The sequence below is a fragment of the Desulfoluna sp. genome, from assembly GCF_030145185.1.
Taxonomy (GTDB): Bacteria; Desulfobacterota; Desulfobacteria; order Desulfobacterales; family Desulfolunaceae; genus Desulfoluna.
The window spans coordinates 1-55,584 of record NZ_JAQYWB010000042.1; the positions used below are offsets into that span (position 1 = coordinate 1).

Consider the following 55,584-nt stretch of genomic DNA (forward strand, 5'->3'; position numbering starts at 1 on the left):
GCGGAGCCTATGAATGAGAAAAAGCGGTAAGGGCTCACGCAAATAATAAATGCACAATTTTTATAAAAATGCCGCTGTGATTTGACCCGAGGCACGAGGGTTAAATCACAGCGGCAACTCGCTTTCAAGGTGGCTCACCTTGCCGCCGGAGGCATCGCTTTTTGTATGTTTTATTTTTGTACCAGCCCTAACTATTCAGCTTCATCCTGTCTCTGGCGGGTCTCTTTTTGAAAAAAGTTTCGCAAAAACGTTTCAGCCCGTAGGGTGCGGCTCCCGCACCGTTCAACGTCACGCAAACCGCCGGCCCCGTCTCAACACGTATCACAAAATGCGGCGTTGCAGGTTTATCGGACGTTAAGCGGTGCGGGAGCCGCACCCTACATTTTTCACATCGACACGGTTACCAAAGGACAGACCCTTTATACGGTTTCCTTCTTCATCGAACCTGCCGTATCGGTGTGTGGCGATTGGGTGGCAGGAGCTGAATAGTTACCTTTTTTTAATCCTCTGCAGGACCTTCTCCCTGCGCTTCCTTGAGACGAATCCCTTTGTCGCTCAGCTCGATGTGTCCCTTCTTGTAAAGCCCGCCCACGGTGCGTTTAAACTCTTTTTTACTCATGGAAAATATCGCCTTGATTTCATCGGGGGAGCTCTTGTCATGGCAGGCGATAAAGCCACCGGCTTTTTTCAGGATCTCCACCACGTGATCTGTGGAGGCCGAGACGGAACGGTAGCCCGGTTTTTTTAAGGTCAAGTCGATTTTCCCATCCTCGCGGACACGGGAGACATACCCGGTCATGCGGTCCCCAACGGCGACTTTGGAAAACACCTCGTTTCGGTAGAGGATGCCCAGGCACTCCTCGTCGATCACGGCCTGGATGCTCAACTTGGTGATCCCGTAAATAAGCAGGGAGACCTCCTGCCCCTCCTCCTGTCCCGTGGAAAATTTCGGGCAGTGCCGTCCGAGCCGCGTGGACCCGAACACCCTTCCGGTCTCATCGTCGAGGCTGAGATACACCACATGCTGCTCGCCCACAGCCATGGGATTTTGCTGCTCGCTTCTGGGCACGAGGAGGTCTTTTTCAAGCCCCCAGTCAAAAAAAGTGCCAAAAGGATTCACGTCGACCACCGTCAACAGTGCGAAATCGCCCACCATGGCTTTGGGGGTCAGGGTCGTGGCCACGGGACGATCCTCGGAGTCCGTGTAGACAAAGACATGGATGCGGTCCCCCAGCTTGAATCCCTCGGGTACATATTTGTTCGGAAGAAGCACCTGCTCGTCCGCAGGGTTGAGGTAAAAGCCGAACTCCATATAACGCTCGGCAATAAGAGAGTTCATCTGACCAATCTTGAGCATATTTCTTATCCTTCAAAGACAGTAACACCCATAAATCAGGGCGTCTGGCATTATTTCCTGTTGATGTCAGACCGGCTTCACCGTCGGTCGGGTCCTTCTATATCAGCAATACGCCATGGAATCGAGGAGTAAGGTGATGGGATGACTAAAAACCGGTAAAAAGATCACCCTGACGGCCCCGCCTCCCTCGGCTAGCGCAACCAAAGACCCGCTTAAATGAAAAAGCCGGGGCTGCCTGCAGACAGCCGTAGATAATGTCATGATATCCATGTATATATAGACTATATACACTCCGCAGCGACAAGACAAACCCCCGTGACCCCGAACCCCTCAAAAAACGCGACAATTCAAAAGGAGACAGCCATGATCAAGGTCGGTGCAGTGCAAATGGTGGCCAGGACGGCAGACATTGCCTATAACCTCGCACACATTCGGGAGCTGGCCGAGGCCGTGATCGCAGAGGGGGCCAAAGTGATTGCTCTCCCGGAATTTTTTACCACGAGCATTGTCTGGGATCGTCGGCTCTGGGGGTGCTCGCTGCCCCCGGAAAACCCCGCCCTTGAGATGCTCCAGGCGTTGGCGCAAAACCATGGGGTGATGATCGGCGGATCCTATCTGGAAAAACGGGGGGAGGATGTGTTCAACACCTATGCGCTGGTACAGCCCGACGGCACCGTCTCCAAACATGACAAGGACCTGCCCACCATGGTGGAAGGTGCCTTCTATAAAAAAGGAGCCGACGACGGCGTGCATGAGACCTCCCTGGGCCGTGTGGGAACCGCCCTCTGCTGGGAAACCATCCGCACCCAAACCGTGACACGCCTGAAGGATCGCATTGATTTTTTGATGACCGGAAGCCATTGGTGGGCGCCCCCCACCCGGTGGTATGTCATGAACGGCTTCTTCGATTCCATGGCCCGCTCCAATCAGGAGCACATGGCCGCCGCCCCGGCCGAACTCGCACGCATCTTAGGCGTCCCAAATCTCCACGCAGCCCATGCGGGCGACCTTGACGGCCGCATTCTTCTGATGCCCACCGACAAAATCACCGGCATCTTTCCCAGCTATTTATTAGGTGAAACCCAGATCATCGACAACAAAGGGGCGGTTCTGGCCCGCATGAAACGGGAGGAAGGGGCAGGCTTTGTGACGGCGGAGCTCGATCCCACCCCTGCCAGCCCCACCCTTGAAACCCCGGAACGGTTTTGGATCCCCCGGCTCGAAAAACGATTTCACCTTTTCTGGCATCACCAGAATCTCTGTGCAGGGGCCATGTATCGATCTGCCAGGCGTCAGGGCCTCCTTCGTGTCAATGACTGACGAACCCGGACATTTCATGAGGAACCGAAACGTAAAAGAATATATAGTTTATTACAGGGCGTTGTGGAAAAAATCAGGCATTCAAAAAATACAACCTGTCATTTTCGGGTTTCTGTCCGATTTTCTCTCCCTTCGTGAAATATCCGGGCTGAAAACACCGATCATTGCTCAAAATGACAGGGGAGAAGAAACAACTCATTGAAATTGACTGAAAAGCTGGAAAAAATATGGCATCTGCGTTACTATCAACAGAATCCGATACATTTTGCGTTACCCGTAAGAAAAGCGGTTAAATTTTCATGAAACAGCCCCTTTTAACCGAGTAAAAATGACGGACCAAAATCAACCAAGGGATTCCAATATCGCGTCATGCCAAACCAGAAAAGGAGTGTTTTGTGAGTTCAGTCAATCCAAGAGAACAGCTCGGAAGCCGCATCGGCTTCCTTTTCATTTCAGCCGGGTGCGCCATCGGCCTCGGCAACGTCTGGCGTTTTCCTTTCATTACAGGAAAATACGGGGGGGCAGCGTTTGTTCTCATCTACCTACTCTTTCTCTTCATTCTGGGCCTTCCCATCATGGTCATGGAATTTTCCATCGGACGCGGTGGACGGCAAAACATTGCCGGAGCCCTGAAAAAACTCCAGCCTGAAGGGAGCAAATGGCATCTGTACGGCTACTTTGCCATTCTGGGCAACCTGTTGCTCATGATGTTCTACACTACCGTGGCCGGGTGGATGCTCGCGTATTTTTATCACACCCTCACCGGCAGCCTGGCAGGCCTTTCACCGGATGAGGTGGGGGGCTTCTTCGGCGGCCTTCTGGCCAGCCCCGGTACCCTGATCTTCTGGATGGGCCTGACCGTTGTTCTTGGGTTTACGACTTGTTCCATTGGCCTGCAAAAGGGAGTCGAAACAATCACCAAGTGGATGATGTCCTCCCTTTTTATCATTCTCATCGCCCTGGTCATCAAATCTGTCACCCTGCCTGGCGCATCGGCCGGCCTCTCCTTCTACCTGATGCCGGACCTGGATCGGCTGATGGAGATTGGGGTCTGGGAGACCGTCTACGCGGCCATGGGGCAGGCGTTCTTCACCTTGAGCCTTGGCATCGGCAGCATGGCCATCTTCGGGAGCTACATCGGCAAAGAACGGTCTCTCACAGGAGAGTCCCTCAACATCATCGCCCTGGATACCTTTGTGGCCATCCTCTCCGGCCTGATCATCTTCCCCGCCTGCTTTGCCTTCGGTAAGGACCCCGGGGCTGGCCCCGGCCTGATTTTTGTCACCCTGCCCAACATCTTCAACTCCATGAACGGGGGGCGTATCTGGGGTTCCCTTTTCTTCCTCTTTTTAAGCTTTGCAGCCATGTCCACGGTCATCGCCGTCTTTGAAAACATCATGGCGTTCACCATGGAAGAGTTGGGCTGGAGCCGGAAAAAGGCCGCCGTCATCAACTGTCTGCTGCTCTTTGCCCTCTCCCTGCCCTGCGCCCTGGGCTTCAACCTCTGGAGCGAGATCCAGCCCCTGGGCAAAGGCACCGGGATCATCGATCTGGAAGATTTTATCGTCGGCAACAACCTCCTGCCCATCGGCTCCCTCGTTTTTGCCTTTTTCTGCAGCTATAAAATGGGGTGGGGTTGGGACAACTTTGTCAATGAAGCCAACGAAGGCCACGGGCTTCGCTACCCTGAAAAGACAAAGTTTTATGTCAAATATATCCTGCCGCTCATTATCCTGGTGGTTTTTATCGGGGGGTATATCGAAAAATTCGGAGGATGATGCCCCATCCTTTCCGAAACGTTTCCGTTTGCCTCCGGCAGACCGTTTTTTGAACAAACCGTTCGCTTAAAACAACGAAAAGCCCCCCGGCCATGCCGGGGGGCTTTTTTTATTCTGCCATGACGAAAAACCGTTGCAAGCGCCTTTCCGTATTTTTGTTCAAAGAATAAAATAGCGAAACGTGAGCCGCTCAGGGTTTACGAATGAAAAAAAAGAGGCCGCCAAACATGTCGTTTGCCTGAAATGTGAGGATTCAAACCGTCTATCAAGGGCCACCAAGCCGGAGAATTAGGGCGTTCAGCATTAAAACAGGTCATTTTTTTCGAAATGATCAAAAAGAGAAGTCATTCCGATTGAAATACGGAAAGTATTCTCGGACTCGACTTTATTCATGTAAAAAAAGACCCGCCGATAATAGTCATTTATCCACTGTCTCTTTATGCGAACAACCATTACCCACTGAAAATAAGGCCAAACAAGGCTATGCAGCGCCTGCCTGTGATTCCAGCAGGAAATGTGTTAACTTCGCTGCTTTCTGTCACGTGAGGGTCCTGAAGTACCCCCGGACAGACGTATTGTAATGACTGAGTTGGTGGAGGTAACACCTGTGAATAAAGAAAGCAAAGATATCATCGTTGCAGGGGCGGCCCTGTTTGCCATGTTTTTTGGTGCCGGAAACCTGATCTTCCCCCCCGCGCTGGGATTTCTCTCTGGGCAATCGTGGTTTCTCTGTATGTTGGGATTCTTTATTACCGGCGTGGGGTTGCCCATTCTCGGGGTCGCGGCCCTTGCCAAATCTGAAGGGTCTCTGGATCGTTTTGCCGGAAAAGTAAGCCCTCTCTTTGCCAAGGTGATGGGCACCAGCATTGTCCTGGCCATCGGGCCTTTCCTTGCCATCCCGCGCACCGGGGCCACCGTATACGAGATTGGTATCAAACCACTCCTCCCCGGTGTTTCTCCCTTGACCGCCGCCGGTATTTTTTTTGCTCTCACCCTCTTTTTTGCCCTGAAGCCCTCGAGCATCGTGGACAAAATCGGAAAGTTTCTCACCCCCATTCTTCTTTTGATCATTGGCATGATCATCATCAAAGGCGTGGTAAATCCTATTGGTCAGCCCATCGATACCGGACTGGTCCAGCCCTTGTCCCGAGGGTTCATCGAAGGCTACCAGACCATGGACGCTCTGGCCTCTATCCTCTTTGCCGGCCTGGTTCTTTCGGCCATAGCCGCCAAAGGGTATCAAACCACGGAAGAGCAGATCAAACTGACCTGTAAAGCAGGGCTGATCGCAGGAGTTGGTCTGATGTTTGTCTACGGTGGCCTGCTTTATCTCGGCGCGACCTCGTGCACGCTGTTCGGCCAGGGGATCACCAAGGCAGAGCTTATCGTCTCCATCACCAACACCATCTTCGGTGCCGCAGGGCAAAGCGCGCTGTGCCTGGCTGTGTCCGCCGCCTGTCTGACCACCTCCATCGGCCTGACTGCGGTGGTGGGAACTTATTTTGAAAAGATGACCCACGGCAAGATTGGCTACATCCCCATCGTCATCGCCACCTCGGTGTTCAGCGCCATCATTTCAGTGTCCGGCGTCGAAAAAATTGTCACCCTTTCCGTCCCTCTGCTGATTATCGCTTACCCCATCGTCATTGTGCTGATCGCCTTGACACTCCTCGGCAGAAATCTCAGCTCTGCTTTTTATCGAGGGGCCGTGGCCGGGACCTTTGTCGTCAGCGTGTTTGATGCCCTCGCTTTCTTAAAAATCAGCACGGGCGTCGCAGGAGAGATGATTGCCAGGCTCCCCTTCTCTGATTCCGGGTTTGCCTGGATTCTCCCGTCTGTTTTATGCGCGGTGGCTTGCGAGCTCATCAGCTCCTTAATACATCACGGCCATGCAAACACACACAGTACGGAACAAAAAGCCTGATACCTTGCCTCGATCACGGGGCATCCCAAGCCGATCCCGGATATTTCACAGTAACCAGCTGTATTGACATCTTATTCTTTTGGCATGGTCGTTTTCTCATGAAATATCCGGGCTAAGTGCCCCGCGATCGCATGTCACAGCGTGTTCATCCCGCCTCTTTTCCATGCCCCATCCCCTCGCACAATTTGTATGAGATTCGTTGTAATAAATGTGCTATAAGAGAATTTGTTAAAGTTATTCTGGCACAAAAATAAAGCCTCGGTTAAAAATAAGGTCTTTAAAAACCCGGCAACAGACCAGCGACTCTTTATAAAATGCCACAACAGGCAGTGAGCCATGGAAGTGATTTGATTTTTTGGAAAGGCCATTTCAAAGGTGATTGGGAAAAAAGGTGATCGGAAAAAAACGTGGCGGAATTTAAAACACATCTGACCGTGTCCAGCCTCTGCAGCAGCGCAGCGGCCACCTTTCTCCTTGCGGCAGCCCTTGCCACCCCCGAAGAGGTGCTTCTCTTTTTTATCATGGGCGTTGTGGGCGGCCTGCTCCCCGATATCGACTCCGACAGCTCCCTGCCCGTCCGCCTTCTCTTCACCTTTATTGCCACGGTGATTTCCTTTCTCATTATGTTCCATCAACGGGCCGACAACTCCGCCGTGGAACTCTTCACCCTCTGGCTTGGCAGCTTCCTGGTGATCAAGTGCCTCATTTTTTCCATGTTCACCCGCATCACCGTACACCGGGGGATCATTCACTCGGTCCCCGCCAGTCTCTTCTTCTGGCTTGTTACCACCATTATCCTCTACCATTTTTTCAATTTTTCTAAAAAAACCGTTTGGATGGCAGGCTTTTTCATGTTTGGCGGATTTATCCTTCACCTGTTGCTTGATGAGCTGGTCAGCCTCAACTTATCCGGAAAAAAACCCAAAAATTCGTCTGGCACGGCCTTTAAATTTGCAAACGCCAAAGACCTTAAATCCACGGTGGCCGTCTATGCCCTCACGGCCCTTCTTTTTACCGCGGCCCCCGATTACACGCCTTTTGTGCGCACCTATTTTTCCTCTACCAGCTTAACCTCCCTTCGCGTCTTCCCGGAAGGCACCTGGTTTAAGCATCTCTACCGGAGGTATCTCATCCGCTGGCAGACGAAAACAGCAGGGGCCCCCGACATACCTGTCGGGAGCCCCCGCCTTTGATCGAATAAACACATCCCTTAAACAGCGAATCGTTGCAGAGGGACTCCCGGACACCCGGGGTTGGTGCAGGATAGTCCAGCCAGTCTCCCTCTCCGCCGTTCCAATACACCTTAAGGCTGCCGTCTGCGGTATCGTAGCTGTTGGAGAGGGTGGCTTCGGCCAGCCAGGTCCGCGTCTCGAAGGTGCCTTCCCGCAAGGCGGGATCGGCCCCCTCTTCCCCGGGATCGCTGGCCTCGTTGTCATTCCAGAGGGTCACGATGTTGAGGTCCCAGTTGGGGCTCAAGGCATACCCCAGGCTGCCGTAGATATTTTTCAACTCGCCGTCGGCGGCCGTCCTGTGCCCGTCGGAGCTTCGGTACCCGCACCCGATATAATAATCGAGCCGGTCTTTTTTTCCGCCGTGCTCCACCGTTCCCACCAGGGTGGACCAGCGGCCTGTTGCAACCTGTCCCTTGGTCTCAACCCCCTCGGTAAGCTTGCGCTTGGGCACTACGTTCACCACGCCGAAGGCGTTGCCGAAATGCTGAGGTTGGGGGGCTTTTGTACACCTCAATGGTTCGCGCGGAATCCACGGGAATGGTGTCTAAAAACGGATGGTTCCAAACGCTCAGGTACATGGGGATGCCGTCAAAAAGGGTCTTGATCTCCGATCCCGGGCGGCTGGACCCCATGCCCCGGATAAACACCCCGCCCCCTTCGGCCCCACCGAAGGAGCCGATGGGGTTGTACCGGGAGATGTTGACTCCTGGGGTCCGACGCAGGGCAGTCTCCAGATCCTGGGCGTTGAGGTCGCTCACCTGATCTTCGGTGACCCGGGTTTTCCGTGCCCCATAGGCATCGGTGATGTTTCCGTCAATGACCGGAGACGCGGTGACCTTCACATCGTCCAGCAAAAGGGCGGCGTCTTGCGTGGCCCCTGCGTTGCCGGGCAGAAAAAGCGGCGTCACAAGGACGCACAGCACCAGAAGGACCCATATGACACGGGGCCGTGTCATGGTGATGTCGCAGGATGTGCTCCTCTCTACAGAGGGAATTACGCTTTTTTCGCACACAGAAAATACCCCCTTTCATCGTCGGTAAACTCCGTGATCGTCAAGTTGGCCCCGGAACACAGCCGCTCCATCTCTTCGCGTTCGGGGATCATGTCTTTCGCCACGGCCGTGCCTGCCTTGCGGTGTACGTCGTTGATGGCAGACATGGGCTTAAAATGGCAGATGATGAGAAGGCCCCGGTCCTTCAGGCTGCGTGATAGAATGGCAAGGGCCCCTTTTGGGTCTTCGAGGTGGGGAAAGACTTGGTGACAGAGAGCCAGGTCCACGCCGTCCACGGGCAGGGGAAAAATTTCGAGCCGTCCCTGCCTCAGCTCCACATGGGCTTGGCCCGTGAGTCTTTTTTTCGCCGCTGCCACCATCCCTGCGCTGATGTCCATGGCAAGAACTCGGCCCCTGATGCCCACCGTACGTGCCAGAATCTTGGTAAGACGACCCGTGCCGCAACCCGGCTCCAGAACGGTTTTGCCTTCAAGGGGACCGGCTGCGGCAAACACCCGGACCAGCTTTGCGAGCTCCTCCGGACCGTAGTCGTCGGCCGCCCAGGAGGCGTCACTCTGTGAGTCAAAAAAATCCGCCTTCCGTGCATACATTTGGGGGTATCCTTTCTTTTAAAAACGCCTCCGGCGGCAAGCTATGCCACCTTGAAATCAAGATTCATTCAAAAAGAGTGTTTCAGACCTGTTTGCCAACCTTTTTAAAAGGTTGGCCCCCGGCAGGGCTGCCGGAGGCAGATCTTTTCTATTTTATGGTCAGTTTGACCCCGATGGGGCCGTAGGTTGTTTTGAGCTGATCGTACACCGGTTTTCCCACGAGGAAGGTGTAGATCTCATTTGCCTTAACGGCCAGGTCGATATCGGCGAAACGCTCCGGGTAGAGGATCTTTCCGACGGCGTAGGCATCCCCCATGGCGGTGCCGATGTTGGTCATGTACCAGTTGTAGGAGTGAAGGGTGTAGACCCTGTCTTCCCGAAAGGCGGAGAGGCCTTTGTAAAAGGCCGGTTTGATTTGCATGTCCCGGGCCACATTTCCTTTTCCACCGCCATCGATGAAGATGATGTCCGGGTCCAGGGCAAGGAGGGTCTCCTTGCCCACAAAGAGGTGACCCTTAGTCCCCTGGTCTGCCACCACGTTTCTGGCCCCCACCCAATCAAAGGGAGCATAGGTGGTTTCCGTGCTTCCGATGCCCTGGGTCGCTTTAAACCCAATGCCGCCGACGTACACCCTGGGTTTTGTCTCGGCACCCTCCCCTTTCACCCGTCTTGAGAGATCTTTTCTGGCATTTCCAATAAAGGCGACGACCTCCTCCGCCCGGGTCTCTTTTTCCAGGATTTTTCCAGCCAGGCGCAGGGAACGGTACATGGTCTCGTCAAATCGTCCGAAGGGACCATAGGAGAGGACCACCACGGGAATCCCGAGCTTGGCCTGGAGTTCGTCGGCTTTGCGTTTCTCCAGGTAGGTGATGAAGATGAGGTCCGGAGCCGCAGAGAGCAATGCCTCCAGGTCCGGATCGCTGTTGATGGACCCCGGGCCGCCCGGGCCCACGGAGGGGAGCACGTTCAGGTCGCTGTTGGCGACCCAGTAGGGCCGCGTGGTGGGAAACCGCTTTTCGATGGCCTCCACCCCCGCCACCATCTCTTTGGCCCCCAAGTAAATGATAAGGCGCAGGGTGCCGGGGGCCAGGCAAACGATACGCTTTGGGGGGGTTGCAATCGTCACGTCCCGTCCCGCCATGTCGCGGACCGTGATGGAATCGGCCATAGCCCCCGGTACAACCCAAAAGGACAAAATACAAAAAATCAGGAGAGAGCGCTTCATCAGGGGACCATCCCTTTCTTAACGGCAATAATCATCCTGGAATCCACCCTGTCCCCGAATTTGGCCAGGGGGAGCCCGGAGAAGGCGTCGGCTTCCAGGGTCTCTTCGATGGTAAAATATTGTGTCAACAGGTCTTGGTGAGCCTCCCAGGAGAGATCGCCTGAAAACCGGTAGACGTTATCGCCTTTTTTCACCCCGTTAAAAGCAGAGAGGCTCCATTCGAGGTCGAGTAAGCGGTCTTTGGACCCTTCCTCTTTTTTGTAAAAGACGTGTTTGGTGACAAAAAGGCCCCCGGGCTTCAAGGCGTCATGGATCCGTTTTAAAAGAGCCGGATTTTTTCCCCCGGGATTGTAGGAAAGAAAGATGACGTCGTGATCGCTTCCCAGGTCGTCGGTAAAGAGATTGCCCGGCACGAACCGGACCCTGTCGGCACCGTTGGCCGCCAGCACCTCTTCGGCCTTTCGTGCGATGTCCGGAAAATCAAAGACCGTGGCGTGAAGCTCGGGATTGATCCGGCTCAGGGCAATGGCGTAGAGCCCGTGACCGCCCCCTAAGTCCAGGAGACTCCGGGCTTGCTTAAAGGCCGGGACGGATGCCACGGCCTCAACGGTCTTCTGGAGTTCGCCGCAGAGAATTTCAGCGGCTAAGGAATCCACCAGGCCGTTTTCGAAAAAGGTTTCTTCCTCCACGGCGATGGGCCCCTCCTGAAGCACCCGGTCCAGCCGATCCCAAAGGGCAAACCCGTTTTGGATATCGCGCATCACGGCCCCTTGAAACAAAGGAGAGGAGGTGACGAGGTAGAGGGCGCTCAGCGGGGTATTCCGATATCTGTCGTCCTGCCGATTGAGGAGCCCCAGCTCGCAGAGGAGTTCCAGAAGGTGTTTCGTGGCAGGGGGCAACAGCCTGCAGGCGTCACAAAGTCCTTCGAGGGTGAGGGGCTCTTCCAGGGCATCAAAAATCCCCAGGCGAACCGCAGCCGTCATGGCACAAAACTCTTTGTAATGGCGTGATGCCTGATAAAACAGGCCATGGAGAGCATCGGCTTGGGGCTCGGCCCCCTTTCCCTTCATGTCGTCGGTGGTTGATTCGTCTGTCGCAAACACAGCAGGTCCCTTTCTTGAGTTGGTGGTGACGTGAGCAAAGGATCAACGAAGGCCGGTGTCCCCGGCTTTTATCCAGTTTTGACCAGTGAGGGCCGCATGGCCTCGCGTGGCTGATGGCTGTCCAGGGGGACCACCACGGTGTGTCCCCGAACGCGTTCCAGGGCAACGGGAATACCGTAGACCTCACGGATCATCTCCGGGGTGACCTCTTCACGGGGGCAGAAGGCATGCATGGCTCCGTTGTTTAGCAGGAGAAAAAAATCGGCGTGGCGAAAGGCCAGGTTCAGATCGTGCATGGAGACCACCGCCGTAAGCCCCTGGCTGACCACGACGTCTGAAATACGGTCCATCACGGCTATTTGGTTTTTAAGGTCCAGGCTGCTGGTGGGTTCATCCATGAGAAGCAGCTCGGGCTCCTGGGCCAGAGCCCGGGCAATGGTGACCTTCTGCAACTCGCCGCCGCTTAAGCTGCCCGCGGGCCGCAAGGCCAAATGGTCCAGGTGCATGGTGGTCAGAATTTTTTCCACCATGGCCAGGTCACGGCGGGACGGTGCCCAGGTGATATAGGGTTTGCGCCCCAGAAGCACGGTGTCAAAGACGGAAAGAAGCTGGGCCCCGGTGCTCTGGGGTACATAGGCCGCGTATCGGGAGAGTTTTCGCCTCGGCATGGAGCGGAGATCCAAGCCGTTGAGGCGCACCTCGCCGCGGGAGGGATCAAGAATCCGTATCAGGCACTTGAGCAGGGTCGATTTTCCGGCCCCGTTAACGCCCAGTACCCCGCAGACAGACCCTGGCGGGAGCTCAAACCCGACCTCGTTAAAAACCGGCGCGCTGCCGTAGTCAAAGCAAAGATTGTTGACGTAAAATGTCATCTGTTTATCCCCCGTACAAGAAGGAAAAGAAAAAGAGGAGCCCCCATAAAGGAGGTCAGTACCCCTACGGGCAGGGCCCCGGATCCAACGAGAAGGCGACCTGCCGTGTCTGCCCCCAGGAGCAGCAAGGCCCCGATGAGGCAGGAGAAGGGCAGCAGCAACCTGTGGTCACCCCCCACAAGTCGACGGGCGATGTGGGGCGCAAGCAACCCCAGAAACGCGATGACGCCGTGAAACGCCGTCACCAGGGCGGCCACCAGGGTGGCAAGGATCATCCCGGTAAGCCGAAGCCCGGTGACATTGACCCCCAGCGCTTGCGCTTCGTCCTCCCCGGCAGCCAGGGCATTCAAATTCCACCGGTTCAATAGAAAATAGACAAGCACGGCAAGGGTCACACACCCCAGGATCCACAGCTCCTGCCAGCTGGAGCGGGCCACGTCCCCGAAGGCCCAAAAGACAACCGCTGCAAGCTCTATCTCGGAGGCAAAATACTGGATTAAAATGGTGCCGGAGGTGAAAAGGGCCGACAGGGCAATGCCGGCCAGAATAACGGATTCCGGGGACATGCCGCGCAAGCGTGCCAGAATCAGAATCACCACCGTGGCGGCCATGGCCCCCAAAAAAGCACAGAGCGTCACGGCGCACATGCCGTGAAGGGGCCAGGCCTGGGTGGCGCTGGCTGCCACGGCGCCCTGTTCCAGCCCCCCGACACCCAGGACCACGATGGCAAATGCCGCGCCACAGGCCGCCCCCTGGTTTATGCCCAGAGTAAAGGGTGAGGCCAAAGGGTTCTTTAGAAGGCTTTGGGTGACCAGCCCCGAGAGTCCCAGGCCGCATCCGGCGACCATGGCCGCCACAATTCTCGGCAGTCGGATGCTCCACACCACGATGTGGGCTGTGCCTGTCTCAACGCCCAAGAGACTGCGGACAACATCAAGAATCGACAGGTGATAAGAGCCCACGGTGACGGCCCAAACGGCAAGAACGATAAGCAGAAGGCACAACCCCGAAAACATCAGGGACCGTCTCGCTATGCTCGCCCCGTACAACCGGGCAACAGGCCCCGGGTCTTCACAGCGGCCCCCTTGCCTTGTGTCGATGTATTCCATACATGCCCTCCGGCAGCGTGACTGTGTCTATGGACGTGCCAAGAAAATAAACGTGCCCAGAAAATAAAAAAGGCCACGAAGGCTCACCCACCTCTTTCGAGAGTGTTTGAGCCTTCGTGGCCTTTGGTTTGCGGATAACGGCTCCGGGAGCGTCAACCCCAGAGAGCAGGGTCTGTCGCGTACGTTTCGGACAACCGGGTATGTGAATAACAGAACGTCAATCGAATACCAACGGCTTCTTGCCGCTATTCACTTACACTTAGCAGTTTTTTTGCTTATGTCAAGGAGGGATAGGGCCCGGCGGGAAAATTACTTTGCTGGCAAGGGAGAGGGTCACACAAGGGGGCGATATGGGCTGACGAAGCGGCGAATATCACGGAGATGGCGATATATGACAAATGTGTCATTTTATATCTTTTAAAATACAAAAACGTCGTATTTGTGAGGCAAGCAGAATCTCTGAGAAAAAATAATTGAAAAAACAAAGACATATAAAGCATGTATTTCAACACTTTACCTGTACCAAGCTCTAATTTCCCCTGTTGTGGCATGGGGGTTGCATTATCCTTGCTCAGCATCACAGAGGCAGAATCCCACGACAAAAAAGGAGATTTTCATGCGAAAAGTGGAAGCCATTATTAAACCATCCAAGCTGGATGAAGTCAAAGATGCACTGAATGAAATCGGCATCACCGGCATGACCATCAGCGAAGTCCGGGGGTTCGGCAGGCAGAAAGGCCACACCGAGATCTTTCGCGGGGCAGAATATCAGGTGGATTTTATCCCGAAGATGAAAATCGAACTGGTTGTCGAGTTTCTCCTGGTAGAAAAAGTCATCGCCGCCATCGCTGAAAAAGCCGCAACCGGAAGCATCGGGGATGGAAAAATCTTTGTCCTGCCCGTGGACCAGGCGGTCCGGATCCGCACCGGAGAATGCGGCAGAGAGGCCCTGTAAGGAAGCATTGCCCAACCCATTCACCCATAAATCCAAGGAAGACGCTCTAATGAAAAAACGACTCATGACACTCATCCCACTCCTGGCCATTGCCTCCTCTGCCTGGGCCGGGGACGACACCCCCACGGCCTTGAGCAACCGGGACGCCATCGTGCTGGTTCAGGAACATGCCAACTTTGTCTGGACCCTCGTGGCCGCCTGCCTCGTCTTTTTCATGCAGGCAGGATTCGCCCTGGTGGAAGCGGGTTTTACCCGGGCAAAAAACGTCATCAACATCATGATGAAGAACCTCATGGATTTCTCCATGGGCTCTCTGGCCTACTGGGCCGTGGGCTTCGGTTTAATGTTTGGCGCCAGCAAAACGGGCTTCTTCGGCACCTCAGGGTTCTTCTTAAGCGATTACACCGAAGGGGGCGATCCGTGGATCCTGGCCTTCTGGATGTTTCAGGTGGTGTTTGCGGCCACAGCTGCCACCATCGTCTCGGGGGCCATGGCCGAACGCACCAAGTTCTCCGCTTACCTGGTCTACAGCGTCATCATCAGTGCCCTGATCTATCCCATCTTCGGAAGCTGGGCCTGGGGCGGTCTTCTCAACGGGGGCGGATGGCTTGAAAAATTGGGATTCATCGATTTCGCCGGATCCACCGTGGTTCACTCCGTGGGCGGGTGGGCCGCCCTGGCCGGGGCCATCGTTTTGGGTCCCAGACTCGGCAAATACACCAAAGACGGTAAAATCAAACCCATCCTGGGGCACAACATCGGGTTGGCCGCCCTGGGCGTTTTTATCCTCTGGCTGGGCTGGTTCGGCTTCAACCCCGGGTCCACCACCACCGCGGATAAAAGCATCGCCCTGATCTTTGTCAACACCAACCTCTCTGCAGCCACCGGCTCCGTGGCCGCCATGATCGTCTCCTGGATCACCTTTGGCAAACCGGACGTAGGCATGAGTTTAAACGGTGCCCTGGCCGGTTTGGTGGGCATCACCGCAGGATGCGCCAACGTCTCCCCGTCAAGCGCCATCATCATCGGTCTTCTGGCAGGCATTCTGGTGGTCTTTTCGGTTGTCTTCTTTGACAAGTGCCGTATCGATGACCCGGTCGGCGCCATCTCCGTCCACGGGGTCTGCGGTGCCTGGGGAACCCTGGCCGCCGGACTCTTTGACACGGGCGGATTCTCCATCTCGGTGGTCTCTGTACAGCTCATCGGCATCGCCGCCTGCTTCGCATGGACCTTTCCCACGGCCTACGGTCTTTTCAAACTCCTTGAAAAAACCATGGGACTTCGAGTGACGGCCGAAGAGGAGATGATGGGGCTCGACCTCTGCGAGCACGGTGGCAACGCCTACCCAAACTTTGAAGTGTACAACTACGACGGAGGCGGAAAGTCACCTGACGCAACCGGAGAAAGAAGCGCTTCCATGCGCCTGAAAAGACCGCCGGAACCGGCCGTCTGATACCCACAAAGCCTCCGACGGATTTTCCGTCGGAGGCCCTATTAAAAGGAAAAACCATGGACGCTCGACACCTCTGCATAAGCCACGCCCCCGGACCGGCCCTTTATCCCGCAATCGATGCCCTTCACCTCGTCTACGGGGATACCGGCGGCACCTGCCCATGGGAAAACCCGACGAATCATCGCCCTGCCCTTTCGGCACATCTGGGCAGCACCGCGGGGATCACCCAAGGAAAGAAGACGCTCTACCGGGGCCTCTTGGACCTCATCGAAGGACACCACCCGGCGGCGGCCTTCGTCTACCCCACAGGCCGGGGAGACGGTTTGGGCGAGGAGGTGGATGCGGTGTGTTCCAAAGTGGAAAAAGAGAAAGGAATCCCCGTGATTGCCGTCCATTCAGAAGGACCTAACGGGGTAAAAAAGAGCCCGTGCCGGGTCTCCTGCGAGGCTCTGTTTCGACTTATGGGGACAGGAAACACCGAAGGCATTTCTCCGGCGAGCGTCAACATCCTCGGTGGGGAGCACAACAAAGGGGCCATCGGCGAGTGGGTACGATACTGCCACGCCCTGGGGGTGGAGGTGGTCTCCGTGCTCCCGGCCGACTGCGAGGTTGCGGACATCCGACGCAGCCACGGCGCCGCACTCAATGTGGTGATTTCAGAAGGGAACCTGCTGCAACTGGCCCTCATGATGGAGATTGAATACGGCATCCCGTTTTTCCATGTCTCCGGCGATGGCGCAGGGATACCGGTGGAGGCATTCGCCGCCGTAAAAAACGGATGTGTCCACCGCACCTCATCGAGATAAAATGGCCTTAGTTATCGTTTCGGCCACATTCATAAAGCCGATCTCGAGTGTGGTTCTCTCTTCGAGCGTTACGGTTTATCGTACCGGCAAGGCAGAGCCTTGCATCCAACCCCGGCACTGACCCATTAAGTGGTGGGACAACAAAACGTGTACAGTATGATCACAAGGTAAGTACCGGACAGAGCTTGGGAGCATTATTGTTGCCTGATTTGTAACTATTCAGCTTGCCTTCGCCAGGTCGTTCGAGACAAATCACAGAAAGATTCAAATGCCAAGACGTCACGTCTTTTCATCACCGCGTAGGGTGCGGCTCCCGCACCTTTTACCGTAGAGAGGGCCCTCAGCCTCACAAGTTAACGATGACCACGAGTCTTATTTCAACATGCGGTGTTTCCGGCAAACGATACGCCGGGTGGATGCGCACGGCGCACCCTACGCATCCACCCGGCACTTCATTGTAAAAATGAGGACCATAGGGATTTTCATACATGGATCCCCGCCTGCGCGGGGAAGACGAAAAGCGTAGGGTGCTGTCAGACCGGGGTCATAAAGAAAAAATGGATACTTCAAATTTACGTTGCCGGAGGCTTTTTGGGAAACTGAACACTTCCCTGTTTTTTCCCACTTAAAAATAATGACAGGCCACTTTGCGGCCCGGGCTTTTCATCTCAAGATCCGGCTCCACCAGATCACAGCCCTCCTGCCTGTTGGGGCATCGGGGGTGAAAATTGCACCCTTTGGGGGGATGGATGGGGCTGGGAACATCACCCGTCAGGATAATGCGGTCCCGGGGCCTGTCCGGGTCCGGATAGGGAATGGCGGACAGCAGGGCCTTGGTGTAGGGATGCCGGGGGTTGGCGTAGACCTCCTCACACGTCCCCTCTTCCACCACTTTTCCCAGGTACATGACGGCGATGCGATCGCAGATGTGTTCCACCACGGCCAGGTCATGGGAGATAATCACATAGGAGAGGTTAAACTCTTTCTGGATATCAATAAGGAGGTTGATGATCTGGGCCTGAATGGAGACGTCCAGTGCTGAGACCGGCTCATCACCTATGATCATCAGAGGATTCAGGGCCAGCGCCCGGGCAATGCCGATACGCTGGCGCTGACCGCCGGAAAATTCATGGGGATAGAGGTTGCCCTGCTCGGGAGAGAGCCCCACCTTCTTCAGAAGCCAGGCGACCCGATCGGCACGTTCGGTCTTGTTGCCCATGCCATGGACCTTCATGGGCTCGCCGATGGCGCGGTTGACCGTCATGCGTGGATTTAGAGAAGAGAAGGGGTCTTGAAAAATCATCTGCATTTTCTGGCGGGTTTTTCGCAACTCAGCAGGGGACAGGCTATCCAAATCGGCGCCGTCAAAGTTCAGGGTTCCCTGGGTCTTTTCGACCAGCTTCATGATGCCCAGACCCGTGGTGGTCTTGCCGCATCCAGATTCACCGACGATCCCCAGGGTTTCCCCTTTTTTAAGGGTGAGGTTAACCCCATCCACGGCATGGACCACATCCGAGTAGCCGCAAAACCCACCTTTGACGGGAAAATGGACTTTCAAGTTTTCTACGGTCAGAAGGTTTGTCACGCAACGGCTCCTTTTTCACATGCCGATTCACACAGCCAGCACCGTACATCGTGGCCCGGTGACACGGTGAAAAGGGGTGGCAGCTCGGTTCGGCATCGCTTATTCTGGTGGGGACATCGCGGGGCGAAACTGCACCCCTCGGGGAGTTCGTAAAGGCTGGGCACCATCCCGGGGATCTCTGTCAGGCGGCTGTTCCCGGCGGCATCTTTGGCGCCGATGACCGGGACCGAGTTCATCAAGCCCTTCGTGTAGGGATGACCGGTTTCATGAAAAAGGACACGCGTGGAGGCGGACTCCACAATGCGCCCGGCATACATGACCACCACCCGGTTGGCCATCTCGGCGATAATCCCCAAGTCATGGGTAATCATCATGATGGCGGTCTTGTGCTGATCCTGAAGTTTCAGCATGAGGTCCATGATCTGGGCCTGAACGGTAACATCCAGGGCTGTGGTGGGCTCATCGGCGATGAGGATTTCCGGATCACAGGCCAGGGCCATGGCAATCATCACCCGCTGTCTCATGCCGCCGGAGAGCTGGTGGGGATACTCCGTCACCCGTCGGCGCGCCTCGGGGACCTGAACCTTCTCCAGCATCTCCATGGCCTTATCCAGGCTCTCCTTTTTAGACACACCGCGGTGAAGGGCGTAGACCTCCCCGATCTGTTTTCCCACGGTCTTTAAAGGATTCAGGGACGTCATGGGCTCCTGAAAAATCATGGAAATCCGGTCACCTCGAATTTTACGCATCTGTCGGAGAGTCAGCGCGGCAAGGTCCATACCGCCAAAAAGGATCTCGCCCTTTTCGATGCGCCCCGGAGGTTCCGGAATGAGCCGCATGACGGACTGGGCTGTCACGCTCTTCCCGCAACCGGATTCCCCCACCACTCCCAGAATCTCGCCGGGATACATCCCGAAAGAGACCCCGTTGACGGCATGAGCCACGCCCCGAGGGGTATGAAACCGCGTGGTGAGGTGCTTTACGTTCAATAAATAGTCGTTTTGCATGGTACCCCTGATTGAATGGAAATTGAGGAAAAATTAATACCAGCTATTTAGGACCCATTCAACTCTTAAAAAAACCAAATCCTCTGAAAACCTTTCCTTTCAGGGAACCATGATTCCCTTACATTCCCCCGCAGGGAACATAAATTTAGTTTTATGATAACTTATTGACAGCCATTTAAGGGTGTGGTTCTATTTTTAGTTCTCGCAAAATATTTTATTGTTTTTTCAGTCACAGTTATTCAGGAGGATCGTTTTAATGAAGAATATTGGAACATTGCTGCTCGCTGCCGTAACGGCTCTTCTGGTAACGGCGGGAGGGGCATCAGCTTCTTCCGGCGGAACCTTTGTTTTCTGCGCGCCTTACGGGGGGGACCTTTTTTCCCTGGACATGCATAAAACATCACGCACCCAGGATTACATCGTCGGACTCAACATTAACCGCAGCCTGTACAAATGGGACGCGGATCAGAGCAAGCCCGTTCTTGCCCTCGCCACCGATGTCAAGATCTCTGCCGACAGAAAGGTCTACACCTTCTCCCTTCGTAACAATGTGAAATTTCACAACGGACGGACCATGACCGCCGATGACGTGATCTGGAGCTACAACAGGATCGCCCAGCCCGAAACCTCCTCATCAGCCGCCAGCTACATCGCCAACATCGAAGGCGCCGATGCCGTGATGACAGGAAAAACCAAAACCATCAGCGGCCTTAAAAAAATCGATGACTTCACCCTGGAGATGACCCTCAAGCACCCCGTGGACATCGGCTACGCCCTCTGCAAAGTTGAGGCCGCCATCGTCCCCCGCGAAGCCATTGAAGGCCGGGAAGCCGAATTTTCCATCAACCCTGTGGGATGTGGACCCTTCAAGTTCGTCAAGTGGGTACGCGGCAGCGAAGTGATCCTGGAAAAATTTGATGGCTACTTCGAAGCCGGCAAGCCCTACATCGACAAACTGGTTTACAAGATCATGCCCGAAGGAGCGGCCCGTGACATCGCCTTCCGTTCCGGCGAGCTCGACGCCAACATCGTGGGGGCTTCCCAGTATCCCATCTATCTGCGTGACCCCCAGATCAAAGACAACATGATCGAAGTGGCGGAGATGTACACCCGCCTCATCGGCTTCAACTCCGAGTTCAAGCCCTTTGCCGATCTGCGCGTGCGCAAGGCCATCAACCACGCCATCAATGCCGAACTGATCATTCGAAAATTGCTCAAGAACAAGGCCGTTCTCGCCACCGGTTTTCTGCCCACCAGCTCCCCTGCGTATGACACGGCGATGAAAGGGTACGAATACAACCTGACCAAGGCCAAAGCGCTGATGAAAGAGGCGGGTTACGCGGACGGCTTTACCTTTGAGTGCATTGCCACCGCCAACAAAAGCTGGGGCGTGGGCATCGTCGAGGCCCTGATCCCCTTTCTGAAGCGAATCAATATTACCATCAAACCCCAGCAGCTCGAAGGCGCGGCCCTGGGCGAGCGTTGCCGCACCGGCAAGTTTGATGCCTTTATCTGGTCCAATGAATCCGGTCCCGATCCCCTGGAGACTCTCAATCGATATCGCTCCACCACCCCGAGATCTGCGGGCAACTACACCGCCTATGCCAACCCCAAGTACGACAAGGCTCTGGACATGGCTGCCACCGCAAAGACCCCTGCAGAAAAGCTTGAATGGGTGAAAAAAGCCAACCGGATCCTCTTTGAAGATGCCCCTTTCTGGTTCTTCAACTACAACAAGGCCATCATCGCTTATCAGCCTTGGGTCAAGGGGATCAAGCCCGTTGCGATTGAAATGATGCTCCAGGATTTCACCAACGTCACAATCGATGACAGCTCTCCCCGAAAGTAGATCCCGGGAAAGCTTACGCACCCTTTTAAAGAAGTAAACGCCAGCCACAGAGCTTGAAAGAGACCCCGAGAGGAACCATCGGTGGGAGCCACCACCCTTTTTTCGGGCTCTTTGCTCGCTCTGTGGTTTTATTATTGAACGTTTCGAATGCATCGGAAGACAAACCGTTCCCCGGACGTGCCTTTGCCTGCAAAACAAACCGCCCGGCAAACCACCCATGGTCCGACAGGCTGGCCCACCGGGGGCCTCTGATCGCATTTGCTCGCCATTCATTTTTTTATCCCAGGTTGTTCAACGTATGAGAGCTTACGCTTTTCGCCGTATTCTACAATTCATCCCCACGATCCTGATCATTTCGGTCATTATGTTCGTGCTGCTTAATCTTTTGCCGGGAAACGCCGCCCTGATGGCCGGTGACCAGCGCAAGGCTCCGGACCCCCGGGTCGTGGAGCAGTTGAAAAAGGAGTGGGGAATCGACAAACCGATTCATACCCGTTATTTCATCTATCTCAAAGGCCTCGTTCAGGGAGACCTGGGCACCTCGTTCTTGAGGCGGGAACCCGTGAACAAGCTCGTGGGAGAACGCATCTGGCCCACCTTGCGCCTCTCTTTTGCCGCCCTTTTCATCTCCGTTGCCATCGGTATCCCCTTAGGCTTTATCTCGGCCCTTAAACGGGGCTCCCTCATCGACACCGCCTCCATGGTCGCTGCGGTCTCCGGGGTCTCGTTGCCCCAATTCTGGCTGGGCCTGTTGATGATGTATCTCTTCTCCGTGGTCCTGGGCTGGCTCCCTTCCTCGGGGTACGGCAATGGAAATTTCGTGAACCTGATCATGCCTGCCTTCACCCTGGGCATCGGGTACACCGCTCTTTTAGCCCGCGCCACCCGGGCTGCCGTTCTTGAAGTTTTACATAAAGATTACATCCGTACCGCAAGAGCCAAGGGGCTCTCCGAGATTATGGTCAACTGGCGCCACGTCATGCGAAACACCATGGTGCTGGTCCTGACGACCGCGGGCCTGCAATTCGGCGCCCTCATCGGCCAGACCGTCATTGTGGAAAAACTCTTCTCATGGCCTGGCCTCGGTTCCCTTCTCGTGGACTCCATTTTCCAAAGGGACATCCCCGTCACCCAGGGGTGTATCCTGGTTATGATTCTCGTCTTTCTCATCGTCAACCTTGTGGTGGATCTTCTCTATTCGGTGGTGGATCCAAGGATCGAATACTGATGGCATTTTCAAAAGCAGCACTCAAAGGAAACAGTAACCTCATCATCGGCGCGGTGCTCACCGTTCTGGTCATCGGCATGGCGGTGTTCGCGCCGGTTCTTGCCCCCTACCATCCCGTTGATGACGCAGACCTCATGGTTGCGGAAGAGCCCCCGTCCAGCGATTACCTCTGCGGCACGGACACCCAGGGGCGTGACGTCCTCTCCCGGGTGATCTACGGCTCGCGGATCTCTCTCTCCGTCGGGCTGGTGAGCCAGCTTATCAACACCCTTATTGGCGTGATTTTAGGGGTCACCGCTGGCTATTTCGGTTCCTGGTGGGACGATCTCATCATGGGACTGACCAACATCATGCTCTCCATCCCTTCCATGATCTTTGCCCTGGCCATTATGGCCCTTCTTGGACCGGGGCTCGTCAACATCTACATCGCCCTGGGGCTTACGAACTGGTCCTTTACCTGCCGGATCACGCGATCCCAGGTGCTCTCAGCCAAGCGTATTGAATACATCCGGGCCGCCGAAGCCCTGGGTTACGGCAAATGGCGCATTATGTTCGGCCAGATTCTTCCCAACGTGGTGGGACCGATCCTTGTTATGGCAACCCTGGGCATCGCCTACGCGATTTTAACGGAGGCCTCACTCTCCTTCCTGGGCCTCGGCACCCAGCCCCCCACCCCGAGTTGGGGCGGCATGCTCTCCAACGCCCGGGAAGAGTTCTTCACGGCCCCCTGGATCTCGATCTTTCCGGGACTGGCCATCTTCGCCACCGTGCTCGGTTTCAACCTCCTCGGCGACGGGCTGCGGGACCTTCTGGATCCGCATAAACTATAGGTCTAAACTGGCATCGACATGCCGTCCTCTCACGCACTCGTGAGGAACGGTCTATGCCCTCTTACTTCATACGGATGCGATACGCATTCGCCCTATGGGCCCAGGGGAGATCCCCTGGGCCGCCGGAGGCAAATAAAAAATGAAACGCGCGATTGTCTCAAGCCGAATTTACACCGGGGTCAAAGAGTCCCCCTTTGCGGAAGCCCTGCTGGTGGAGGACGGCCTCATCACGGCCGTGGGGACCACCGACGAAATCATGGCCCAGGTCACCCCGGATACAACCGTTACCTCCCTGCCCGGCCACCTCGTCACCCCCGGCCTGGTGGACGCCCATTCCCACCTTGCCAGCTATGGCCTCACCCTGACTCGGGTCAATCTGGTAGGCCTGCCCTCCATAGAAGCCTGTAGAAAGGCCATTCAAGAGGCTGTGGCCATCGCCGAACCCGGGGCCTGGATTATCGGTCGCGGCTGGAACCATCATTTCTGGGAAGAGCAGCGGGAACCCACCCGGGCCGACCTCGATGATATCTCCCCGAATCATCCCGTGGCCATGACCCGCGCCTGCGGTCATCTCATTTGGGTCAACGCAAAAGCCCTGGAGGTCGCCGGTATCACGAAAAAGACGGTCACCCCCGAGGGGGGCCAGATCGACCGGGACAAAAACGGCCTCCCCACCGGCATCATTCGGGAGTGCCTGGACGTGATCCGAGAGCACATCCCCGCCGTTACCCATGAAGAGAGAAAAACCGCCATCCTGGAAGCCCAGGTGCGCACCCTGGCCTTTGGCCTTACCGGCGTCCATGTCTGCGAAGAGTTCGAAGATTACCTCGCCTACGCTGAGCTGGAAAAGGAAGGCAAGCTCAAACTCCGGGTCTGCCATCTCCTGCCCCCGGAAGTACTCGACAAAGCAGACGCCATGGGCATCCGCCCCGGCGCCGGAAGCGATCACCTCTGGCACACCCACGTCAAACTCTTTATGGACGGCTCCCTGGGTGCAGAAACGGCCTGGATGTTCGAGCCCTACGAGGGTTCAACGGATTGCTGCGGCCTCGCCTGTCTGACACAGGAAGAGCTTCACGCCCAGATCGAGATGGCCTATAAAACGGGCCGCAGCGTTGCCATCCACGCCATCGGCGACCAGGCCGTTTCCACCGCCCTCGATGGGTTTGCGGCCATGCGCGCCCTCTACCCGGGGAAAAAACGCGACCGCATCGAACACCTCCAGCGGGTCAGGCCGAAAGATCTCCTCCGATTCAAAGAGATGGACGTCACCGCCTCTGTACAACCCGGCTTTCTCCCCACGGACTGGAAAACTGCCGAAGCCAAATGGGGCCTTCCCCGCTGCCGCGACGCCTACACCTGGAAACGCATTCAGGAGACCGGCATCCGCATGCAGTTCGGCTCCGACGTCCCCGTGGAATCCAACAATCCCATGATTGGCATCCGCGCCGCCATGTTCCGCACCGACGCCGAAAACAATCCCGCCGGAGGCTGGTTCCCCGACCAGGCCCTCTCCTTCTGGGAAGCCGTCGATGGCTACACCAAAACCGCCGCCTGGACCGCTGGCATTGAAGAAAAAGCAGGCACCATCGAGCCCGGAAAATGGGCGGATTTCACTGTTTTTGACGATGATTTTTCCGATCCTGAAAAGGCCATACTCAAAGCGACTGTGGTAAAAACAATCGTGGGGGGAGACGTGGTCACCGGATAAAAAAAAGGTCACTATTCAGCTATCCATTTTTGCTTTATGGCCCCGGTCTGACAGCACCCTACGCTTTTCGTCTTCCCCGCGCAGGCGGGGATCCATGTATGAAAAGACGTGACGTATTGGCATTTGAATCTTTCTGTCATTTGCCTCGAACGACTTGGCGAAGGCAAGCTGAATAGTTACAAAAAAAAAGGCCCCCGGCAATCCTGCCGGGGGCCTTTTTTAATATTCGATACTTACGGGCGCTCCGCTTTAATCCACCATCTGGTTGGGCAGATAGAAGACAATGTCCGGAAAAGCCGTGATGGCGATCACCATGAGGATCATGATGATGAAAAAGGGGAAGGTGGCCTTGAGGATGTCCCCCACCTTCTCGCCGGAGATCCCTTCGATGACAAAGATGCTGAATCCCACCGGGGGGGTGATCTGGGAAAGCTCCACCATGAAGACGAGAAAGATCCCGAACCACAGGGGATGAAAGCCTGCAGCCACCACGATGGGCAGCACGATGGGCAGGGTCATGACCACGATGGAGATCCCGTCTAAAATCATGCCCAGAAAGAGGTACATGATGGCGATGACAAAAATCAGTACATAGGGCGAGAGCCCCAGGCCTGAGATATAGAGACTCAAGGCACGGGCGATGCCCACGAACCCCACCACCTGGGAGAGAAAGGCCGCACCCACAATGATAAAGGAGATCATGGAGGTGGTCTGCACGGCAGAGAGCACCGCTTCCCGGAAGTTTTCCACCGTCAGGTTCTTAAACCACACCGCAAGGGCCAGCGCACCCACCACCCCGATGGCTGCGGCTTCCGTGGGGGTGGTAATCCCCATGTAGATGCCCCCTAAAACCACGACAATGAGCAGGAGCACGGGAAACAGCTCCCGGGAGGCTGCGAGCTTCTCTTTAAAGGTGTAGCGTTCTTCTTCCACGGGCATAATCCCGGGGTCGAGGGTGGCGCGAACCATGATGTAGACAGCGTAGGCCGATGCCAGAGCCAGGCCGGGGATCACCCCGGCAATAAAGAGCTTGCCGATGGAGGTGTCGGATAGAATTCCGTAGATAATCATGATCAGACTGGGCGGAATAAGAAACCCGAGGGTCCCTGCCCCGGCCAGAGAGCCGATGGCGATGCTGCGGTCATAGCCCCGTTTTGAGAGCTCATCCAGGGTGATTTTCCCCACGGTGGCTGTGGTGGCGGCACTCGAGCCCGAGACGGCGGCAAAGAGCGAACAGGCCACAACGTTGATGTGAAGCAATCGCCCGGGAACACCGGCCAGCCACGGTTGAAGTCCATTTAACAGCCGTGTGGAGATCTGGGTCCGGTAAAGAATCTCCCCCATGAGGATAAAGAGCGGCAAAGCCGTCAGGGACCAGGAGTTGGTGCTGTTCCAGATGGAGTTGGCCAACAGACCGCCGATCTTGTCCCAGACCGACAGGGTGGGCGGCAGGTTGAGCTTGAACATCAACATGCCCATCACCCCTGCCCCCATCAGGGAGAAGCCGATCCAGAGACCGGACAGCAGCAGCAGGAACATCACCCCAAAGAGCAAAAAGGTTAGAATGAGCGGATCTGAAACGATAACAACCTCCTCAAAAAATCACCGATAAGCTGTAAAATCAACAGCAGCAGGCCCACCGGGATGACCAGCTGGGGAATATAAAGGGGGGTTTCGGAGATCGAATCCGCCGTCATGCCCAGGTCCCAAACATCATAGGTCATCAGAACCGCATGATAGAAAGCAAAGCCGGCAAGGGCAATGGCCCCGGCCAGCACCAGAAGGTCCAGGACCCTAAGGACCGGTTCCGGCAATTTGCTCCGCAACAGGGAGATCCGGATGTGGGTCCCCTCTTTCATGGAAAAAGAGAGCCCCATCATGACCACCACGACAAAAAAGTAGGCGCAGTATTCGTCACCAATGAGAGTGGAGGTATTAAAGAGCGTCCTCGCACAGATCTCAAGGGTGATCAGCGCCACGATCAATAGCATGAACAAACCGGAGACATAGCCTCCGGCTTTGGAGCAGGCATCGATAAATAAGATAATTTTTTTCATAATCTACTTTACGTATTTGTTTAAAAGGGCCTTCTCAGCTTTTTTGGCTTTCTTGAGAAATTTTTTCTGAATTTCACTGGCTGCGGCGTCCAACTCGGCGGTGAGCGCGGCGCTCTCAGGGGTGATCACGATGCCCTCGGCGGCAATCACCTTCAGGGCCTCCTCGCTACGGGCCTGGGATGCCTGCCACTGGGCCAGCTCGGTTTCAGCGGCGGCCTTCATCATGGCGTCCTGCTGCGCCCCGGAGAGGGCATTCCAGTAATCGAGGTTGATGGTGACCATGTTCAGGGGGTAGGCGTAATTGATCGGTTCAAAATGACTGAGCACTTCCCAGAATTTTCCATTCTTGGCGGATTCGGAGGAGGTCAGGACCGAGTCGATCATACCGGTCCGAAGGGAGGCATACACCTCGCCCCAGGGCATGGACAGGGGCATCCCGCCCATGGCGCGAAGGAACTCGGCACCATTCTTGTCATAAGTTCGGGTTTTGATGCCCTTGATATCTGCGCGGGTGACGATCGCTTTTTTAGTGACCAGTCCGCTGGGAGGCCAGGGCGCGGCGTAGAGAAATTTCTGATTCCATCTGCGGGCGGTTTTCTCATAAAGGGGCTTGGCGTCGGCGTAAAGGGCCCTGGCGTCATCATAGGTAGAGACCAGACGGGGCAGCGAACTGATGCCAAAGACGTGGGCACTTCCGGCGACCACCCCCATCAGGATGTCAGACATGGGGATCTGGCCGTCTTTCACCACTTTTAAAAGCTCTGGGCCTTTGAATCCAAGACTGCCACCGGGATGAACCGTGATGAGGACAGAGCCTCCGGAGTGCGCTTCAACGCGCTTGGCAAAGGCCATGGCCCCCTGGGTATGAAAGCTGGTGGCACCATAGACGGCGTTCAAATCCAGCTTGATGGGTTCGGCCATGGCGGCGCTACGTGAAAAAAAGACGAGAATCGTTAAAACAAACAGTGTCTTTAAAGGCTTCATGAATCACACACTCCTTCATGCTCAGTTTACTGGGTTCATTCTTCTCGATGCGACAGCGTTTACGCATCGGCTGCGGTGGGACATGGGTCTGCCCTGTTATCTCATCTCTAAACAGAGCCTGCCTCAGGCCAGGGCCAAATCCATGTCCTTGAGGGTCAAGAGTCTCTGGTGGTGCTCCACGGTGATTTGGTGGGCCGCAGCCACCGACACTCTCTGAAATCGTATCGTCTGTCCGGGCAGCGCCTGGGCCACCCGGGAAATATCGTCTGAGATCACCGAGGCGATCTTGGCGTATCCCCCCACGGTCTGTTCTCGAAGCAGAATAATGGGATCTCCTCCTTCGGGCACCTGAACGCCTCCGGGAAGGCTGGGCTCGGAGATGATGCTTTTCGGCATTCCCTCTTTTCGAAGGACCTTGGGGCCTTCCAGGCGATAGCCCATCCGGTTTGCCTGCTGGGTGATGGTGAACTCTCGACTGAAAAAGAGCGCCAACCCTTCATCAAAAAAATCGTCCTGGGGACCGGCCACCGCTCGAAGCTCAATGGACGAGGCATACACCGGCCTGAAAGATTCCGGAATGCTTTTTGGGGGGCTCCCGGCCCCTGGGGAAACGCCATAAATCACATCTCCGTGAGCCAGCGCCCTTCCTTTATGCCCTCCAAACTTCCCCCCCACATAACAACTGCGACTGCCCATGACCTCAGGCACATCAATGCCCCCGCCAAGAGCCAGGTATCCCCGACAGCCCGAGGTCGCCATGCCAATGGCCACCACATCACCGGCGGAGACGGAAAAAGAGCGCCAGCATGAAATGGGTGCGCCATTGACCGTCACATCCATTGTGGCCCCGGCCAGGGCCAGGGTACAGGAAGAGAGGATCTCCAGGGTGGCACCATAATAAGTCATCTCAAGAACGGCGGCGCCGTCCGGGTTGCCCACCAGGAGATTGGCCAGGACCGCGGCCCGGGTGTCCAGTGCGCCAGAGGGGGGCACACCGAAACGCTGATAACCGTAACGTCCCAGGTCCTGAACGGTGGTCAGAGGGCCGGGCTCTCGAACGTTAAACACGGCGACGGAGGGGGTCATGCCCTCACCTCCCCGGCATCAAACGACGCAAATGCCTCAAGGGAGATGGGGATAAACCGCAACAGATCTCCTGCCTTAATATAAAAGGGATTTCTCCGATTCAAGTCAAAGAGACGAAGGGGGCATCGGCCGATCAGCTGCCACCCCCCAGGGCTCTCAATGGGGTAAATCCCGGTCTGGTTGTTGGCGATGCCCACCGACCCCGCCGGGACCCTCGTACGGGGTGTGGCCAGGCGCGGTGCGTGAATCTTCTCGGAGAGCCCCCCCAGATAGGGGAAACCCGGGGTAAATCCCAGCATATAAACAGGATAAAGTGTCCCCGAGTGAATACGGATCACCTCTTCGGGGGAGAGCCCGTTGTGGGAAGCCACATAGTCCAAATCCTCCCCAAAGTCCCCGCCATAACAGACCGGCACCTCCACCACACGGGGTTCCGGCGCCTCGGATTTCTCCAGCCTCTCTGAAAGAGCCCTTAAATACCGTTCAACAGGCTCAGGGCCTGTTTTCAGAGGATCGTAAGCAACAATCAGCGAGCAATAGGTCGGAATCACCTCCACCACGCCCACCGGTGCACAGATTTCAAGTGAAGCGCACAGGGCCCGGAGCTTCTGGCGGGTCTGCCGGTTGATGGTGGTGGAGAGCTCCATGAGCAGTCCCCGGTCTCCCACGAGCCGGAACACCGGTTCATCCCATAGCCCTTCGGGCTGCATATCATCACAGGTGCTCATACGGATTTTACGATAATTCCTGATGTTTCAAGGGTGCAGCGAATCGAGCGCACCAGGGTTGCGGCTTCCGGCGTATCCCCGTGGAGGCAGAGGGTCTCCGCCTCAATCTCAATGAGGTCACCGTTGATGTCCAGCACCCGATGCTCTTCTGCCATCCTGAGGGCCCGGTCAGCGATCTCAGACGGGTCGGTCTTCACCGCCCCCGCCATGGTGCGCGGGGCCAGATTCCCCTCCGGGGTGTACGCCCTGTCAGGAAAGGCTTCCCGAACCACGCGCAGACCATTTTCCCGACAGATTCGGGCCATGTTCTGTCCCTTGACTCCGGCCAGAACAAAGACAGGAAGGCTGGCATCGATACGGGCCACACCTTCGGCAATCCCACGGGCGACGGTCTCATCGACCATGGCATTATTGTAAAGAGCGCCATGGGGTTTCACGTGGCTGATAGAGGTGCCGGCTGCGGAGCAAAAGCCCCTGAGCGCTCCCACCTGGTAGACGATGGCGTTGCGAAGCTCCTCACAGGAGAGCTCCATAAAACGCCGCCCGAACCCCATGGGATCGAGATATCCCGGGTGGGCTCCGCTCTTGACCCCATGTTCAACCGCCATTCTGACGGTCCGTTCCATCACAGACGGGTCTCCGGCATGCCATCCGCAGGCAATATTTGCAGAGGTGATATGGGGCATCACCGCATCGTCGGCGCCAATACTGTACGACCCAAAGCTCTCGCCCATGTCGCAATTCAAATCAATGGATTTCACGGAAGGTGTGCTCCTGTCTTTTATCTGCACGGATGGCCCCAATCAGGCCCCACGTTAAATTCAAAAAACCACACAATTTAAAGCGAAGAGCCAAAAACCGAATCAAGCCCCCTTTTTTAAGGACGCATCAAACCCCAAGCCTCCCACCCGCGACGAGACCAGGCCATGCGAACTCACGGGGAAAGAAACCGGCCATTGTATTTTTAATGTTTAGCGAAAATTAGCAGGATGAAACCTACAAAGAGACCCCATAAATGTCAAGAATAAAGCCAAGCCACTTGCGGCTTTCGTATCTTTAAAGGAGATGATGCTGAATTTTCAAAAGCGATAAAAAGCTCGAGAATACAAGGTGTATCCACACCTCATCCCTCGGTCCTCTCCCCGGCTGAGAAAAAGACACCCCGACCAATGGTCAGAACCGATCGTTACTTGTTGTATACATAACAAGTAAAAAAAATTTCAACCATTATTTCAGTAATTAAAAGAAATTAAGTGAGCCATCACACCCTCCCCTCTTCGGGTAATGTCTGCCATCGCGACAAGGGTTTTGGCGAATTGACCCAACCCACATCTCTGGGGCTCAAAGCAAATGCATGAAGATCATGAAGCGGCTACGCCGTCTCAAGAGGCGGCTGCGCCGCTAACCCGGATATTTCACGAGTTGGGTGTGCTCATATGCAAGGCATCAGAGCTGAAGATGTAGTGGTTTACCTCAAAGCTCTGATAACGCGGCAGATGAGTGCACCCGGCTCGCCCGAAGGGTGGGAAAATCAGACAGAATACCGTGGATTACATTTTGCATTTTTGAAATATCTCAAAATATTACTGCAAAGAACTGTAATTACAGATTATTCATTAGTCCTGATTGTTTTCTCATGAAATATCCGGGCTAAAAGCCTTTTTCTTTTTCAGGGGACAGGCACCATGCGATCTCGAGGTGTTTCTTGCTGGTGCTTTCAACAATGTACGAGCCGTTGAGGTGCTTCATGATCTGCTGAAGATTCACGTTGGGGGTTTCGACGAGGATATTTTCAGGGGACAGGCACCATGCGCTTTGCCAAGGACGAGGCTCATTATATGGGTCCCAAGGGTATGTTGGACAATGGGAAGCAGCGGAAAAGTGCATCTCGAACATTTAAGAGACTTGCAGAGATAAGGTTGGATTACAGGGCCCGCCCGGAAGTAAGTTCCGTAGCGTAAACGAGGGTTGTGGCACAACGAGTGACCAGGGGACAGACACCATACGATTTATCAAATTACGAGCTCGGGTGCGGCATCTTGGCGGAATATGTCAGTATGTAAGGGGACAGGCACCATGCGCTCTCGAGGTGTTTCTTGCTGATGCCTTCGATAATATACGAGCTGTTGAGGTGCTTCATGATCTGCGGAACTGTCAGGGGACAGGCGACATGCGTTCAATATCGTTTCAGCGTTTCAGGGACAGGCGACATGCGTTTGATGTTGAATCTCATGCCCTAATATTTTCTTTTTGCGTCATTCCTGACCAAAAAAAACGTTGCAACCCCGGTGGTCCGATCTGGACTTAATGTGTTCTTGTGAGTCGATGCCCGAACAGGCAGATGCAGGAACAGCCCTTCCAGCTGACATGACGGAAGGCAAAACATGAATTGTATGCCCTCACGACAACAGGTATGGATGCTGATTTCATTCTGATCGTACGCAGGTTCTTGCCTTTGCCGTGGACTTTATCTGATGCAATGGCAGAAAATCGTCAGGCCTCTCTCAATCGCTTCATGGAATACATGCCATCAAGCCCTTTCACATGCTTGGGAACCCGTTCCCGGCTTCCATAAAGTCGATCCTTAAAAACTTCATAGGTTCCCATAACAAAAGCCTTGGAGCCGATGATGCCCGCGTCGGTAAAATATCGGGTTCGGGACAGGAACCTCCGGCTGCGATCCATCTCGAAATTTTTCTCTTTTTCAGACTGGAACACTCGCGACGGGATCGCGGCCTTGCCCCGTTTTTTCACCGACCCCGCATGGTAGAGAAATTCACGGTATTTTTGCAGTCGCTCAGCGCTCTCCACCCCGAACTCCACCAACCCGAAGTCCAGGGAGAGAAAATCATCTCGGTTTCCCGTCTGCATATGGTGCCCGATGGAGCACCAGCGGTAGTCCTCAGGCCGCGTCACAATGCCCGCCCTTACGGCATTCAAATCAATATAGGCAAGGCAATTGATAACGGTCTCCCCTTTTTCTACGATCACGCTTTTAAACCGCTCGCCCCAAAGGGTCCCCCGCCGTTTTTTCTTCCGATTGTAGTGCCGGGAGAAGGTCTGCTTGATGTCCTTGACATACCACGACAAGCTGGAAAACCGTTCCCTGAAGGCCTCAAGCTGTCCTTCAGGAAACTCCGACCCTTTTGTCTGAAGAAGCATAAAACGCTGCCGCACCTCCTCATCCGAAAGCATCGCACCCGGGCTCACTTCTGCGAGAATGTGGAAATGACTGCCCATCACACTGAAACCCAACACCTCAACGGCATACACCATTGAGAATCGACGGATCACACGGACCAGCTCATCTTTTTCAGAATCCTTGAAGGGGAGGCCATCCAGCGCGGTTCGACTGATTACATGATAAACGGTCTTCTGGCCGGGATCTGTCCTGACCATCCGGGGAATACGAGGCATAGCGCATCATCTCCTTAAGGTGTCATGTCAGAAATACGGATCTATTAATTAGGCTCTGGAATGATTTTTCTATTAAATTAAGGCGGGTTACTTTTCAAAAAGGAGTGTCTCACAGATTGATGAAGAGGTCAAGCGCATGGTGCCTGTCCCCGGTCCTCCGGTCCCAGCGCATGGTGCCTGTCCCCGGTCCCCGTCCCCCCTCCAGTCCCCGTCCTTCCTGATCTCATTTGCCGAAACATGATCCACGATTATCACGAGGACAATAATTTTTGACAGAATTGAGGCCGATAACTCTGCCAGGTTTTACACAGCTGGCCATTTTTAATCTAATTTCAGTCATAGGAATTGGCAAAAAATTTCATCGAGACTTATTCTACAGCCTCGTTACTCTTTAGGCAAAAAAGTCCCTGCAACACCTATAAAACATCCAATGCCACCAACATCCATGCTACCACCGTCAGGTATTACCTGGCTTTCGTCACTATTTTTCAGACCGATGCCGGATGTATGGACAATAGTCTTATTTGCTATCCCGTCGAAATCACCACGCCCTCCATCTTCAACCTTGAGTGTGACACATGTCCCTTTTTCATTAAAAACGATATCTTCCATAGCCTCTAACACCCCTTTTTCAGTAGAATAGCAATACAATTTACTGCCATCAGGCATGGGGATGGAGAAATAGATCTCAACCTCGACCTCGCCATTGCTATCTTCAGAAATGCCATCAATCTTAAAAGAAACAAGACCGAAGGGCAAAAATCTGGACTCACTATCATCATCAAAGGATTCTGGCTTAATGGCCTGGATAGCCTTAAAAGCAAAACTATATCCAGACTTTATTTTAAAACCTATTTCGGCATTGCCATCATATGTTTTAATCACTTTAAATTCGTCCTGCTTCTTATCAGACACACCATTACTGTCTAAATCCGTGTCATACTCCACCTCGTCAAATCCTATGGCCTGAAAATATGGCATGGATCCGGGCCATGCCCATTGCGACCATTTTTTTAAGAATGTATTTGAAGAAAAGCCCACTTCAAATCTGGTTTGCCATTCATTGGAATTATAATCGTCAAAAATGATCATTGGGATTTTAAGTATTGCATGGCCCTTATCCGTATAATTATTAAGAATAATGGGTTTATCACAATTATTCTCATCACATCCTGAATCGTAAAGTCTCCATTGGGTTCTTAAATGCACAACCCCGTCCCGACTTTCGGGGAAAGGGTCTATTTCAAGCTTCAATATTGAATCTGTGATAGACGATTCGTGCAGTACAGGAATAGGAATAGGAATAAATGGAGGTGGAGGTGGAGGGATTTTATTAAATTCGTATGCGCCCATATCAATCCTGGCATCACCAATTCTGGGATTTCCGGCAAGGTCCTCAAAGCCTGCATCACTCGTTGTTGTATCTGGATTTCCGGTATTAATACATGGTGACGAAGGCAACAGGTTGAAATCACCATTGGTGGCATCAACAAACTCCGGATTTATATCAAGACATCCTGTTCCAAACCACGCCTGACCAGTTCCGCCTTGCACGCAGCTGAAGGTAACGGAAGGCGTGGCGTTATCATTGTAAATATGATCCTCACCGGAGGTATCTCCCCAGAAAATACAGTTGGTCAAGACTGTCGAGCTTAAAGAAGTAACCGCCCTGCCACTCATGCCATCATGACCACCCAAGCCACGATTTCCTGAAAACGTACAATTCATCAGCTTGGGCGAGCAGTATAGACCGTTATACATTCCCCCACCGTATCCGTAACTCACAGTATTATCTGAAAATAAGCAGTTAGTCAGAACTGACGATGATGATAATCCACACATTCCACCGCCTCCTTCCAGTGCAGAATTACCCACAAAAATGCAGTTGGTCAAAACAGGTGATGATGACACATTATGCATCCCACCTCCTTCAACTGCATAGTTATCCACGAATGTGCAGTTTCTTATAATTGGCGAGGATAAAACATTGTACATCCCTCCACCTTCACTACGCACATTGTCTCCATCTGCCTTCCCTCCAGTGACTGTAAACCCATCGAGAACGGCCGTTTCATCTAAACTTAGATCACCGGAATGATAGAACACGTGGTAGCAGTTGTCCGTATCATCTCCCTCAGCGCCAATATCCCCACTGAGGACAGTCGCATTAGAAATAAAATCACGATTGATGATATTAAACGTTGCGGGATCTTCATCACCCGAAAAACCGCCGTAAATTGACACGCCTTTTGCCATCTGGAAATATTCAGACCGGTCTTCGACACCAGGTTTATAGATCCCGGCTGCCACCCATACCTCATCATTGGGTTTCGCCGAGTCAATCGCGGACTGCAAGTCTGTGTAAGCATTCAACCAACTGCTGCCATTCCCATCTCCTGCTGCGTCATCATTAACATAAACAACGATTCCGGATTCAGCCCATATCTTAAAAGCCAGCAACAGGAAGACGGTGTTGAGCAATATAAAGAATGCTTTTTTCATGTCCATCCTCGATTCTGAAATAAAGACCGACAAACAATACCGCCGGCGGCAAGATGCGCCACCTTGAAAGCGGGTTGCCGGAGGCATTACCTTTCAAGTGCTGAACAGTTACGAATTAATTTCTTAAAAATAACAAATCACCGAGGCATAAAGGGTATGCTCACGAACATCCTGTGAAAACCCATACTCCTGTAGTATGGATTCCCCCACATCATCAGCAAATCGATATTGATACGCGACATCAAGGGAAAATCGTTTAAACGTCACTCCCGTTCCTAACGTTGCGCCAAAAAAATCATCGGGTTTTCCTTCCGCCGGGGCCGGGTCATAAAAAAAGCCACAACGAAGGGGGATCAGGTATCGTGGCTTAATAAGCAGGTACTCTGCCCCTGTCCGCACCTGAAGTGTGGGGGCAATGTCCGATTCGTCATAGGGTTTTCCCGTGAGGGGGCATGTTGTTCTGCCTTGGGAATTCTCAACCTTGTAATCATCCCACCGGGTCCTGTATAAATCCATGGAAACGGTCAACGCATCCGATGCCCGGTAAGCCAAGCCCATGCCGTAGGACATCGGCATGTGCAGGGTGCATTCTTCTTCGCTGGATGCCTCATCCTCAAAATCTGCAGGAAAATTCGGCTGGGTGTAATTTAGTTTTGTATAGGACCACTCCCTGTGATTCAAGTCTGCCCTGAAAGGCGTTTTTAATACCGCACCAAGGGTTAGTTTGCGGCTCACAGACCACAGGAAGCCAAGGTTTGCGTTTAGCCCCTTAAACGAATACCTGCGATGCCTGACCGATTCAAAATCCGCCGTGTACCTGCCAAAATTACCCTGTCCTGTCTCAACAATTGATTTTTCCCAGTGATTTTCCGTCAGGTCATCATCCCAAATGTTAAGCGCAAAACCTATGGAAAAATCGGGAGTAATAAGGATACCGCAAGCCAGGCCCAGAGCTGAGAGCCCGCCGTCCTGGGAGTAGCTTACCTGCTGTTCCTGGTGTATTTCATTCAGCCCCTCAGTCCCCTCTATGGTCATGGGGAAATCCCACGCCCGGGCAAAGTCGTAGAGCCGCTGATAATTCAGAGACAAGGTCAGGCTGTACCCCCAAAGTTGCACGGGAGTGGATACACTAAAGTAATTGATACTGGCGTTACTTATCGTCTCCACGCCATTTGCTTCGGAGTTTTCGCTGAACAGGTTCTCTTCTGCGCGACGGGAACCGGAAACCACCATTGACACTTCGGGTCGTTCAATCTGAATCAACCCGGCCGGATTCCATGAGGCGGCAGTAGCGTCATCAGCGACAGCAATGAACGCACCGCCCATGCCCAACGCCCTTGCACCGGAGCCAACCGGATTGAAGGAGCAGGGAATATCTATTCGAATGAGGCGGTCTTCGGCGAGGGCAGGTGTCACTATATGGCTGCAGATGACAACCCCCATGACCAGCACGGACAGGGAAAATGGGTGAAGGAAACGGTTTTTTTTCTCCTTTCTTCCCCTTAAAGCCCAAAGGCCCTTGAGAAAAAACCTGACATCTGAGCACTCTTCCCATAACAACATCAAGCAACCCCTATTTGGTGATAACCAATTGCCCTGCCCTGAGGCCGCCCGTCACCTCTTCATCACCCATGACCTCTGCATGAGACATTTTGGCAAGAACCTTATTGATGCGAGCGGTTCCCAATGGGAAGGTATCTACCCCCAGGTACTCCCCTGTTTCCGGGTCCATAACAGGCTCATCTTCTTCAAAAAAGATAAGATGCATTCCCTTCTTCACCTTATGATTATCCCCCAGGTTGATGGTAACCCTCTCGCCCTTGACCATAACAACTTTTCCTTCAACGAGAGGCAGATCATATCGAAGTTTGAAAATCAGCCCCCGGCACATCCTGTCGAGGATCTCCCGGTTGATGCCTTCATCATAGACATCTGCGGCGGATACAATATCGAGGGTTTCCGTTTCAATCAGACGGGCACGGATCTCCAGTGAGTTCCCTACGGCCTTTGCTTTGCCAGTAATGAAAAAATCAATCCCCTGAGCCTTTGCAAGGCGGGAAATGTCAACCGGGTCATATTGGGCTTCCTCAGAAAGACTCCCCTGCCACTGCTTCATATTGAACCGATCGCAATCGAACAGGTGATCGAAAAGCGTACTGTCAAGATCCATATCAAGGTTCCCGCTGATCTCGAGAGGAAACAGAGCAGCGGACATCCTGGAATTGTCATCATGTACAGTCCTGACTTTGCGATAAATGTGCACCTCTTTCCGAACCCGATTGCCGGCAACATCAACGCACTCAATGATAAAGGGATTGTCTCCCTCTTTGAGTTCCGCCAGGTGATTGAAATAGATGGTCTTGCCCGGCACCTTTATAACACTCCGACCATTGATCCGAATATCCTCAACGCAACTGTCGTCTGTGACCCGACCTTCCATAAAAATATGATCCAGGAAAACCGTATGATTGTCCTTCCAGTTTTTTATGGAAATAAGAGGAGACAGGGTATCGGCGCCCCTTTCCCGGAGTTCCCTGTCGGGCGAAACGATAGGCTTTACCACGGCTTGCGCAGCCCCACTCTCTTTTTTAAGGCACAAGACATACTCCCCATCCTCATCCATGGGAGTCGTAAACCGCCCCAAAACAGGCCGCTGGCCACCGATCCTGAAAACAGGCTCCCAGACATAAGAATTGATAATGCTCTTAAGATCGATTACCGGCTCCATGTTCTCTTCAAGCCCTTTGAGAAGATAGTAGGCAAACAGGCTGTGTTTGTCCCTCCCCCAGTCGGCCACCGGCTCAAGACTGCCAGAAGTAATGATCTGCCTTGATTTCCTGGAAGATAACCGGAGTCGCCTCGACTGAAGAGCCTGCTCCGAAGAGACCTCGGCCGATCCCCCTCCCCCGCGGGCAAGTTTTCCTCCGTAACAGGAGTCGGCGATCACCACGATATTATTTGCCCGGACCTCTTCAGAGACGATCATATTTTTTACAGCTGAATGCGCTATCCACGACCAGACAGCACTCCCCCTCTTCCCTTCCACCGGTATCCAGTAGCCGTCATTGCTGTGCTCGCTCAATTGCCCGTGACCGGCAAAGTAAACGAGAAGGTTGTCCGAATCACCGAGACCGGAGGTCATCTGCATCAACGCATCGATCAGGGCAGGACGGGTGGCGCTCTTATCGGTTAGGAGCCGTACGTTTTCATCCTCAAAGGCGTATCGTTCCACCAGAATCTTTTTCAATGCCAGGGCATCGTTTACGGCTGTTTTTAAAGGGTTCCAGTGCTCATAGGCATCGATCCCGATGATCAGCGCATAATTGGTCCCCGGCCTCACATCCAAGCGGCTGTCCTGGGGTGTGACGGCACCGCCCCGAGTCACCCGCGAAAGGTGCCGTGCCCCACTCACCTTCGCGGCGTCCCCGACTCCGCCCTCATGTCTATGGGAGTCGGCGTTTGCAAGCAGGCAGAGAGGCGTATCCAGAGATGCGAGAAGCAGTCCAGGGAAGCTGCCTGCCTTGCCACCGGGCAGGAAGTCCGGCAGAAGGATTTGGGCCGTGGTAATATTCCCGGCCTGATCTTCGGCGGATATGACAACTTTGACCTCCCCGGGCGCCAGGGTTACCGGACAGTCAAGAACAACTTCCGAAACAGGGACACAGGCGAGGCTCTGACCGTTCAAAAGAACGTCCCTAATGCCAGAGTCATCCCCCACATATGCATTGATATGATAAGTATTCTCCATAAGATCCGAAGCAACCGGCTCGTATATACTCAGAATCGGCCCCAAACGGTCACACCGTATGGTTCTTTCAAGCCTCGCTGTTTTGCCGGTCAAATCCCTTACGGCTATCGTGATGATGTTTTCTCCCTGAGCCAACGACACTTCTGTGCTAAAGGAAACCTCCTGCGCCGAGAGATCGACCTGAACAGGCTTTCCGTTAATCAGTATCTCTTTGACAAAGGTGTCATCGGTTGCCACGCCTGAGACAAGGATTTTATTTCGATTTACAACATCCCGGTCAGCAGGAGTTCTGCATATGATCTCCGGAAGTTCCATGTCCATTCGGTGGTCTTCAAGCCATGATTTCCTGGCCTTATCCAAAAAAAACTGGGCCTTTGAGGATGTAACGTGCCCAAGGGACGTTTCCAATTCTTTTATGGACTCTAAAAACCTCCCTTGGTGAAAAAGGGCGATTCCAAGCTCTCGATGGGAGAAATACTCGATAAAGTGAAGCCCGTAAGTCCGAGAACGAAGTCCGTCCACCTCCCGTTTCAAGAGGGCCTCCCGGAAGTCTTCTTCCGCTTCTGCCCAGAACCCCCCTTCTGAGTAGGAGAGCCCCCGCTCATAATAGTTCCAGTACCTGTGCCGAAACGCACCGCTTGTCACACCGTACCGCTTTCCATCCTTTACGACGGGCTCGCGCTTGCGTGCGATCCGACACGCTGTAAAGATCAGGATGACAAGTAGCCCGAGAATAATCAGAATAGATGATTTGCGTATCCTTCGTTCGATAGAAATCCCCCTTTGGCAAAACTCCGACACCGGCGACAAACCGCAACCTATGCGAAGCCACACCAACACCATAACAGCAGAATACAAGAATCAATTTCAAGAAAGGAAATGTAAAATAGATTTACCAAATACATGAAGGGCTTGGCGCACGACAGGGATGGCGCCAAAATAAAACAGACAAAAAGCACGGCCTTCTATGGTTAAAGTCGGGGCAAAAACGTGCCTCCGGCGGCAAGGTGAACAGCCTTGAAAGCAGGCGGGCGCAGCGCTTAGCCCGGATATTTCATGAGAAAACTGTCGGGCCAGGTTAATAAGATTAACGATAGTCGGTTGCATGGAAAAATATAGACATTTCAAAAATGCGAAATATAATTCACCGTTTTCTACTCGCTTTTCGTGAAATATCCGGGTTAGCAAAACTATGAATCACTAATCAGTCGGGCATGGAGCGTCTATCCTGATTTGCCGCTCTGAACCGGCCGAGTTTTTCTCGGAATATCGGATTAATCCCGGCAGCCTTCTCCATCAACGACAGGGCCTCGGCATAGGCCCCTGCATCGAACTCGATTTCAGCAAGCGTGTCCAGGCAATTGGCCTCCTCCGGTAAAAGCTGGGTAGCCATTCTTGCAAGTGGCAGAGCTTTGGTATCGTCCCCCCTTGTGTGGTACAACCAGGCCAGGTAGTTCAGGGGCAAACCTACCAGCGCCAAGCCTTCCTGGTAAGCCAGGATCGCATTATCAAGCTCTCCACGTTCTTCATAATAACGCCCTTTTTTGATGGCGGCAGTCAACCCACAGGCTTCTTCTCCCTCCCCCCCTCTTAGACTAAGGGTCATCTGATGCTTGTCTTCTCCCCCCCCGCTGGAAGATTTTTCCTGAGAATATCCATTGATAAGGTTCAGCGTCAATTCAGGGCTTCCGGCAAAAATCATCACACTGATAATAACGACGCCAAACAAGGCAAAACAGGTTCCAGGGGCGGCATTCTGGAGTTTGAACCTATGTTCCCCAAAATTAGCGTCCACGGTCGTTCCTGCGCCTGTTCCGAAGCCAGGCGCGGTCCCATTACAAAACAACCGATAGCCCAGGATAATCGATACAATCCCTGTAAAAATGATAGAAAGGCGGAAGACAGTCAGGTAAAGAATAAAAGCCGATATACTATCCACTGGACTCTCCTTGGGCGTTACCAGGTTTGTCAACAGTCCCTGCGAAGTCGATTAACAGGGTCATCGGGTAGTTTTAGACATGAGCCTATTTATTCGCGCATTTTTTTAGAGGCTAATTTTCCAACATTATTGAGGATCAAGACGATCGAATGCACTCACAAATAACTTTCATTAAATCATAAAAATATCTCTATATCAACAGCCTGCTAAAGAAGTATTCAACGATCTGACAACGATAAAACAATCGCCCGCCATCTATCGATGCTTGATCAAAGGCCAGACGCCGGGTCAGAAACTATTTTGGTTGCTCTCAAGACAAATTAAAACCGGAACAGCTGGAAAATTACTTTTCCGAGTTGGTGGAAAGGACAGGGGCCAGGGAGACCAGCGGGAACAGGGGATAGACTGTTGATGTTGAATTTCATGCCATAATATTTTCTTTTTGCGTCATGCCTGACCAAAAAAAAGCGTTGTAACCCCGGTGGTTCGATCTGGACCTCATGTGTCATTGTGAGTCGATGCCCGAACAGGCAGATGCAGAAACAGCCCTTCCAGCTGACATGACGGAAGGCAAAACATGAATCGCATGCCCTCACGACAACAGGTATGGATGCTGATTTCGGTCTGATCGTTTGCAGGTTCTTTCCTTTGCAATGGACTTTATCTGGTGCAATGACAGAAAATCGTCAGGCCTCTCTCAATCGCTTCATGGAATACATCCCATCAAGCCCTTTCACCTGCTTGGGAACCCGTTCCCGGCTTCCATAAAGTCGATCCTTAAAGATTTCGTAGGCTCCGATAACAAAGGACTTGGAACCGATAATGCCCGAGTCGGTAAAATACCGGGTTCGGGACATGAACCTCCTCCACCCCGAACCCTACCCTACCAGCCCGAAATTCTACAAACGCATGGTGCCTGTCCCCTGGAATTTGGTCCCCTGGAATTTGGCCTGGTTCAATAATAAGCTTTTCAGGGTCACTCGGGCCGGGGCAAGCCCCCGGCAAAAAAAGCCGCGGCGGAGCACGGCGCGCCCAGAAAGCGCCCGTTCACTCCCCCTTCAAAAGGTGTAATTCTGTTTTGAACCAGGCCAACACGTTGTGCTATAACTCTCTCGAATATCTCAGGGAAGCGGCAAGGGCCACCACAAGGATGGAACCGATGTTGTGGGTGATGGCCCCCAGGATAGGAGTCAACACCCCTAAAAAGCCAAGGATTACAGCAATAAGATTGATGGTAAAGCTTAAGGCGATATTGATCTTAATGGTGAGGCTCATCTTTCGGCTGAGGTCCACGAGAAAAGGAAGTTTCTCCAGCCGATCGTTCATCAGCACGATATCGGCCGTCTCAAGGGCCACATCCGAACCGCGAAGGCCCATGGCGATGCCTGTATCGGCCGCTTTCAGGGCAGGCGCGTCATTGACCCCGTCGCCCACAAAAATCAGGCCGGAGCCCTGGTGATTTTTAATCAGGTCCAGCTTCTCATCTGGTTTGCATCCGGCATGCCATCGGGAGATCCCCACCTCATCAGCGAGGCGTTTGACGGCGGGTTCCCGGTCGCCCGAGAGGATGCGGATATCTTTGATGCCTTTGGCTCCCACCGCGCGGATCGTCTTTTCGGCCATGGGGCGTGCCGTATCTTCCATGCAGATGCAGCCCCATACATCGCCATCCACGCGCACCTCCACGGTAGTGAGGCCTTTCTGGCCATAGGCTTCGCTGGAGACCACCTCCACACGCTTTTCGCCCACCATGCCGGAAACTCCGCGGCCCGTCTCTGAGAGGATCTCCCGGGCTTCAGGGAGGGAGTACCCCCTCTCGTTTACTTTTCTCAGGATCGCTTTTGCAAGGGGGTGGGCACTTCCCGTCTCCACGGCAGCGGCCATGACGAGAAGCTCCTCAACGCTTTTATCGCCTTCAGGCAGAATCTCCACAACACCGGGCTCTCCCCTGGTGAGGGTGCCCGTCTTGTCGAAATAGAGAGAATTAGCTTTTGCCATGTTTTCCAGATAACCGCCCCCTTTCACCAACACGCCCTCTTTGGCCGCACGGCTGATGGCGGCCACTGTGGTAACGGGTCCTGCCAGAAGAAACGAGCAGGGACACCCCACAATCAGAACCGTGATGGCACGGCTGACGTCACCGGTGAAGAGGAGGGCAAGAACCGCACTGGCCAGAATGACGGGGGTAAACCACTTGGCGTAGTCATCGACAATGCGGGCACTTTGCGTCTTGGACACTTCGGCCGTCTGAATCATTTGAACGATTTTTCCGAAGGTAGAGTCTTTTCCCACACGCACCGCGTCCATCTTAATGAATCCGTCCACACAGGTGGTCCCGGCGTATACGTCGTCCCCTTCCCGGCGATTTACCGGAATGGACTCCCCGGTGATGGATGACTCATCCACCGAGGTGGCACCTTTGCGGATTACGCCGTCCACGGCTATGATCTCACCGCTTCGTACCACCAGCGTGTCTCCTTTACGAATCGTTTCCACCTTAACCGTCATTTCACAGCCGTTACCAAGAAGCGTGGCCGTATCCGGGGTCATCCCCACCAGCTCTTTGATGGCCTGACGGGCGCTGTCGCTCACTACCTCTTCGATAAGCGCACCCGCCACCATGATGGCGCTTACCACGGCGGCCTCCAGGTAGTTGCCGGTGAACATGCAGGCGATGATGGCGATACTCACCAGCTCATCCACATTCACCTCCCTGGCCATCATCCCTTTTATCGCGTTTATGATGATGGGAAATCCGTTCACCATCACCGAGATAATGAGAACCAGCTCTTTCAGACTAAGGGACGCAACCAGCCCGGTATTGTTCACCCCTTCCATAAGAAGAGCCACAGGGATCAGGAAGGCCCCGCTTGCCACACGATAAAAATCCGACGACTTAAAAATTTCCTGATACACATTCAATTTTGCATACCTGCCGATCATAGCAACTCCCTTAACTCTATCTTCAACATACCGAATGTTATTACCAAATAGACAATCACTACACGACAAGACTATTTTAGAGGCTACTGAGCACGACGAACAACAGTATCCACTCCCCCATCGGTTTCAACTTTTATACAGACGATTAGTTTGAAGATCAAGCTATTTGATTGTCCACCTAAAAAAAAGCTTGACGGTCAATCTATACGATGATTGAACAGTTTGATTTCTAAACTTTTCAGGCGGGAGGCGTTTTTGAATGACGAATCAAAAAGAGAACGAAATTTCGCAACTTCTTATCGAACTGTATGAGAAAACTTCCGCTTGGGAACATGCGGTGGTCAAGGAAAGCGGCCTGTCACCCGCGCAGATGCATGCGGTAGAAATCGTTGGCCACCATGAAAAATTGCGAATGAAAGAGCTGGCGAATAAAATGGGAATAACCACCGGGACCCTGACCGTGATGGTCGACCGGTTGGAAAAAAAAGGATTGGTCAATAGAGAGCCGCACCCGACAGATCGCCGCTCCTATATCATCGTCCTTACCGATTTAGGGCGTGAGCATTTCCATGAACACGATCACATGCACAACCTTTTAACGACCAAACTCACCGCCCCCTTCAAGGGTGACGAGATCGATCGCTTAAAAGTCTATCTGGAGCGTTTGGTGCACCAATTCTAATCCACCGGGGCAAAGAGTCATAAGGGAACCAGGAACCAGAGAACCAGGACGAACTAGCGAACGGACGAACTATGAACTAGTGAACTAGGGGACAGGCACCATGCACTCGACCTCTACGCCACTCTGTAAGACACTCATTTTCGAAAACTAACCTGCTTTTTTTAAAAGAAGAATAGAAGACGAGGAAGACGAGGGACAGGCGCCATGCGTTCGACCTCTACGCCAATCCGTGAGACGCTCATTTTTAAAAACTAACCTGCCTTTTTTAAAAGAAATTCAGCCTGAAATTACATCAATACTCTCATATTTCTGACATGACACACCAAGGAGATGACGCGTATGCCTCGTATTCCCCGGATGGTCAGGACAGATCCCGGCCAGAAAACCGTTTATCATGTAATCAGCCGAACGGCACTTGACGGCCTCCCCTTCAAGGATTCTGAAAAAGACGAGCTGGTTCGTGTGATTCGTCGATTTTCAATTAACCAGGGGACAGGCACCATGCGCTCCGGCAAGCATTTTGTTCGCTGCTATCCTTGCGAGCGTCAACAAGCCTTTTTTGACGGGCATATGCATGCGTTTTCATTTTTTGGTGGGGTGTTCCCCGTTCTGATTTACGACAATCTCACGACAGCTGTTCAAAAAGTCTATCGGGGTAAAAAGCGGGATCTTCAAGAGAGTTATGCCCGGTTTGTGGGGTATTACAACTTCATGCCCCGTTTTTGCAATCCCGCCTCAGGCCATGAAAAAGGCGGTGTTGAAGGGCTGGTTGGATATTCTCGGCGTAACTACATGGTCCCCTTGCCAGATGTTGACTCCCTTGACGAGCTGAACGACAGACTTCTTGAAGCGTGCATGGCCTACGGCGACCACCGGCAGGCTGGCAAGGAAGAGAGCGTTGACGCCTTCTATGAGGCTGAAAAAAGCAGCCTGTTATCATCCCCCGGTGTCCCGTTCAGTAATGTCGGGATGTCTGCCCCGAAGATCGACAAGTATGCCACCGCCATCGTCGATAAAAACCGATATTCCGTCCCCACCCGTTATGCCCATGTGAAGGCCAGGGCTCTGCTTTATGTGGACCGGGTGGAGATATTTTACGGCCAGACGCGCATTGCATCCCACAAACGGTTGTACAACAACAATCAATGGAGCCTTGAACCCGGTCATTACCTGGAACTTATCCGTCAAAGGCCCCAGGCGTTCGATACCGCGCGCCCTATACGGCAATGGCGAGAAGCTTGGCCCGATTGCTTTGAAGAGCTGTTGGAGCGCCTTCGTCATAAGTATGGGCATACGCGAGGCACCCGAGATTTTATCTCTGTTTTGATGCTTTACAAGACATACCCCACTGCCGAGGTTGAAGCCGCAGTGGCGTTGGCACTCTCCTCGGGTGCTGAGTCGCTTGCCACGGTCGAGTATGCATTGCTTGCTGCCACAAGGCCCCCGGAAAAACAGGCCGATTCTGTTGCGGGTTGGCCCACCCTTCCTCCTGCGGATATAGCCATTTACCAGCAGCTGGGAGGTGTCCAGTGAATACAGCAGCCATGCATGCCATATTGATTGAGAATTTGAAGCAGCTCAAACTCTCTTCCATGACGAAAAACATCGAAAGTGAACTGAGACAAGCCCGGGAAAACGGCATCTCTTATGAAGAATTTTTACTGAACCTGAGCGAGCTTGAAATCCATCACCGAAGAGAAAATGGCCGAAAAAGGCGGGTCAAGGAAGCCATGTTCCCCCTCTTCAAGCCCCTTGAGACATTTGATTTTACGGCTTCTCCGCAACTTGACCGACGGCTTGTCAGAGAGCTCGCTACCGGTGAATATCTGAAAGAGAAGCGGAATATTATCTTCATGGGAAAGAGCGGCACAGGCAAGACGCACCTGGCTACGGCCCTGGGCATAGAAGCATGTACAGAAGGCCATCGCACGCGTTTTGTAACGGGTTGTGGCCTTGCCAATGAGCTGATTGAAGCCGGCGATAAAAAGGGGCTTACCCGCATGTTGAAGCGGTATGCGGGGTACGGGCTTCTGGTTGTAGATGAGCTGGGTTACGTGCCGTTCTCAAAAGAGGGCGGTGAGTTGCTCTTCCAGGTGCTTGCAGAACGCCATGAGAAAAGGTCTGTCATTATTACCACAAACCTTGGGTTTGGTGACTGGACACAGGTCTTCGGAGACCCGAATCTTACAGCTGCGCTGTTGGATCGTCTCACACACAAAGCCCATGTGATCCATTGCAATTGGGACAGCTATCGACTCAAAGAGACTCTGAAAGGACAAGCAAGGGTGACACATGGAACTAACAGTTTATAATACAAATAAGCATCGCTTGGAGACCTTCGAAGTGGAGTTTACCGTAGAGAATACGACGACCTTTTATGCGGCGACAATTGATGACGCCGTCTGGCGAATCACCGATTTTAACGGCGGCCTTCTTATCTCACCGAACAACTATAACTACCCTGCATGGATAGACGATATATCCAGAAAAGATATTGAATTTAATCATAAAAAGGCCGAGGCGTTATTGGCCACAATCACGGAGTAGAGCCCCTACACCATAGCCGCCCCGCCGCCCTGGAGGGAACTCCGGTCGCAAGCTCCCTTCGTTCCCTCCAGGGCGGCGGGTGTATATCACGTTATCGTTAAACGAATCGATGTGTTTTTATTTAACTGGGGTGGGTCAAAATTGGATTGTCGAAGGGGGACAATTTTGGGTTGTCGTTTACACGAGGTATTTCTTGCTGGTGCTTTCAACAATGTACGAGCCGTTGAGGTGCTTCATGATCTGCTGAAGATTCGCGTTGGGGGTTTCGATGAGGATATGGTCATGGTTGGTTATGAGGCAGGAAGCATGGATGATGGCCCCATACCGTTCATGGGCCTCACCGAGATACTCAAGGAATCTCTCTCGGTCCCGCTTGCTTTGTAGATGTTCGTTCGCTCATTACCCCGATATGCCACAGGGTAAAACGCCCCGGGAAACTTAATCCGTAGGGGTCGTGCCATGATGCTTTGCCTTTTGATGAGAGATGAGAAGGCTGTTTTCAGGGTCTGTTAAAAAACCAGGACAATCGTTTTGATTTAAATCAATCATTTGTGGTTTTCTCCGATGTCAAGACGCACCCCTTTTTTCTCGCATTTCTACCTTGCCCGATATCAAGACGTGACCCCCGCTTCTCATTTATTAGATATTCATCTTGATTAAAATCAACTACCCCTGAAACTTTAAAAAGAACATCTTAATTCGTTGAAGAATCCAACTTGCCAAAGGGATGGTATGGTTCTATGGTTAGCTAATATTGTTGGGCAAAAATACTTGTTCATCAGATGGTAGTTTCCTAATGATTGGGTTTCCTATAAGGGTGTTATAGGACAATGATTTGATGGTATGCTTCAGAACACTCAAAGGCACAACACGGAATAGAAGCCAATAAGGAAACCGATGACTCCGGATTTGAACCCTCTACTTATGCCTCCGGCGGTCTTGCTGGGGGCTAAATTTTTGCCTGATTTCATAAAGACGGGTTTGACAATGACATCCGCAACCTACTTTCAAGGTGGCCCACCTTGCCGCCGGAGGCTTTTTGGAGAGCTGAATAGTTACAAAAAATTTAACTTCAAAATGAAAGATACCTTGATATGAATACATTTGTTGAAACAAAGGAAGCCAGAACGAGTCTTGATTATTTCACATCAATTTTTCATGGACTTGAAACCGACTCAAACCCGATTTATGATACCCCGGAAAATATCATAAAAAGTACCCCCTCCGTCGAATCTCACCTTATTGCTTTGCCAGGGACGCGGACTCCTCCATCCATTAAAAATTTTCTGATGGAAAAAAGCTTAACTGAGAGCACCTTCTTTCTGGGTGTTTTTTCATATGTTCTTGCCAAATTTACCGGCCAGAACGAAAGTGTTTTCTGCATACATACCAAAAATACGACGCACCGAATCTTGCCGATTTATATTAAAATCGATGAAACCCAGCTGATTTCAGAATACCTTGATACCGTTCATAAAAATTATTTAGAGACCATTCACCACACTGCCTGTCCTTTTGAAACACTGGCAGAAAAACTCGGTATCAAATCGGATATCCAGTTCAATTACGGGTCGGATTCGAACGCTTTGATTCCAAGCTCAGATCCAATCCTCTCCGTTTTTATTTTTTCAGAACCAGACGGCTACCAAATCACACTCCACTACCGGGGTGATTTATATAGAAAAGAGACGATCCAGCGTTTTTCTGCTCTTTTTGAAAAAACGGTTTCAAGCTTTTTAAACACTGCCAAGTTATCCGAGCTGACACTGATTTCCGATGAGGACCGGCGTCTTTGTCAAGGGTTCAATCAGACAGAGGTTCCCTATGACACCTCTTTGACCCTGGTTGATCTCCTGGGCAACCAGATGAAGAAAACCCCGGACAATATTGCTTTGGTTTATAAGGATGTCCGGATTAGTTACAAAGAACTGGATGAGGTCACCGAACGGCTGGCCAAACACATTAAAAGTTTTGGCATCGGCCGAAAGAATGTCGTGGCCATCCTTCTCCCGAAATCCCAGTATATGACCATTGCCGCCATTGCTGTTTTAAAAGCGGGAGCGGCCTATCAGCCACTGGACCCCAGCTACCCCATGGATCGTCTTAAATTTATGGTTCAGGATGCCGACGCAACGCTTTTGATTGCCGACGAATCCATGATTCCTTTGTTGCCGGACTATCATGGACCCATTGTTTTAACCAAAGATATTGATGGCATAAAAGATTCAGACCGGATACTTGATGATCCAAAACCGGAAGATCTTACTCGTCGTGCTCTACACCTCCGGCTCCACCGGGGTCCCCAAAGGGGTGATGCTGTCGCATCAAAATATTGTTGCCATGTGCCGGTGGTTCCCCCGCTATTATAATCTTGATGAAACAGCCAGAGTATCTGCCTACGCCAGTTTCGGTTTTGATGCCAGTCTGATGGACATCTATCCGGCCTTAACCGTTGGGGCCTGTGCTTATATCATCGAAGACGAGATCCGTCTTGATCTGATCAAACTGAACGACTATTTTAAAGGCAATCAGATTACCCATGCCTTTATGACCACCCAGGTGGCCCGACAATTTGTGGTAAATATCGAAAATCATTCCCTGAAACATTTGTTAACCGGGGGTGAAAAGCTTCCTACCCTTACCCCGCCGAGGTATCCACTCCATAACATTTACGGCCCCACCGAAACCACCGTCCTGGTTACTGCCTTTCCCGTGGATGCCGAATACCCAAACATTCCTCTGGGTAAGGCCATTGACAATGTGAAGCTTTATGTGCTGGATGAATTTGAACGTCAGGTTCCCATCGGTGTCCCAGGAGAGCTTTGTATTGCAGGGATACAGGTCTCGTGTGGCTATCTCAACCAACCGGAAAAAACCAAGGCGGTCTTCACCCCCAACCCCTATGCCCTGGAAAAACCTTATGACCGAATGTATCATACCGGGGATATTGTTCGGTATCTGACCGACGGCAATATTGAATTTATAGGCCGCCGGGATGCCCAGGTGAAAATCAGAGGTTTCCGCATTGAACTTACGGAAGTGGAGGAGGTGATCCGCCACTTTGAAGGCATTCAGGATGCCACAGTTGTCGCCTATGACAATGCCGGCGGCGGCAAGTATATTGCCGCTTATATTGTGGCCGATGCCCCCATCGACATGGATGCGCTCAATGGGTTTATAGAGTCCCGAAAGCCCTCCTATATGATTCCTGCGGTCACCTTGCAAATTGACAAGATCCCGCTGAATCAGAACATGAAGGTCAATAAAAAAGAACTGCCGGTTCCTGTAAGGAAAACTGAAAACATCGTTAAGCCTGAAAACAAAATCCAGCAGAAAATATTTGATTGTGTTGCCAAAGCGCTGGGCCATGATGAATTCGGCATTCATACCGATTTTCAGGATGCCGGTCTGACCTCCATCGGAATCGTCTCCTTGAATGTGCTTTTGTCAAATACATTCGGCGTTGCTGTCAAAACCCGGGATTTGACAGTATGCAATACCATTGTCCGGCTGGAAGCCTTTCTCGCCACTGCAGATCCATTGTCCACCATGGAGGCCATGGAAAAACAGGAGGCTTATCCGGTTTCTGAAACCCAGATGGGACTGTTTGTCGAGTCCATGGCCAAGCCCGAATCGCTGCGATATAATTTGCCGATGCTGTTTAAGCTCCATCCGGATGTGGACCTGGATAAATTGAAAACCGCCATTGAAGCAACCCTCGAGGCCCACCCTTACATTAAAACCCGATTTTTCATGGACGGGCATGATGAAATCATGCAGCGACGACAAGATGATGACCCTTTTGTCGTGAAAATCCTGAACACCCTGGACATAGAGACACTTGTCACCCCTTTTAAACTTATTGAAGGGCAGCTGTTCGACCTCTCTCTTTACGATACCAAAGAAGGCAGCTTCTTTTTTATGGATCTTCATCATATGATCTGTGACGGAACCTCCATTGCCATTCTTATTGAGGATATCAACCGGGCTTATGCCGGTGAAAAACCTGAACCTGAAATCTATACGGGGTTTGAAGCAGCCCTTGACGAAAAAAAAACCCGGGCCTCGGAGGTTTACACCCAGGCCAAAGCCTATTACGCCTCGATTTTTAAAGGCTGTGACACCCATTTTCTCCTGGCACCGGATAAAAAAGATGACCCAGCCCCCAGCCTGGGAGAAATAGCGCATATTCCATTGGATCTTGACCTTGAATCGGTGAACGCGTTTTGCCATCAAAAGAAAATTACATTGAATGCTTTTTTTGTGGGTGTATTCGGGTATGTCCTTGGGCGATACAACCATAAGGATCATAGTGTATTCACCACCATCTATAACGGAAGAAATGATTCGAGAATCGCCCGATCCGCCGGAATGTATGTAAAAACCCTGCCGATTTATTGTCATCTTACGACCACCGTTCCCGGACTGCTGGCCACCACCAAGGAACAGCTTATGAACGGGATGGATCATGATATCTATTCATTTGCAGAAATCAGCCGTGCCTTTGGCATCACTCCCGATATCATCTTTGCTTATCAGGGCGATAATTTTGAATTTGAGAGCATTGGCAATCTTCCTGCGGAAAACATCCAGGTGATGACCGACGGTGCCATTGCGCCGATCTCTGTGATCATGTCTATCCAGGGTGGAAAATTTCATTTGATGGCATCTTTTCGACGCGACATGTATGACGACAGAACCATGGATGCCCTTCTGAAAAACTACGTCCTGGCGGCCAGACAAATGCTCTTTTGTGATGATCTGTCCCAAATTCGGCTTCTTTTTGATGAAGAAAATAAAATGGTCGATGATCCCCGTTTCTACGGACAAACCTTTGTGGATCTTTTCGCCAAATCGGCCCAACAATATCCGGATCATATTGCCGTCAAGGATATAAATGGCGTCATCACATATCAGGAGCTGGATTCGGCTTCCGATGCGCTGGCCCTCAGCCTCCTTTCCCAGGGCCTGCAGGCACAAGATTTTGTCGGGGTGCTTTCCGGAAGATCACGGGAATTTATCATCGGGGTGACGGCTGTGATGAAGGCCGGAGGGGCCTATGTTCCCCTTGATCCGGAATACCCCCAGGACCGCCTTCGATACATGCTTGAAGATTCCGGCGCAAAGATTCTTCTTTCCGTAAGCGATCATAAAGATCTTACCCGTTTTTATAAGCAAAAAACCATTCTGCTGGACCTGCTTCCAGCAGCGAAAACTTGTTTACCGGATAAATCCTGGATGACCGCCAGGCCCTTACCGGAAAATCTGGCCTATATGATTTATACCTCCGGTTCCACCGGAAAGCCCAAAGGGGTTATGATCAGCCACGGTAATCTCTCAAACCTGATTTTTAACGAAACCCTCCATAATAAACTGGATGCAACCACACAATGTGCCGAGTATTCCAGCTTTTGTTTTGACGCATCGGTCATTGGAATTTTCCCCGCTCTTGCCAATGGGTGTTCCCTTTATTTATTTGCTGAAGAGGACCGGAAAGATGCGGCAAGGGTGTGTGACATTCTCAAAGAAGAAGCCATCAATGTTGTCGTCTTCCCGACCCAGATGGGGGAGATTATTGTTGAGAATCTAAGGGAGGACTGCGATCTGACCTATATTATGCTGGGCGGAGAAAAACTTAAACGCTATTACGACCGGCCTTATACCCTAATCAATGGATACGGCCCCACCGAAAGCACTGTTGAGACCACGACGTTTAATGTGGATCACGAATACAAAAATATCCCCATTGGGAAATCATTGATCAATGTACGCTCCTACGTGGTGGACGAGCACCTGAATCCGGTGCCTGTGGGCTCTCCAGGAGAACTTTGCCATGCAGGACGACAGATTGCCCGGGGGTATCACAATCTGAAAGAAAAAACCGAATCGGTATTTGTACCCAACCCCTTCTCCGTCTGCAAGGATGACAGAATTCTCTACCGCACCGGTGACATGGTTCTCCGGCACGGTGACGGAAACCTCGAATATTCCGGCAGAATCGATTCCCAGGTAAAAATCAGGGGATACCGCATTGAACTGGGTGAGATTGAAGGGGCCATGAGTGCGTATCCCCCTGTTGGGCAAACAACGGTAACCGTCGAAGAAAACAGTGGGAACAAATATATTGTCGGTTACTACACCTGCGATGCCGGTGAAATCGATCCTAAAATCTGGAACAGGGTGTTACAGCCCCTGCTGCCGGAATATATGATGCCAAGCGTTTATGTGCATCTGGATAACATGCGAATCACCCCCGGGGGCAAAATCGATAAAAAAGCATTGCCCAAACCCGAAATCAATTTAAACACCCCTGATTATGCGCCACCGGAAACAACATTGCAGCAAACCCTATGCAGCATATTTGGAATGGTGCTGGGGATGGAAACGGTCGGAATCAATGATGACTTTTTTGCCGTTGGCGGCACCTCCATTTCTGCGGCCAAAGTGGCCATGAAATGCATCACCCAGAAAATTTCCATCACCTATTCCGATATCTTCGAACACAAAACGGTCAGAAAACTGGCAGAATTTGTAGAGTCCGATATGGCGGAAGCCATGACCACAAACGACGTGATCAAAAACTTTAACTACGAACGTATCACGCCCATGCTTGCAAAAAATACGGTGACGCATCTTCCAGAACTCCAGTGCAATGCCCTGGAAGATATTATTATTACCGGTGCCAACGGATTTCTGGGAATCCATATTCTCAAAGAATTTCTCGATCATTATGAAGGAAGAGTGACCTGTTTTATCCGGAAAGGACGGTTGGACTCTGTTGAAGAACGCATGAAAACCATGCTGTTTTACTATTTCGATCAGGATTTTGGTCCACTTTTCGGCAAACGAATTTTCTGTGTCGAAGGCGATATCACCGACGTTCAAAGCGTGATGGCTCTAAAATCTATTTCGGCAAAGACACTGATCAATTGTGCTGCCTGCGTCAAACATTTTGTAGCCGACGATTCACTTGAAAAAATTAATGTAACCGGGGTTAAAAATCTCATTACCCTTTGCAAAAAAACCGATAAACAATTGATCCAGATTTCTACGGTGAGTGTAGGGGGGGATGGGAAAAACAATACCCCTCCTGTTGAGAAGCGGATCATGGAGAATGAGCTTTTTTTCGGACAAGACTTGGAAAATGCCTATATCCACTCCAAGTTTTTGGCAGAGCGGGCCGTGGTGTCAGCCATTGCCCAAGACGGACTCAACGCAAAAATCATGCGGGTTGGCAACCTGATGAGCCGACACAGTGACGGAGAATTCCAGATCAATTTCCTGACAAACGGGTTTATGCGCAGCCTGAAAGGATATAAATATCTCGGCAAATTCCCGGTAAGTGCCATGAATAGTTCGGTTGAGTTTTCACCCATTGATGTCACAGCCGATGCCATTTTAAAACTGTCTGAAACCAATCGGGAGTTTACGGTTTTTCATCCTTATAACAATCACGCCATATTTATGGCAGATGTGATTTTGCAAATGAAGGCCTATGGATTTGATATCAAAATCGTCAGAGATGAAGAATTTGCCATGGACATGAAAGCGGGGATGGAAAATCCGGAAATATCCCAGGCCATTTCCGGATTGATTGTCTACCTTTCAAATGATGCGATCAATACGGTTTATCCCATTGGTCCCGACAATAGATTCACCACTGAAGTGCTGTATCGGATCAATCATAGCTGGCCCATGACCAGTGAAACCTATTTGCACAAATCCTTAAAGGCTTTGGATGAACTCGGATTTTTTGGCATTGAAGAGTTTTGAGTAATTAGTCAGCTCATGCCTCCGGTGGCCCTGCCGGGGGCTAAACTTTTAAAAAGTTTAATAAACAGGTCTTAAAAAGTGTCTTTAAACCTGAAAATGGGATAAAGCGCACACCTTAAGCCAAAAAACCACTCTCATTTGCGTTATTCAATTGAAAAATCAAGCTTTTTTCCCTTGCTTTTTGAGGTGTATGCATTGTATAATACGTACACTTTAAAGGGGGTTATATTC

The 55,584-nt window shown here is 52.5% G+C and carries 40 protein-coding genes and 1 pseudogene; 17 read left to right on the top strand and 24 right to left on the bottom strand.

Annotated features, from left to right (window positions below; genetic code table 11):
• Positions 1-499: 499 nt before the first annotated feature.
• Positions 500-1,357: a S1-like domain-containing RNA-binding protein gene (locus tag Q1Q75_RS14165; RefSeq protein WP_300671917.1), complete on the bottom strand. Its 858-nt coding sequence runs from the start codon at positions 1,355-1,357 to the stop codon at positions 500-502.
• 363 nt (positions 1,358-1,720) lie between these two features.
• Here Q1Q75_RS14165 and Q1Q75_RS14170 point away from each other — a divergent pair, with 363 nt between their 5' ends.
• From Q1Q75_RS14170 to Q1Q75_RS14185, 4 genes are all read left to right on the top strand, one after another.
• Complete coding sequence (locus tag Q1Q75_RS14170) at positions 1,721-2,677, top strand: carbon-nitrogen hydrolase family protein (protein WP_300671920.1); 957 nt, start codon at positions 1,721-1,723, stop codon at positions 2,675-2,677.
• Positions 2,678-3,072: 395 nt separating this feature from the next.
• A complete protein-coding gene (locus tag Q1Q75_RS14175; protein ID WP_300671923.1) occupies positions 3,073-4,455 on the top strand; it encodes a sodium-dependent transporter in 1,383 nt (460 codons plus the stop codon).
• A 607-nt stretch (positions 4,456-5,062) separates the two neighbouring features.
• A complete protein-coding gene (brnQ, locus tag Q1Q75_RS14180) occupies positions 5,063-6,379 on the top strand; it encodes a branched-chain amino acid transport system II carrier protein (RefSeq protein ID WP_300671926.1) in 1,317 nt (438 codons plus the stop codon).
• 407 nt (positions 6,380-6,786) lie between these two features.
• Complete coding sequence (locus Q1Q75_RS14185; protein ID WP_300671929.1) at positions 6,787-7,572, top strand: metal-dependent hydrolase; 786 nt, start codon at positions 6,787-6,789, stop codon at positions 7,570-7,572.
• Here Q1Q75_RS14185 and Q1Q75_RS14190 read toward each other — a convergent pair.
• From Q1Q75_RS14190 to Q1Q75_RS14220, 7 genes are all read right to left on the bottom strand, one after another.
• On the bottom strand, positions 7,508-8,062 hold the full coding sequence (locus Q1Q75_RS14190; protein ID WP_300671932.1) for a hypothetical protein: 555 nt from the start codon (positions 8,060-8,062) through the stop codon (positions 7,508-7,510). The two genes, Q1Q75_RS14185 and Q1Q75_RS14190, sit on opposite strands and share 65 nt — an antisense overlap.
• Complete coding sequence (locus Q1Q75_RS14195; RefSeq protein WP_300671934.1) at positions 8,031-8,567, bottom strand: Plug domain-containing protein; 537 nt, start codon at positions 8,565-8,567, stop codon at positions 8,031-8,033. Before Q1Q75_RS14195 ends, Q1Q75_RS14190 begins: the two co-directional genes overlap by 32 nt.
• Before the next feature lie 38 nt (positions 8,568-8,605).
• Positions 8,606-9,214, bottom strand: coding sequence for a methyltransferase domain-containing protein (locus Q1Q75_RS14200; RefSeq protein WP_300671936.1), 609 nt, complete (start codon positions 9,212-9,214; stop codon positions 8,606-8,608).
• A gap of 148 nt (positions 9,215-9,362) precedes the next feature.
• Positions 9,363-10,382, bottom strand: coding sequence for an iron ABC transporter substrate-binding protein (locus Q1Q75_RS14205; protein WP_300671939.1), 1,020 nt, complete (start codon positions 10,380-10,382; stop codon positions 9,363-9,365).
• Positions 10,383-10,438: 56 nt separating this feature from the next.
• The gene (locus tag Q1Q75_RS14210) at positions 10,439-11,542 is read right to left on the bottom strand and encodes a class I SAM-dependent methyltransferase (RefSeq protein ID WP_300671942.1); all 1,104 of its coding nucleotides are present in this window, start codon (positions 11,540-11,542) and stop codon (positions 10,439-10,441) included.
• A gap of 68 nt (positions 11,543-11,610) precedes the next feature.
• A complete protein-coding gene (locus Q1Q75_RS14215) occupies positions 11,611-12,414 on the bottom strand; it encodes an ABC transporter ATP-binding protein (protein ID WP_300671944.1) in 804 nt (267 codons plus the stop codon).
• Positions 12,411-13,523 carry an iron ABC transporter permease gene (locus tag Q1Q75_RS14220; RefSeq protein WP_300671947.1) on the bottom strand — a complete coding sequence of 371 codons (1,113 nt, stop codon included), beginning with the start codon at positions 13,521-13,523 and terminating at the stop codon, positions 12,411-12,413. The genes Q1Q75_RS14215 and Q1Q75_RS14220 overlap by 4 nt, the downstream gene beginning before the upstream one ends.
• A gap of 616 nt (positions 13,524-14,139) precedes the next feature.
• Here Q1Q75_RS14220 and Q1Q75_RS14225 point away from each other — a divergent pair.
• Genes Q1Q75_RS14225 through Q1Q75_RS14235 form a run of 3 tightly spaced genes read left to right on the top strand, consistent with a single transcriptional unit; the run spans position 14,140 to position 16,737 of the window.
• Positions 14,140-14,478 carry a P-II family nitrogen regulator gene (locus Q1Q75_RS14225; RefSeq protein WP_300671952.1) on the top strand — a complete coding sequence of 113 codons (339 nt, stop codon included), beginning with the start codon at positions 14,140-14,142 and terminating at the stop codon, positions 14,476-14,478.
• A 49-nt stretch (positions 14,479-14,527) separates the two neighbouring features.
• Positions 14,528-15,931, top strand: a complete 1,404-nt coding sequence (locus tag Q1Q75_RS14230; protein WP_300671955.1) for an ammonium transporter — start codon at positions 14,528-14,530, stop codon at positions 15,929-15,931.
• A gap of 56 nt (positions 15,932-15,987) precedes the next feature.
• Positions 15,988-16,737, top strand: a complete 750-nt coding sequence (locus Q1Q75_RS14235) for a nitrogenase component 1 (RefSeq protein ID WP_300671958.1) — start codon at positions 15,988-15,990, stop codon at positions 16,735-16,737.
• Positions 16,738-17,362: 625 nt separating this feature from the next.
• Here Q1Q75_RS14235 and Q1Q75_RS14240 read toward each other — a convergent pair.
• Together Q1Q75_RS14240 and Q1Q75_RS14245 are read right to left on the bottom strand one after the other, a co-directional pair.
• Complete coding sequence (locus tag Q1Q75_RS14240; protein ID WP_300671961.1) at positions 17,363-18,322, bottom strand: dipeptide ABC transporter ATP-binding protein; 960 nt, start codon at positions 18,320-18,322, stop codon at positions 17,363-17,365.
• Positions 18,319-19,329 carry an ABC transporter ATP-binding protein gene (locus Q1Q75_RS14245; protein ID WP_300671964.1) on the bottom strand — a complete coding sequence of 337 codons (1,011 nt, stop codon included), beginning with the start codon at positions 19,327-19,329 and terminating at the stop codon, positions 18,319-18,321. Before Q1Q75_RS14245 ends, Q1Q75_RS14240 begins: the two co-directional genes overlap by 4 nt.
• 256 nt (positions 19,330-19,585) lie before the next feature.
• Here Q1Q75_RS14245 and Q1Q75_RS14250 point away from each other — a divergent pair, with 256 nt between their 5' ends.
• The 4 genes from Q1Q75_RS14250 (at position 19,586) to Q1Q75_RS14265 (ending at position 24,947) form a co-directional block, all read left to right on the top strand.
• Positions 19,586-21,178, top strand: coding sequence for an ABC transporter substrate-binding protein (locus Q1Q75_RS14250; RefSeq protein WP_300671967.1), 1,593 nt, complete (start codon positions 19,586-19,588; stop codon positions 21,176-21,178).
• A gap of 298 nt (positions 21,179-21,476) precedes the next feature.
• The gene (locus tag Q1Q75_RS14255; RefSeq protein ID WP_300671970.1) at positions 21,477-22,406 is read left to right on the top strand and encodes an ABC transporter permease; all 930 of its coding nucleotides are present in this window, start codon (positions 21,477-21,479) and stop codon (positions 22,404-22,406) included.
• On the top strand, positions 22,406-23,236 hold the full coding sequence (locus Q1Q75_RS14260; protein WP_300671973.1) for an ABC transporter permease: 831 nt from the start codon (positions 22,406-22,408) through the stop codon (positions 23,234-23,236). Before Q1Q75_RS14255 ends, Q1Q75_RS14260 begins: the two co-directional genes overlap by 1 nt.
• A gap of 139 nt (positions 23,237-23,375) precedes the next feature.
• Entirely contained in the window at positions 23,376-24,947 is a 1,572-nt protein-coding gene (locus Q1Q75_RS14265) for an amidohydrolase (protein WP_300671977.1), read from the top strand.
• Between the two features lie 249 nt (positions 24,948-25,196).
• On the opposite strand, the gene Q1Q75_RS14270 is transcribed toward Q1Q75_RS14265, so the two are convergent.
• From Q1Q75_RS14270 to Q1Q75_RS14330, 13 genes are all read right to left on the bottom strand, one after another.
• Complete coding sequence (locus Q1Q75_RS14270; RefSeq protein ID WP_300671980.1) at positions 25,197-26,486, bottom strand: TRAP transporter large permease subunit; 1,290 nt, start codon at positions 26,484-26,486, stop codon at positions 25,197-25,199.
• A gap of 20 nt (positions 26,487-26,506) precedes the next feature.
• Positions 26,507-27,004, bottom strand: a complete 498-nt coding sequence (locus Q1Q75_RS14275; protein ID WP_300671983.1) for a TRAP transporter small permease subunit — start codon at positions 27,002-27,004, stop codon at positions 26,507-26,509.
• Between the two features lie 3 nt (positions 27,005-27,007).
• On the bottom strand, positions 27,008-27,988 hold the full coding sequence (locus Q1Q75_RS14280) for a TRAP transporter substrate-binding protein (RefSeq protein WP_300671986.1): 981 nt from the start codon (positions 27,986-27,988) through the stop codon (positions 27,008-27,010).
• A 123-nt stretch (positions 27,989-28,111) separates the two neighbouring features.
• Positions 28,112-29,074 (bottom strand): biotin-dependent carboxyltransferase family protein, encoded by a 963-nt coding sequence (locus Q1Q75_RS14285; protein ID WP_300671988.1) that lies wholly within the window; start codon positions 29,072-29,074, stop codon positions 28,112-28,114.
• Positions 29,071-29,802 carry a 5-oxoprolinase subunit PxpB gene (pxpB, locus tag Q1Q75_RS14290; protein WP_300671990.1) on the bottom strand — a complete coding sequence of 244 codons (732 nt, stop codon included), beginning with the start codon at positions 29,800-29,802 and terminating at the stop codon, positions 29,071-29,073. The genes Q1Q75_RS14285 and pxpB overlap by 4 nt, the downstream gene beginning before the upstream one ends.
• Positions 29,799-30,563, bottom strand: coding sequence for a 5-oxoprolinase subunit PxpA (locus Q1Q75_RS14295; RefSeq protein ID WP_300671992.1), 765 nt, complete (start codon positions 30,561-30,563; stop codon positions 29,799-29,801). Before Q1Q75_RS14295 ends, pxpB begins: the two co-directional genes overlap by 4 nt.
• 1,732 nt (positions 30,564-32,295) lie before the next feature.
• Positions 32,296-33,219: a transposase gene (locus Q1Q75_RS14300; RefSeq protein ID WP_300671994.1), complete on the bottom strand. Its 924-nt coding sequence runs from the start codon at positions 33,217-33,219 to the stop codon at positions 32,296-32,298.
• A gap of 384 nt (positions 33,220-33,603) precedes the next feature.
• Positions 33,604-35,721 (bottom strand): choice-of-anchor U domain-containing protein, encoded by a 2,118-nt coding sequence (locus Q1Q75_RS14305; RefSeq protein WP_300671995.1) that lies wholly within the window; start codon positions 35,719-35,721, stop codon positions 33,604-33,606.
• Between the two features lie 123 nt (positions 35,722-35,844).
• On the bottom strand, positions 35,845-37,047 hold the full coding sequence (locus Q1Q75_RS14310) for an outer membrane protein transport protein (RefSeq protein ID WP_300671997.1): 1,203 nt from the start codon (positions 37,045-37,047) through the stop codon (positions 35,845-35,847).
• Between the two features lie 247 nt (positions 37,048-37,294).
• Entirely contained in the window at positions 37,295-40,114 is a 2,820-nt protein-coding gene (locus Q1Q75_RS14315) for a caspase family protein (protein ID WP_300671999.1), read from the bottom strand.
• A 559-nt stretch (positions 40,115-40,673) separates the two neighbouring features.
• Complete coding sequence (locus tag Q1Q75_RS14320) at positions 40,674-41,408, bottom strand: hypothetical protein (RefSeq protein WP_300672001.1); 735 nt, start codon at positions 41,406-41,408, stop codon at positions 40,674-40,676.
• A 686-nt stretch (positions 41,409-42,094) separates the two neighbouring features.
• Entirely contained in the window at positions 42,095-42,265 is a 171-nt protein-coding gene (locus Q1Q75_RS14325) for a hypothetical protein (protein WP_300672003.1), read from the bottom strand.
• Between the two features lie 244 nt (positions 42,266-42,509).
• Positions 42,510-44,351, bottom strand: a complete 1,842-nt coding sequence (locus Q1Q75_RS14330) for a cation-translocating P-type ATPase (protein ID WP_300672005.1) — start codon at positions 44,349-44,351, stop codon at positions 42,510-42,512.
• 259 nt (positions 44,352-44,610) lie between these two features.
• Between Q1Q75_RS14330 and Q1Q75_RS14335 the strand changes: the two genes are divergently transcribed.
• The 4 genes from Q1Q75_RS14335 to Q1Q75_RS14350 all read left to right on the top strand — a co-directional run bounded on the left by Q1Q75_RS14335 (position 44,611) and on the right by Q1Q75_RS14350 (position 47,580).
• Positions 44,611-45,033, top strand: coding sequence for a MarR family transcriptional regulator (locus Q1Q75_RS14335; protein WP_300672007.1), 423 nt, complete (start codon positions 44,611-44,613; stop codon positions 45,031-45,033).
• A 339-nt stretch (positions 45,034-45,372) separates the two neighbouring features.
• Positions 45,373-46,566: a hypothetical protein gene (locus tag Q1Q75_RS14340; RefSeq protein WP_300672009.1), complete on the top strand. Its 1,194-nt coding sequence runs from the start codon at positions 45,373-45,375 to the stop codon at positions 46,564-46,566.
• The gene (gene istB / locus Q1Q75_RS14345; protein ID WP_300672011.1) at positions 46,563-47,345 is read left to right on the top strand and encodes an IS21-like element helper ATPase IstB; all 783 of its coding nucleotides are present in this window, start codon (positions 46,563-46,565) and stop codon (positions 47,343-47,345) included. The genes Q1Q75_RS14340 and istB overlap by 4 nt, the downstream gene beginning before the upstream one ends.
• On the top strand, positions 47,326-47,580 hold the full coding sequence (locus Q1Q75_RS14350; protein WP_300672013.1) for a hypothetical protein: 255 nt from the start codon (positions 47,326-47,328) through the stop codon (positions 47,578-47,580). Before istB ends, Q1Q75_RS14350 begins: the two co-directional genes overlap by 20 nt.
• A gap of 177 nt (positions 47,581-47,757) precedes the next feature.
• Here the strand turns inward: Q1Q75_RS14350 and Q1Q75_RS22625 are convergent.
• Positions 47,758-47,898, bottom strand: a pseudogene (locus tag Q1Q75_RS22625) (transposase); the annotation flags it as partial.
• Positions 47,899-48,674: 776 nt separating this feature from the next.
• Between Q1Q75_RS22625 and Q1Q75_RS14355 the strand changes: the two are divergent.
• Both Q1Q75_RS14355 and Q1Q75_RS14360 read left to right on the top strand, forming a co-directional pair.
• Positions 48,675-49,949, top strand: a complete 1,275-nt coding sequence (locus Q1Q75_RS14355; protein ID WP_300672015.1) for an AMP-binding protein — start codon at positions 48,675-48,677, stop codon at positions 49,947-49,949.
• Positions 49,894-55,353 carry a non-ribosomal peptide synthetase gene (locus tag Q1Q75_RS14360; protein WP_300672017.1) on the top strand — a complete coding sequence of 1,820 codons (5,460 nt, stop codon included), beginning with the start codon at positions 49,894-49,896 and terminating at the stop codon, positions 55,351-55,353. Before Q1Q75_RS14355 ends, Q1Q75_RS14360 begins: the two co-directional genes overlap by 56 nt.
• Positions 55,354-55,584: the final 231 nt, after the last annotated feature.

What these genes read in the sequence shown, in the direction of transcription:
- Q1Q75_RS14165 (WP_300671917.1), bottom strand. Translation starts at nt 1,357, where the DNA reads ATGCTCAAGATTGGTCAGATGAACTCTCTTATTGCCGAGCGTTATATG.
- Q1Q75_RS14350 (WP_300672013.1), top strand. Translation starts at nt 47,326, where the DNA reads ATGGAACTAACAGTTTATAATACAAATAAGCATCGCTTGGAGACCTTC.
- Q1Q75_RS14195 (WP_300671934.1), bottom strand. Translation starts at nt 8,567, where the DNA reads ATGACACGGCCCCGTGTCATATGGGTCCTTCTGGTGCTGTGCGTCCTT.
- Q1Q75_RS14245 (WP_300671964.1), bottom strand. Translation starts at nt 19,329, where the DNA reads ATGCAAAACGACTATTTATTGAACGTAAAGCACCTCACCACGCGGTTT.
- Q1Q75_RS14300 (WP_300671994.1), bottom strand. Translation starts at nt 33,219, where the DNA reads ATGCCTCGTATTCCCCGGATGGTCAGGACAGATCCCGGCCAGAAGACC.
- Q1Q75_RS14275 (WP_300671983.1), bottom strand. Translation starts at nt 27,004, where the DNA reads ATGAAAAAAATTATCTTATTTATCGATGCCTGCTCCAAAGCCGGAGGC.
- Q1Q75_RS14310 (WP_300671997.1), bottom strand. Translation starts at nt 37,047, where the DNA reads ATGGGCGGTGCGTTCATTGCTGTCGCTGATGACGCTACTGCCGCCTCA.
- Q1Q75_RS14255 (WP_300671970.1), top strand. Translation starts at nt 21,477, where the DNA reads ATGAGAGCTTACGCTTTTCGCCGTATTCTACAATTCATCCCCACGATC.
- Q1Q75_RS14285 (WP_300671988.1), bottom strand. Translation starts at nt 29,074, where the DNA reads ATGACCCCCTCCGTCGCCGTGTTTAACGTTCGAGAGCCCGGCCCTCTG.
- Q1Q75_RS14360 (WP_300672017.1), top strand. Translation starts at nt 49,894, where the DNA reads ATGCTGTCGCATCAAAATATTGTTGCCATGTGCCGGTGGTTCCCCCGC.
- Q1Q75_RS14270 (WP_300671980.1), bottom strand. Translation starts at nt 26,486, where the DNA reads ATGTTCCTGCTGCTGCTGTCCGGTCTCTGGATCGGCTTCTCCCTGATG.
- Q1Q75_RS14260 (WP_300671973.1), top strand. Translation starts at nt 22,406, where the DNA reads ATGGCATTTTCAAAAGCAGCACTCAAAGGAAACAGTAACCTCATCATC.
- Q1Q75_RS14230 (WP_300671955.1), top strand. Translation starts at nt 14,528, where the DNA reads ATGAAAAAACGACTCATGACACTCATCCCACTCCTGGCCATTGCCTCC.
- Q1Q75_RS14235 (WP_300671958.1), top strand. Translation starts at nt 15,988, where the DNA reads ATGGACGCTCGACACCTCTGCATAAGCCACGCCCCCGGACCGGCCCTT.
- Q1Q75_RS14225 (WP_300671952.1), top strand. Translation starts at nt 14,140, where the DNA reads ATGCGAAAAGTGGAAGCCATTATTAAACCATCCAAGCTGGATGAAGTC.
- Q1Q75_RS14340 (WP_300672009.1), top strand. Translation starts at nt 45,373, where the DNA reads ATGCCTCGTATTCCCCGGATGGTCAGGACAGATCCCGGCCAGAAAACC.
- Q1Q75_RS14205 (WP_300671939.1), bottom strand. Translation starts at nt 10,382, where the DNA reads ATGGCCGATTCCATCACGGTCCGCGACATGGCGGGACGGGACGTGACG.
- Q1Q75_RS14170 (WP_300671920.1), top strand. Translation starts at nt 1,721, where the DNA reads ATGATCAAGGTCGGTGCAGTGCAAATGGTGGCCAGGACGGCAGACATT.
- Q1Q75_RS14305 (WP_300671995.1), bottom strand. Translation starts at nt 35,721, where the DNA reads ATGAAAAAAGCATTCTTTATATTGCTCAACACCGTCTTCCTGTTGCTG.
- Q1Q75_RS14335 (WP_300672007.1), top strand. Translation starts at nt 44,611, where the DNA reads ATGACGAATCAAAAAGAGAACGAAATTTCGCAACTTCTTATCGAACTG.
- Q1Q75_RS14265 (WP_300671977.1), top strand. Translation starts at nt 23,376, where the DNA reads ATGAAACGCGCGATTGTCTCAAGCCGAATTTACACCGGGGTCAAAGAG.
- pxpB (WP_300671990.1), bottom strand. Translation starts at nt 29,802, where the DNA reads ATGAGCACCTGTGATGATATGCAGCCCGAAGGGCTATGGGATGAACCG.
- Q1Q75_RS14355 (WP_300672015.1), top strand. Translation starts at nt 48,675, where the DNA reads ATGAATACATTTGTTGAAACAAAGGAAGCCAGAACGAGTCTTGATTAT.
- Q1Q75_RS14250 (WP_300671967.1), top strand. Translation starts at nt 19,586, where the DNA reads ATGAAGAATATTGGAACATTGCTGCTCGCTGCCGTAACGGCTCTTCTG.
- Q1Q75_RS14330 (WP_300672005.1), bottom strand. Translation starts at nt 44,351, where the DNA reads ATGATCGGCAGGTATGCAAAATTGAATGTGTATCAGGAAATTTTTAAG.
- Q1Q75_RS14215 (WP_300671944.1), bottom strand. Translation starts at nt 12,414, where the DNA reads ATGACATTTTACGTCAACAATCTTTGCTTTGACTACGGCAGCGCGCCG.
- Q1Q75_RS14200 (WP_300671936.1), bottom strand. Translation starts at nt 9,214, where the DNA reads ATGTATGCACGGAAGGCGGATTTTTTTGACTCACAGAGTGACGCCTCC.
- Q1Q75_RS14325 (WP_300672003.1), bottom strand. Translation starts at nt 42,265, where the DNA reads ATGTCCCGAACCCGGTATTTTACCGACTCGGGCATTATCGGTTCCAAG.
- Q1Q75_RS14220 (WP_300671947.1), bottom strand. Translation starts at nt 13,523, where the DNA reads ATGGAATACATCGACACAAGGCAAGGGGGCCGCTGTGAAGACCCGGGG.
- Q1Q75_RS14280 (WP_300671986.1), bottom strand. Translation starts at nt 27,988, where the DNA reads ATGAAGCCTTTAAAGACACTGTTTGTTTTAACGATTCTCGTCTTTTTT.